The following is a 56,459-nucleotide window of genomic DNA, read 5'->3' as shown; positions in this document are numbered from 1 at the left end:
ACTCGGGCAGATGATCGTCTCCGGAGACCTCGGGGCCGACCGTCCCCTCGTGCCGGAGGAGATCGGTCAGCGCTTCGAGGTGTCGCGCACCGTCGTCCGCGAGTCGCTCCGGGTTCTCGAGGCCAAGGGCCTGGTCAGTGCCCGCCCCAATGTCGGAACGCGGGTCCGCCCGGTCAGCGACTGGAACCTCCTGGACCCCGACATCATCGAGTGGCGTGCTTTCGGCCCGCAGCGTGACGACCAGCGCCGCGAGCTGTGCGAGTTGCGCTGGGCCATCGAGCCGCTGGCAGCCCGCCTCGCCGCGGACCGCAGTCGGGACGAGGTGCAGCAGCGCCTCGCGGACATGGTCGAGATCATGGGCCACACGCTCGCCCAGGGCGACAGCCTGACCTTCTCCCGGGCCGACGCCGAGTTCCACGCCCTGCTTCTGCAGGCCGCCGGCAACCGGATGCTGGAGCACCTCTCGGGTATCGTCGGCGCGGCCCTCCAGGTCTCCGGGGCGCCCGCCGCCGGATGCGAGCGCCCCACCGAGGAGTCGCTGGCGCACCACCGCAGGATCGCCGAAGCCGTCGCCTCCGGTGAGGCGGCCGCTGCGGAGAACGCGGTCCGCCAGTTGCTCGCGGTCTCCTCCGAGGCGGCCGTCCCCGCGGTGCCCGGCGCGCCCGCTCCGGCCGCGGGCGTGCCCGCCGAGCAGTCCGAGGCCCAGACGGCTCCGGCGGGTGGAGCCGCCGATCATGTGGTGCCGGCGCCCCGCGAACACTGACGTCCGGCTACCGGCCGCACCCGCACGGTGTCGCCGGATCCCGCCGAGCGGGATCCGGCGACGTCTCCTTGAGGCCGGCTCGCCCGCACCCGCGGTGCCGACCGTCCCGGGCGCGGTCCGGGCGTAAGTCACCGTATGGGTGTTTCTGTCCCTCTATGTCGTGTGACCCGGGACACTCCGGCTGGGCGTAACGCTTCGCGTGGCAGCACGATGACTCAAGAGGTGGCAGCTACCGGGGGAATACGGACGCCGCATCCGGCGCTGTAGTTCCTCCGTCGCTCCGCCCGAGCCGCCGGTCATCCCCGCCGGGGCTTGCAGGTCCCGGATCCCTTCGTGGGCGGGGCCGAAGCCGTTTCCATCGTTCCGAGAGGTTGTTCGTGTCGGCCAGCACATCCCGTACGCTCCCTGCGGAGATCGCCGAGTCCGCGTCTGTGATGGCGCTCATTGAGCGGGGAAAGGCCGAGGGGCAGATCGCCGGCGACGATGTGCGTCGGGCCTTCGAGGCCGACCAGATTCCGCCGACCCAGTGGAAGAACGTCCTGCGCAGCCTCAACCAGATCCTCGACGAGGAGGGTGTGACGCTGATGGTGAGTGCCGCGGAGGCCCCCAAGCGCACCCGGAAGAGCGTCGCAGCGAAGGCCCCGGCCAAGCGCACCGCGACCAAGACGGTCGCCGCGAAGAAGACCACCGCCAGGAAGGCCGCCCCGGCCACCGCTCCCGAGGACCCCGCCGAGGACACGGAGGGGGCCGTCGAGGAGGCCGCGGCGAAGCCGGCCAGGAAGGCGCCGGCGAAGAAGGCCGCTGCCAAGAAGACCGCGGCCAAGAAGGCGCCCGCCAAGAAGACCGCGGCGAAGAAGACCGCGGCGAAGAAGTCGGACGTCGACGAGTTGCTCGAGGGTGACGAGGACGTCATCGACGAGCCCCCGGTCAAGGGCGGCAAGGCCGAGGACTCCGCGGCGGAGCCCAAGAACGAGAACGAGGGCTTCGTCCTGTCCGACGAGGACGAGGACGACGCCCCCGCGCAGCAGGTCGCCGCCGCGGGCGCCACCGCTGACCCGGTCAAGGACTACCTCAAGCAGATCGGCAAGGTCCCCCTGCTCAACGCCGAGCAGGAGGTCGAGCTGGCCAAACGCATCGAGGCCGGTCTCTTCGCCGAGGACAAGCTCGCCAACAGCGACAAGATCGCCCCCAAGCTCAAGCGCGAGCTGGAGATCATCGCCGAGGACGGCCGCCGGGCCAAGAACCACCTGCTGGAGGCCAACCTCCGCCTGGTGGTCTCGCTGGCCAAGCGCTACACCGGCCGGGGCATGCTCTTCCTGGACCTGATCCAGGAGGGCAACCTGGGCCTGATCCGCGCGGTGGAGAAGTTCGACTACACCAAGGGTTACAAGTTCTCGACCTACGCCACCTGGTGGATCCGCCAGGCCATCACCCGGGCCATGGCCGACCAGGCGCGCACCATCCGCATCCCGGTGCACATGGTCGAGGTGATCAACAAGCTCGCGCGCGTCCAGCGCCAGATGCTCCAGGACCTGGGCCGCGAGCCCACTCCGGAGGAGCTGGCCAAGGAGCTCGACATGACTCCGGAGAAGGTCGTCGAGGTCCAGAAGTACGGTCGCGAGCCGATCTCCCTGCACACTCCGCTGGGCGAGGACGGCGACAGCGAGTTCGGCGATCTGATCGAGGACTCCGAGGCGGTCGTCCCGGCCGACGCGGTCAGCTTCACGCTGCTGCAGGAGCAGCTCCACTCCGTGCTCGACACGCTCAGCGAGCGTGAGGCCGGCGTGGTCTCGATGCGCTTCGGCCTCACCGACGGCCAGCCCAAGACGCTGGACGAGATTGGCAAGGTCTACGGCGTGACCCGCGAGCGGATCCGCCAGATCGAGTCCAAGACGATGTCGAAGCTGCGCCACCCCTCCCGTTCGCAGGTCCTGCGGGACTACCTCGACTGACCCGTTCACCGGACTCGTCCGCGCATGCCGGAGGGCCGGGACCCCGCCTCGGGGTCCCGGCCCTCCGGCATGCGCTGCTCGCGGGTGCGGACGGTCCTCCGGATGCGGAAGTCGCCCGCATGGCTCACCCTGGGGTGAGGCGGGGCGATCGTACGTCCGAGGAGGCCCCCGTGCGTCCGTTTCACGGCGTGCGGGAGCCTCCGGGGTCCATGGGGCCCGGCGACCGTCGCCGTGCCCGCTCGTGCCCGGGTACGGCAAACGGGCGGCCACCCCGTGAGGGGAGACCGCCCGTACGTCCGGCCCTGGGCCGGTCCGAGCTCGTCGGATGGGGACGCGTTTGCCGCCGGTCGGCAGATCAGTGCTCGCCGTCACCCGCCGTCGCGGGGGTGGCGTTGAGCCGCTCGGTCTCGTCCTGTATCTCCGCAGCGATCTTCTTGAGTTCCGGCTCGAACTTGCGGCCGTGGTGGGCGCAGAACAGCAGCTCTCCACCGCTGACGAGCACAACACGCAGGTATGCCTGGGCGCCGCAGCGGTCGCAGCGGTCAGCGGCCGTCAGCGGGCTCGCGGGGGTCAGAACAGTAGTCACGTCGCCTCTTCTCTAGCTCGACGAGCTGTCGTACCAGGGTCAACATCCAACCAGGCCGAAAACGTTCCCGCTCGTGGCTTTTCCTCGAAAATCTCTGTGTGAGGTGGCTGACATGTTGCCGGTTGGCGGCGAATGAGCCGATTACAGAGATGTGTTGATCTTTGCCGTCTTCGTGTCGTGTGTTCGGTTGTCTCCTCCGGCGCCGGTCTCGCCGGTGTCGTTCCAGAGGACGTGCCCGGAGCCTAGATGGTTCATGCCCGGAAGGGAACGTGATGTACACGTCACCCGGACGAGTTATCGAACGCTTGGTCGACGCTGGTCTAGCATGGGCCTTCTCCTGGGTGGCTTCACCTCGGCTCTCCATGGCCTCGGTACCCTCTGACCCGCAAGACAGCCATCCCCAGCGAAATTCAGCGAGGAGCGAACCGCGTGACCGCCGAGACTCCCCTGGCCTCCGGCAGGGGAAACCCCATGCCGTCCACCGCCCTGCTCACGGGCGCGGACCGTGACGGTTCCAACTACACCGCGCGGCACCTGCTCGTCCTCGAGGGGCTGGAGGCGGTGCGCAAGCGGCCCGGCATGTACATCGGCTCCACCGACAGCCGCGGCCTGATGCACTGCCTCTGGGAGATCATCGACAACTCGGTCGACGAGGCCCTCGGAGGGCACTGCGACCACATCGAGGTGATCCTCCGGGAGGACGGCTCCGTCGAGGTGCAGGACAACGGCCGCGGCATCCCCGTCGACGTCGAGCCCAAGACGGGCCTGTCGGGTGTCGAGGTCGTGATGACCAAGCTGCACGCCGGCGGAAAGTTCGGAGGCGGCTCCTACGCGGCCTCCGGCGGTCTGCACGGCGTGGGCGCATCCGTCGTCAACGCCCTGTCCGCCCGCCTCGACGTCGAGGTCGACCGCGACGGCCGCACGCACTCCGTCAGCTTCCGGCGCGGTGTCCCGGGCATCTTCACCGAGTCCGGCCCGGACGCCCCCTTCGACCCGACGAGCGGACTGCGCAAGAGCAGGAAGATCCCCAAGACCCGCACCGGCACCCGGGTGCGGTACTGGGCCGACCGCCAGATCTTCCTCAGGGACGCCCGGCTCTCCCTGGAGAACCTGCACGCACGTGCCCGCCAGACCGCTTTCCTGGTGCCCGGCCTGACGATCGTCGTCCGCGACGAGCGCGGGATCGACGGCGCACCGCCCGCGCGGGAGGTCTTCCACTACGACGGCGGCATCAGCGAGTTCTGCGAGTACCTCGCTCCGGACCGGCCGCTGTGCGACGTGCTGCGGCTGACGGGCCAGGGCGCCTTCAAGGAGACCGTCCCCGTCCTGGACGAGCGCGGCCACATGATCCCCACCGAGGTCACCCGTGAGCTGGGCGTGGACGTCGCGCTGCGCTGGGGGACGGGGTACGACACCACCGTCAGGTCGTTCGTCAACATCATCGCCACCCCCAAGGGCGGCACCCACGTCGCCGGTTTCGAGCGTGCCGTCACCCGCACGGTGAACGAGGTGCTGCGCTCCGCCAAGCTGCTGCGCGTCGCCGAGGACGACGTCGTCAAGGACGACGCGCTGGAGGGCATGACGGCGGTCGTCACCGTACGGCTGGCCGAGCCGCAGTTCGAGGGGCAGACCAAGGAGGTGCTGGGCACCTCGGCCGCCTCCCGGATCGTCGCCCAGGTGGTCTCCAGGGAGCTCAAGGCGTTTCTGACCTCCACCAAGCGTGATGCCAGGCAGCAGGCCCGCTCGGTGCTGGAGAAGGCCGTGGCCGCGGCCCGCACCCGCATCGCCGCCCGCCAGCACAAGGAGGCCCAGCGCCGCAAGACCGCGCTGGAGTCCTCCGCCCTGCCGGCCAAGCTCGCCGACTGCCGCAGTGACGACGTCGAGCGCAGCGAGCTGTTCATCGTCGAGGGCGACTCGGCGCTCGGCACCGCCAAGCTCGCCCGGAACTCCGAGTTCCAGGCCCTGCTGCCGATCCGCGGCAAGATCCTCAACGTCCAGAAGTCGTCTGTCTCCGACATGCTGAAGAACGCCGAGTGCGGCGCGATCATCCAGGTCATAGGAGCGGGCTCCGGTCGGACGTTCGACATCGACCAGGCCCGCTACGGCAAGGTCATCTTCCTGGCCGACGCCGATGTCGACGGCGCGCACATCCGCTGTCTGCTGCTGACGCTCTTCCAGCGCTACATGAGGCCGATGGTCGAGCAGGGCCGGGTCTTCTCGGCGGTGCCGCCGCTGCACCGGATCGAGCTGATCAATCCCCGGCGGGGCCGTGCGAAGTACATCTACACCTACTCCGACAACGAGCTGCGCCAGACCCTGTTGGAGCTGCAGAGCAAGGGGATCCGCTTCAAGGACTCCATCCAGCGCTACAAGGGCCTGGGCGAGATGGACGCGGACCAGCTCGCGGAGACGACGATGGACCCGCGCCACCGCACCCTGCGGCGCATCAACATCAGCGACCTGGAGGCCGCCGAGAAGACCTTCGACCTGCTGATGGGCAACGAGGTCGCGCCGCGCAAGGAGTTCATCACCACCTCCGCGGCCACGCTGGACCGCTCCCGGATCGACGTCTGACCCCGCGCCGCTCCGGGCCCTCGGCCGCCCTCGCCCCGCCCCCGCCTCCGGCCCGTCCGGAGGCGGGGGCGGGGTTCTTCCGGGCCGGGTCCGGTTCCCGGCGGCCTGTGGCTCCGGCGGGCCGGTCCGCCGGGAACCGGTCCGGTGACTCCTCCCCTGAAAGGGTGAGGAGCCCGGATTCCTCCTCCGCCGGGCCCGCAGCCCTGCCCATCCTGGGACATGCGGATCGACGACCCCTGGCACGACACCCTCGCCTCAGGCTGGGGCGAGGAGCGCGGCGCCACCGCGGCGCCCTTTCCCCGGTGGCCGGCCTCCGGGAGGGCGGCCGCACCCGCCGCCCGCCCCACCCGCCCCCGCGCAGCGGCCCTCCGCGGAACGCGCCGCCGGCGCTGCCTCGTCCTGTCCGCGGCCGCCGCCCTCCTCGTCTGCCAGTCCGCATATCTGGTCACCGCCACCGTCTCGCCCGCCGTGACGGACCGGGCACCGGGCGGCGCGCCCGTCACGGCGGGCACGGTAGCCGGGTTCGCGCAGTTCGTCACCGTCTGCCTGCTGGCCTGTGCGTACGCCCGGCACACACGGCCGCACCGCGACGGACGCGGGAGGACCGCCGGGGAACGCCGGTGCGCCTGTGGAGAGGCCCGGGCGGCGGGCCCGGCGGCCCCGGGCAGGCACAGCCGGGCCCGCTGACCCGCACACCGCCGGGTCACGCACCGGGCCCACTCCAGGGCCCCGGTGCGGAGGTGTCAGAGCGGGGTCACGTCAACGGCCGTCACGCGGGGCTGTACGGACGGCGCGGCGCCGCAGCTCGCGGCCACGGGCGGGACGTCGGTGTCCTCGGTGACCGTGACGATCCAGGAGCGGCCGTCGGAGTGGGCCACCGTGACGCTCCACCGGGGGGCGTCGCCCGTGCTCCCGGTGACCGCCAGGGCGTCGGCGCCCGCCTCGCCCGTCAGCTCGCGCACCGCCAGATCGGCGGCCTGGCCAGGCCGCTCCCAGGCGGACCGGCCACGGCACCCTTCGGTGACGATCCGGCCGCGCCCCAGCTCGTCCAGCACGCCCTTGACGGCGTGGCCCCCCAGCCTGGCGTACGCGTAGCCGTACGGCAGGACCAGCAGGGTGGGGGCGAAGCGGTGGCCGCCGATGTGGGTGGTCTCCCACACCTCGCAGGCGTCGGCGCCCGCCAGCTCCGCGGCCAGTGGGCGGCCCAGGACGGCGCAGCAGCGGTCGCGCCTGCCGTTGGTGCACACCAGGGCCAGGGGATCGCCGCCGTACGGCTCCCACAGCCCGCCGTGGTCGCCCGCGCCGAGCGAGGCCATGGCGGCGGCGTCCAGGCCGTACAGCTCGTCCGTGCCGGCGAGCCGGGCGGTACGCACCCAGGACCGGCCGGGGACGGTGTGGGCGAGGTAGACGCGGCGGAGGGCGGGCCCGCGGAGGTCGGGGCGGCGGCCGGGGCGGCGGATCAGCGCGACCCGTACGCCGGTGCCGGCGGCGGCACGCTCCAGCGCACGGCCGAGCACCGGATCGAGACGGCTGTCGGTGAGGGCCTTCGCCCCCCACGGGCCGGGCTGCTCGACCAGCAGCCATGTCCGGGCGGTCGCGGCGGTGGCGGCCGGCGGTTCGGCCAGCGCCCGGGAGGCGGTCGAACAGGTACTCACACAGGGGAGCCTAACCGCTCCTGCCCGGGGATTCCCGTCGGCGGAAGCCGGCCGGCCCAGGCGGAGCCCGGCAGATCCCCGCAGGTCCGGGGCAGACCTCGGCACGCGGGCGGCGGCGGGGAGGAGGGAGGCCGTCGGCTACCATCGGCAGCCGTTCCGGTACGGCTGCCACCCGCACGATGGAGGCGTGAGCTTGGTCAGGAAGCGGATCCCGGTCGTCGTGCTCGCCGGCTTCCTCGGTTCGGGGAAGACCACCGTCCTCAACCACCTCCTCGCCCACAGCGGCGGCACCCGCATCGGCGTGGTCGTCAACGACTTCGGCAGCATCGAGATCGACGCCATGTCGGTGGCCGGGCAGGTCGACTCGATGATCTCCCTGGGCAACGGCTGCCTGTGCTGCGCCGTCGACACCAGCGACCTGGACACCATGCTGGAACGCCTCGCGCGTCCCTCGGCCCGTATCGACGTCATCGTGGTGGAGGCCAGTGGCCTGGCGGAGCCGGAGACTCTGATCCGCATGATCCTCTCCAGCGACGAGGAGAACATCGTCTACGGCGGGCTGGTGGAGGTCGTGGACGCCGCGGAGTTCGAGGCCACCCGGACCAGGCACCCGGAGCTCGAACGGCATGTGGCGATGGCCGATCTGGTGGTGCTCAACAAGGCGGACCGGGCCGGGGAGAAGGAGCTGTCCGCCCTGGCCGGCCGGCTGCGCGGGATCGGCCGGGGCGTGCCCGTCGTCCCCGTCTCCCACGGGCGCGTCGACCCGGAGCTGCTCTTCGACCCGCGCCCCCGCGACGACGGGGCACAGGGCGTGCGTCAGCTCTCCTTCGAGGATGTGTGGGCCGAGCTCCGCGAGGGCGGGCACGGATGCGGCGACGGACACGAAGGGCACGACGCGCACCTCCACGCCGCCTACCAGAGCGTGGAGTTCACCACCGGCGAGCCGGTGGACCCGCGCAGGCTGATGGAGTTCCTGGACGGCAGGCCCGACGGCCTGTACCGGATCAAGGGCTTCGTCAACTTCGGTGTGCCCGGCCACCGGGAGAAGTACGGGCTGCACGCGGTCGGCCGCTTTCTGCGCTTCAATCCCGGCCCGTGGGAGAACGGCGAGCCGCGTCTGACACAGCTTGTGCTGATCGGCTCCGGCATCGACGCCGGTGCGGTGCGCGAGGAGCTGGCCTCCTGCACGGCCACCGGCTCACCGCGGGAGGCGAGCCCCGACAGCATGTGGGGCGTCCTGCGCTACGTACGGCCCTGAGCGTGCCGCCTCACGAAACGCCCCGGCGGTGCGGCGGCCGGACCGGACCGCCGCACCGGCCGCCGCACCGGGGTGTCACACCGGCCCGGCGACCACCGAGACCGGCTTGGCCAGCGGGGTGCCCGAGCCGTCGCGGCGCGGGTCCGGCTCCGGCAGGTCCACCGGGGAGCCCTTGGCGTCCGCCGCGCGGGCGGGAGTGGCGCCGGCCCAGGCGAAGGTCAGGTGGTCCTCGCCCTTGAGGAAGCGCTGGCAGCGCACCCCGCCCGTGGCCCGGCCCTTGCGGGGGTACTGGTCAAACGGCGTCAGCTTGGCCGTGCTCACCTCGTCGGCCAGCGTGCCGCTCGATCCCGCGACGGTGAAGACCATCGCGTCGGCGGCCGGGTCGACGGCGGTGAAGGAGATCACCTTCGCTCCCTGGCCCAGTTTGACGCCCGCCACGCCGCCGGCGGGGCGTCCCTGCGGCCTGACCTGCCCGGCGGGGAAGCGCAGCAGCTGCGCCTCGTCGGTGACGAAGACCAGGTCCTCCTCGCCGGTGCGCAGCTCCACCGCGCCGACGATCCGGTCGCCCTCCTTGAGGGAGATGACCTCCAACTCGCCCTTGTTGGACGGATAGTCGGGCACCACCCGTTTGACCACGCCCTGCTCCGTGCCCAGCGCCAGCCCCGGCGAGGACTCGTCCAGGGTGGTGAGGCACACCAGATCCTCGCCGTCCTTCAGGGAGAGGAACTCCGTGAACCGGGCCCCGCCCGCCAGGTTCGGCGCGGAGTTCTCCGGAAGCTGAGGCAGGTCGATGACCGAGATCCGCAGCAGGCGCCCCGCGGAGGTCACCGCCCCCACCTCGCCCCGGGCCGTCGCGGGGACGGCCGAGACGACCACGTCGTGCTTGCGGCGCTTGGCGGAGGAGTCGAGGGCCGGCTCGCCGCCCGCGGTGCGGGCCAGCAGCCCTGTGGAGGACAGCAGCACCCGGCACGGGTCGTCCGCCACCTGGAGCGGAACGGCCGCCGCCGGAACGTCCGCCGAGGACAGCAGCTCGGTGCGGCGCGGGGTGCCGTACTTCCTGGCGACCGCGGACAGCTCCGAGGAGACCAGCCTGCGCAGCTCCGCGTCGGACTCCAGGATGCGGGTCAGCTCCTCGATCTCGGCGTTCAGCCGGTCGCGCTCGGACTCCAGCTCGATGCGGTCGAACTTCGTCAGCCTGCGCAGCGGGGTGTCGAGGATGTACTGCGTCTGCACCTCGGACAGGCCGAACCGCTCGATCAGCGACTCCTTGGCCTGCGCGGCGTTCTCGCTGGAGCGGATGATCCGGATGACCTCGTCGATGTCGACCAGCGCCACCAGCAGGCCCTCGACCAGGTGCAGCCGGTCGCGACGCTTGCCGCGCCGGAACTCGCTGCGCCGCCGCACCACGGTGAAGCGGTGGTCGACGTAGACCTCCAGCAGCTCCTTCAGGCCCAGGGTCAGCGGCTGGCCGTCGACCAGGGCGACGTTGTTGATGCCGAAGGACTCCTCCATCGGCGTCAGCTTGTAGAGCTGCTCCAGCACGGCTTCGGGGTTGAAGCCGTTCTTGATCTCGATGACCAGCCGCAGCCCGTGCTCGCGGTCGGTGAGGTCCTTGACGTCGGCGATACCCTGGATCTTCTTGCCGTTGACCAGGTCCTTGATCTTGGAGATGACCTTCTCGGGGCCGACGTTGAAGGGCAGTTCGGTGACGACCAGGCCCTTGCGGCGCGCGGTGACGTTCTCCACCGAGACCGTGGCGCGGATCTTGAAGGTGCCGCGCCCCTTGGCATAGGCGTCCTTGACCCCCTGCAGCCCGACGATCCGGCCGCCGGTGGGCAGGTCCGGGCCCGGCACGAAACGCATCAGCGTCTCCAGGTCCGCGCCGGGGTGCTTGATCAGGTGCCGGGCGGCGGCGATCACCTCGCCCAGGTTGTGCGGGGGCATGTTGGTGGCCATGCCGACCGCGATGCCGGAGGCGCCGTTGACCAGCAGGTTCGGGTAGGCCGAGGGCAGCACGGACGGCTCGGACTCGCTGCCGTCGTAGTTGGGCGCGAAGTCGACGGTGTCCTCGTCGATCGACTCGACCATCAGCCCGGCCGCCGGGGCGGAGCGGCACTCGGTGTAGCGCATGGCGGCGGGCGGGTCGTCGTTGCCCAGCGAGCCGAAGTTGCCGTGCCCGTCCACCAGCGGCAGCCGCATGGAGAAGGGCTGGGCCAGGCGCACCAGCGCGTCGTAGATGGCGCTGTCGCCGTGCGGGTGGAGCTTGCCCATCACCTCGCCGACGACGCGGGCGCACTTGACGTAGCCGCGCTCCGGCCGCAGCCCCATCTCGTGCATCTGATAGAGGATCCGCCGGTGGACCGGCTTGAGCCCGTCGCGTGCGTCGGGCAGGGCGCGCGAGTAGATGACCGAGTAGGCGTACTCCAGGAAGGAGCCCTGCATCTCGTCGACGACGTCGATGTCGAGGACGCGCTCCTCGAACTCTCCCCCGGACGGCGGGGTCTTCGTGCTGCGGCGGGCCATCGCGGCTGCGACTCCTTCTTGCTTACTGCGGACTGTGTGTCCCCGTGCCGGGGCATGGGGACGGACGGGCACCATTGTGGACCTCGGCACCGACACTCCGGTCCCCGCCCCGAACCGTACGGGAACTTCGCGCTTTGTCCGGCCGCTTGCATACAGTGACCACACACGCGTTGTGAGAACGCGGTCCGCGATCGCGATCGAAGGGACTCCCTGCCCATGGCTCACACGGCCTCCCCTCCGCCCACCGCCGGCGGCCTGACGGCGACCGAGCACCGGCTGGCCAACGGCCTGCGCGTGGTGCTTTCCGAGGACCATCAGACGCCGGTCGCCGCGGTCTGCCTCTGGTACGACGTCGGGTCGCGCCACGAGGTCGCCGGGCGCACGGGTCTGGCGCACCTCTTCGAGCACCTGATGTTCCAGGGATCGGCCCAGGTGAAGGGGAACGGTCACTTCGAGCTGGTGCAGGGGGCGGGCGGCTCGCTCAACGGCACCACCAGCTTCGAGCGCACCAACTACTTCGAGACGATGCCCGCCCACCAGCTGGAGCTGGCGCTGTGGCTGGAGGCCGACCGCATGGGGTCGCTGCTGGCCGCCCTGGACGAGGAGTCCATGGAGAACCAGCGCGACGTGGTGAAGAACGAGCGCCGTCAGCGGTACGACAACGTGCCCTACGGCACGGCGTTCGAGAGGCTGACGGCGATGGTCTACCCCGAGGGCCACCCGTACCACCACACCCCGATCGGCTCCATGGCCGACCTGGACGCCGCTTCCCTGGAGGACGCGCGGGACTTCTTCCGCACCTACTACGCGCCGAACAACGCCGTGCTGGCGGTCGTCGGCGACATCGACCCGGAGCGCACGCTCGCCTGGGCCGAGAAGTACTTCGGCTCCATCCCCTCCCACGAGGGCAAGCGGCCGCCGCGGGACGGCTCCCTGCCGGACGTCATCGGCGAGGAGGTCAAGCAGGTCCTCCACGAGGAGGTGCCCTCCCGGGCGATGATGGCCGCCTACCGGCTGCCGCACGACGGCACCCGTGAGGCGGACGCCGCCGACCTGGCGCTGACGGTGCTCGGCGGCGGCGAGTCCTCCCGCCTGCAGACCCGTCTGGTCCGCCGCGACCGCACCGCCGTCACCGCCGGTTTCGGCATGCTGCGGCTGGCGGGGGCGCCCTCGATGGGATGGCTGGACGTGAAGGCCTCCGGCGACGCCGAGATCGCCGACATCGAGCGGGCGGTCGACGAGGAGCTGGCCCGTTTCGCGCAGGAGGGGCCGACCCCGGCGGAGATGGAGCGCGCCCAGGCGCTGCTGGAGCGCGAGTGGCTGGACCGGCTGGCCACGGTCGGCGGCCGCGCCGACGAGCTGTGCCGCTACGCGGTGCTGTTCGGCGACCCCCAGCTCGCCCTGACCGCGGTGGAGCGCGTGCTCCAGGTCACCGCCGAAGAGGTGCGCGAGGTGGCCGCGGCCCGGCTGCGCCCCGACAACCGCGCGGTGCTGATCTACGAGCCCACCCAGGAGACCGCCCCCGACACCGCGGCCGACGTCTCCGAGGGCGCCACCGTCTCCGAGACCGGCACCGCCGCCGACACCCACGACCAGGAGGCCGCTCAGTGAGCGACACCACGGCCCAGAACGGAATGTCGATGGAGTTCCACCCCCAGCCCCGCGGCGGCGAGCCCAGGCCGTGGGCGTTCCCCGCCCCCGAGCGCGGTGAGCTGCCCAACGGGCTGACCGTGCTGCGCTGCCACCGCCCCGGCCAGAAGGTCGTGGCCGTCGAGGTCAACCTCGTCGCGCCGCTGGAGACCGAGCCCCGTGACCGGGAGGGCGTGGCCGGGATCATGGCCCGGGCGCTGAGCGAGGGCACCGACCGGCACAGCGCCGAGGAGTTCGCCGCCGAGCTGGAGCGGTGCGGCGCCACCCTGGACGCGCACGCCGACCACCCCGGCGTACGGGTCTCCCTCGAGGTCCCGGCCTCCCGGCTGACCAGGGCGCTGGGCCTGCTCGCCGACGCGCTGCGCGCTCCCGCCTTCCCCGAGGGCGAGGTCGAGCGGCTGGTGCGCAACCGCCTGGACGAGATCCCGCACGAGCTGGCCAATCCCGCCCGCCGGGCGGCCATCGCGCTGTCGAAGGAGCTGTTCCCGGCCGACTCCCGGCTCTCGCGTCCCCGCCAGGGAGCCGAGGAGACCATCGGGAACATCGACGCCGAGGCGGTGCGCGCCTTCTACGCGGAGCATGTGCGGCCCTCGACGGCCACGGCCGTGGTGGTCGGCGACTTCACCGGGGTGGACCTGGACAAGGCGCTGGCCGGGACCCTCGGCGACTGGAAGGGCGCGGCCGCCGGGCCCCGCCCGGTCCCGCCGATCACGGCGGACGACACCGGCCGGGTGATCGTCGTGGACCGGCCCGGAGCGGTGCAGACCCAGCTGCTCATCGGCAGGATCGGCCCCGACCGGCACGACCGGGTCTGGCCCGCACAGGTGCTGGGCACGTACTGCCTGGGCGGCACGCTCACCTCCCGCCTGGACCGGGTGCTGCGCGAGGAGAAGGGCTACACCTACGGCGTACGGGCCTTCGCCCAGGTTCTGCGTTCCTCGCCCGAGGGCACCGGCGCCTCGATGCTGGCGATCAACGGCTCGGTGGCCACCGATGTGACGGGTCCCGCTCTGGAGGACCTGTGGCGCGTGCTGCGCACCCTGGCGCAGGAGGGTCTCACCGACGCCGAGCGCGACACGGCCGTGCAGAACCTGGTGGGGGTGGCCCCGCTGCGCTACGAGACGGCGGCGGCCGTCGCCGGCACCCTCGCCGACCAGGTGGAACAGCACCTCCCCGACGACTACCAGGCGAAGCTGTACGCCCGTCTCGCCGGGACCGGCACGGTGGAGGCGACGGCGGCGGCCGTGGCGGCCTTCCCCGTGGACCGTCTGGTGACGGTGCTGGTGGGAGACGCGTCACAGATCGCCGACACGGTGCGCGACCTGGGCATCGGAGAGGTGACGGTCGTCACGGACCAGTGACCCCGGCCGCCTCGCGGCGGCCGCACAGCGTAAGGCCCTTGGTGGGATGCCACACCAAGGGCCTTGCGTATGTCCGGTTTTGGGCCGTTCCGGTGGGTGGCTCATGTGGCATGGCCTACAAAAGCCGCTTTTTGCTTGCTCGCTCAAATTTGTCCGTTTAGCGTCGATCCCGCTGGCCGTCAGAAGTGACCGCGACCGCGGCCGACGGCAGTGATCGCCGAGTCCCCCGAGCGGGGGAGCCGGGGACCCACCCTCCCGCCCTTCACACGCGGGAGCGGTCCTCTTCCGAGGCACCTGGGGTGAATCGGGCCGTGCGCCCGTAGGAGACCTTCCTGCTCCGAACCCGACAGCTAACCCGGTAGGCGAGAAGGAAGGAAAGGAGCACGCCACCCATGGCGTTCACCCGTGCCACCGCGCAGCTCGCCGAGAAGCTGACCGGAAAGCTCACCGGGCTCACCGAGAGCCTCACCGAGAAGCACCACCTCTCCAGCCGCTCCGTGCGCACCCGCGTGGGCCTGGCCGGAGCCGCCGCCCTGACCGTCACCGGCGTGGTCGGCGCAGCCGCCACCCCCGCGATCGCCGCTCCGGAGGGGGGCTCGGGGACCTACGCCCTGGGCTTCGTCCAGGCCATGGCCGTCGGTGACACGATCGCCGACGACGTCAGGGCCCAGGCCCAGGCCCAGCAGCGCGTCGCCGACGCCGCCGAGGAGAAGGCCGAGGAGGCCGAGAAGGCCGCCGCCGAGCGCGAGGCCGCCGAGAAGCGCGAGGCCGAGAAGGCCGCCGCCGAGAAGCGTGAGGCCGCCGAGGCCGAGCGCGCGAACGAGCGCGCCGACCGCTCCGCCGAGCGCCGTTCGGCCACCGGCTACGTCGACCCGGTCGCGGGTGTGGACACCACCACCACCTACAAGCAGGCCGGCGCCTCCTGGTCCTCCGGCAAGCACAGCGGCATCGACTTCCCCGCCAACACCGGCACCCCGGTGCGGTCCGTCGGCCCGGGCACCGTGGTGACGGTCGGCTGGGGCGGCGCGTACGGCAACCAGGTCGTCATCCGCCACGACGACGGCAAGTACACCCAGTACGCCCACCTGTCCGCCACCGAGGTCTCGGCGGGCCAGAAGGTCGACGGCGGCCAGCACATCGGCGCGGTCGGCTCCACCGGCAACAGCACCGGCCCGCACCTGCACTTCGAGGCCCGCAACGGCGCCCACTACGGTTCGGACTTCAACCCGATCACCTACCTGGCCGGCAAGGGCGTCGACGTCTGACGGACCAGCCCGCAGGGCACCGGGCGGCCGCGCCCGCCACACACCGGCATCCGCCACACACCGGCATCCGCCGCGCGACCCGCGAGGTCGCGCGGCGGATGTTTTCACGCCTGTTTTCCGGCGGGCATCGGAAAACGTGTTCCGGTGGAATACAGTTCGACTCTGCGGTACTTCGGGGAATATGGAGACGGCGGCGGAGGTCGGCCCATGCGTATTTCCGCGCACATGGTGTGCAGCGCGGTCCGTGACGACATCGTCCGTGGTGTTTTCCCACCCGGGGCCCGGCTCACCGAGGAGCTCCTCGCCAGACGGTACGGCGTCTCACGCGTCCCGGTGCGCGAGGCGCTGCGGACCCTGGAGTCGGAAGGGTTCGTCGTCTCCCGCCGCCACGCGGGCGCCTGCGTCGCCCGGCCCACCGAGCAGGAGGCCGCCGACCTGCTCGACATCCGCGCCCTGCTGGAGCCGCTGGGCACCGCGCGGGCCGCCCGGCGCCGCACCGAGGCGCAGCTGAGGGTCCTGCGCGGGCTGGTCCGCCTGGGGCTGCAGCGGGCGGAGAGCGGCCGGCTGTCCGAGCTGAGGGCCCTGGAGGACTGGTACCACGAGACGCTGGCCCGGGCGTCGGGCAGCCCCAGCCTGGCCTCGCTGCTCACCCAGCTGCGCCGCAAGATCACCTGGGTGTACGCCGCGGAGCCGCCGCTGCGCGCGGTCGCCGTGTGGCGTGAGCACGGAGCCATCGTGGACGCCGTCGCGCGCGGTGACGCGGAACGGGCGCGCATCCTGGCCGGCGAGCACGTGGAACGCTCCGTCGCGGTGCGCCGCGAGCAGCGCCCGGTGGCCGCGCGACGGCAGCCGGGAAAGCCCGGTGAGGAGAGCGAAACACGCCGTAAACACACCGTGTGACAATTCGTAACAGGAATTGTGTACACAGGACGGGAATACGCGGGGAATTCACGCCGGGAAAGCTCCGGGTGTGAAAAGGCTGCGGGGTCGCTCGCCCCGCAGCCTTTGCCGGTGATTTTCCGCTGGTGGCGTCCGTCGCGTTCCGTTCCGGGTCCGTGTCCAGTGCCGTACGCGGGCCCGGACCGCGGCCGGCTCGCCGACCGCGCGGCTCAGACGGCTCCGGGCAGCTCGTCCAGTCCCTCGGAGACCAGCTTCGCCAGCCGGTCCAGGGCGGTGTCGGCATCCTCGTCCGCGGAGGCCAGCACGATCTCCTGGCCGCCCTCCACGCCCAGCCCCAGCACCGAGAGCATCGAGGCTGCGTTGACCGGTTCGCCGTCCGGCCTGGCCACGGTGACGGGGACGCCGGAGGCGGTCGCGGCGCGGACGAAGACCGCGGCGGGGCGGGCGTGAAGGCCCTCGGGCCAGCCGACGGTGACACGGCGCTCTGCCATGGTGTTGCCCTTCGGATCGAAACGGATCGGAGCGGAACCGGCCGGACGAGGCCGGACCGGACAGGGGCGGACCGGTGCGGGGCCGGCCGGGAACGGGCCGCGCGCCCGGGGACCAGCCCAGCTTCGCACAGGCGGGTCCCCCGGAACGGGAGCCGACACCTCCGCGATCCGGGCCGCGGTGACTAGGCTGACCCCCATGCGGACGCCGAGCGAGCCTGCCTACCCCGCCCACTGGGAAGCCGACGTGGTACTGCGCGACGGAGGTACGGCCCGGGTCCGCCCCATCACGCCCGACGACGCCGAGCGCCTGGTCAGCTTCTACGAGCAGGTCTCCGACCAGTCCAAGTACTACCGCTTCTTCGCCCCCTACCCCCGGCTCTCCGACCGCGACGTACGCCGCTTCACCCACCACGACTACGTCGACCGGGTCGGCCTGGCCGCCATCGTCGGCGACGAGTTCATCGCCACCGTCCGCTACGACCGCATAGACGCCACCGGCCGTCCCGCCTCCCTGCCCGCCGACGAGGCCGAGGTCGCCTTCCTCGTCCGCGACGACCACCAGGGCCGCGGGGTCGGCTCCGCCCTGCTGGAGCACATCGCCGCCTGCGCCCGCGAGCGCGGGGTGCGCCGCTTCGTCGCCGAGGTCCTGCCCGCCAACACCAAGATGGTCAAGGTCTTCACGGACGCCGGCTACTCCCAGAAGCGCAGCTTCGAGGACGGTGCGGTCCACCTCACCTTCGGCATCACACCGACCGAGCAGTCCCTGGCGGTCATGCGGGCCCGAGAGCAGCGCGCCGAGGCCCGGTCCGTGCAGCGGTTGCTGTCCCCCGGCGCGGTCGCCGTCATCGGCGCCAGCCGCAACCCGGGCGGGGCCGGGCGCACCGTCCTGGAGAGCCTGCGCGCGGCCGGTTTCACCGGCCGCGTCCACGCCGTCAACCGCGCGCTGGAGGAGGGACGCACCGAGATCGACTCGGTTCCCGCCCACCGCTCGGTGCGCGACGTCCCCGAGCCCGTCGATCTCGCCGTCGTCGCCGTCCCCGCCCGGGAGGTGCCCGGGGTGGTCGACGAGTGCGGGGAGCGGGGCGTGCAGGGACTGGTCGTCCTCTCCGCCGACTTCGGCCGCGACGCACAGCGCGGGCTGGTGCGGCAGGCCCGCTCGTACGGGATGCGGATCATCGGGCCCAACGCCTTCGGGCTGATCAACACCGCCCCGGACGTCCGGCTCAACGCCACTCTGTCGCCCGAGACGCCCGAGCGCGGCCGCATCGGGCTGTTCACCCAGTCCGGGGCCATCGGCATCGCCGTGCTCGCAGGGCTCCACCGCCGCGGCCGGGGGGCCGGCGGCATCTCCACCTTCGTCTCGGCCGGCAACCGCGCCGACCTCTCCGGCAACGACGTGCTCCAGTACTGGGACGACGACCCCGACACCGACGTCGTCCTGATGTACCTGGAGTCCTTCGGCAACCCCAGGAAGTTCAACCGCCTGGCCCGGCGCACCGCCGCCCGCAAGCCGATCGTCGTGGTCAAGGGCGCCCGCCACAACGCCAGTGCCCCGCCCCCCGGCCACGCCGTCCCGGCCGGCCGCACCCCCGATGCCACGGTCTCCTCGCTACTGCGGCAGGCCGGGGTCATCCGCGTCGACACCGTCACCGAACTCGTCGACGCCGGCGTGCTGCTGGCCACCCAGCCGCTGCCCGACGGCCCGCGGGTGGGCATCCTGGGCAACGCCGAGTCGCTGTGCCTGCTCACCTACGACGCCTGCCTGGCCCGGGGCCTGCGCCCGCAGCCCGTCACCGACCTGACCACCGAGGCCGGCCCCGAGGACTTCCGGCGGGCCCTGGCCGCCACTCTCGCCGACCCGGCCACCGACGCCGTCGTGGTCACCGCCATCCCCTGGGTGGACGGCAGCCACGGCGCGGGGGACGCGGCCCTGCTGGCCGAGGCGCTGTCCCGGGCACTGCGCGAGTCGGCCGGCCGCGAGGGCGGCGGTGAGAGCGGCGGTGAGGGTGGTGACCGCAGCCGTGACCGCGGCGGCGCGGAGGCCGTGAGTGCCCCGGCCAAGCCGGTGGTCGTGGTCCATCTGGCCATCGAGGGCCTGGACGCCGCCCTGGCCGAGCACCGCCTGCCCGCCTACCCCGCCCCCGAGCGCGCCGTGGGTGCCCTGTCGGAGGCGGTCCGCTACGCGCAGTGGCGGCGGGAGGCGGCCCGACCCGGCCGGGCGCCCGATTACGACGACATCGACGAGGCGTCCGCCGCCGCCCTGCTGACCCGGGTGCGCGAACCGGACCGCGGAACGCTCCGCAGCACCCCCCTGAGCGGTGAGGAGACGGCCGAACTGCTGGGCCACTACGGCGTGTCGGTGCAGCCCGTCCTGCCCGCGCCCGACGCCCGCGCGGCCCGCGCCGCCGCGAAGAGGCTGGGCTACCCCGTGGCGCTGAAGACCACCGCCCCCCATCTGCGCCACCGCCCCGACCTGGGGGGCGTACGACTGGACATCGGCAGCGAGGCCGGACTGCGGCGCGCCTACGCCAGGATGACCGAACAGCTGGGTGAGCCCGCCGAGCTGCGGCCCGTCATCCAGGCCATGGCGCCCCGCGGCGTGGACACCGCGGTGAAGGCCACCGTCGACCCCGCCATCGGCGCGGTGCTCTCCTTCGGGCTGGCAGGCCCGCCCTCGGAGCTGCTGGGCGACGTCGCCCACCGGCTCGTCCCCGTCACCGACCGGGACGCGGCCGGACTGGTCCGCTCCATCCGCTCCGCACCCGTGCTGTTCGGCTGGCGCGGCGCCCAGCCGGTGGACACCGGTGCCCTGGAGGAGCTGCTGCTGCGTGTCTCCCGGCTGGTCGAGGAGCATCCCGAGGTCGTCTCCGTCGAACTGGAACCGGTGGTCGTCGCCGCCCGCGGGCTGACCGTGCTGGACGCGGCCGTCCGCGTCGCGGAGCCGCCCGCGCCCTTCGGCACGGCCCACCCCGCCTGGGCCGACCTCGGCCCCCGCCGCCTGCCCGCGTACTGACCCGCCCGGTCCCCGTAGGATGGGCGGCATGGCGAAGACCGGTACGACGACCCAGGGGCTGCGCGCGGCCATCGAGCGCAGCGGCTACTACCCGGCTCTCGTGGCCGAGGCGGTCGAGTCCGCCGTGGGCGGCGAGCCCGTCTCCTCGTACGTGGTCCACCAGGAGACGACCTTCGACTCCAACGAGGTCCGCCGCCACGTCACGGTGCTGGTGCTCACCGACACCCGGTTCATCGTCAGCCACACCGACGAGCAGCCCGCCGACGGCACCTCCCCCTCGCCGTACGCCACCACCTCCACCGAGTCGGTGAAGCTGGAGCGGATCTCCTCGGTCGTCCTCAGCCGCGTCGTCGCCAACCCCGAGTCGTACACCCCCGGCACCCTGCCGCGAGAGGTCGTCCTCACCATCGGCTGGGGCGCCGTCTCCCGCCTCGACATGGAGCCCGCCAACTGCGGCGACCCCAACTGCGAGGCCGACCACGGCTACACGGGATCCCTGACCGCCGACGACCTCTCGCTGCGCGTCAGCGAGGCGGGCGACGGACCGGACACCGTCCGCCAGGCGCTCACCTTCGCGCAGGCGCTGTCCGAGGCCACCGCGGCGACCGCCGGCGCCCGCTGATGGTCCAGCCCCTCCCGTACGGTCCGGCCGCCCACGACCCGGCTCCCCTGGATCCGCGTACCGCCCCCGTACCGCGCTACGGTGACGCCTCGCTGGCCGATCTGCTGCCCGCCGTCGCCGCCGGGCAGGGCGTGCCCGGACTCTCCTCGGGCCTGGAACTGGAGCCCGCCGACCGGGTGTGCGTCTTCCTGGTGGACGGCATGGGCTGGGAGCTGCTGGCCGCCCATCCCGGCGAGGCCCCCTTCCTGGCCTCCCTGCTGGCCACTTCCCGCGGTGGTACCGGGCAGCCCCTCACCACGGGCTTTCCCTCCACCACCGCCACCTCGCTCGCCTCCGTGGGCACCGGCCAGGTGCCCGGCGCCCACGGATTGCCCGGCTACACCGTGCTCGACCCGGCCACCGGCGAACTGATGAACCAGCTGCGCTGGCACCCGTGGACCGACCCGCACCAGTGGCAGCCGTACCCCACCGTCTTCCGGCTCGCCGACGCCGCGGGCGTCGCCACCTGCCAGGTCACCGCCCCGCACTTCGAGCACACTCCGCTCACGAAGATCGCCCTGTCGGGCGGCTCCTTCCTGGGGCGGCTGTCGGCCGAGGACCGCATGGACCTGGCCGCCGAGCGGCTGGGCTCGGCCGGCCGCACACTGGTCTACACGTACTACGCCGAACTCGACGGCAGCGGCCACCGCCACGGCGTGGACTCCGACGCCTGGCGCGGCCAGCTGATGTACGTCGACCGCCTCGCCCAGCGCCTGGCCGAGCAGCTTCCGCCGCGCTCCGCGCTCTACATCACCGCCGACCACGGCATGGTGGACATCCCGCAGGACCCGGACGCCCGCTACGACTTCGACCACGACTGGGAGCTGCGCGCGGGCGTCGCACGGCTGGGGGGCGAGGGCCGGGCCCGCCATCTGTACGCCGTGCCCGGCGCGGCAGGGGACGTCCACGCCGTCTGGCGCGAGGTCCTGGCGGACCGGGCGTGGGTGGCCACCCGGGACGAGGCGATCGAACTGGGCTGGTTCGGGCCGGAGATCGACGACCGGGTGCGCGGCCGGATCGGCGACGTGGTGGCCGCGATGAGCGACACGGCCGCCGTCGTCGCCACCGAGACCGAGCCCAACGAGTCCGAACTGATCGGTATGCACGGCTCGATGACGCCCGCCGAGCAACTGGTTCCCCTGCTGGAAGTCCGCAAATAGCCCGGCGCCGCCGTATCCCGCCGGATCCGTCCGCAGCCGCGCGCACTGCCCGCGCCCCCACGCCGACCGCCGACCGCCGAAAGGTTCCGCCTCCCCATGCCCGAACTGGTCTTCTTCGCCGGAACGATGGACTGCGGGAAGAGCACCCTCGCGCTCCAGATCCAGCACAACCGCTCGGCGCGGGGACTGTCGGGGATGATCTTCACCCGCAACGACCGGGCGGGGGAGGGACGGCTCTCCTCACGGCTCGGTCTGGTCACCGAGGCGGTGGAGGCGGGCGAGGGCTTCGACTTCCACGCCCATCTGGTGCGGCACCTGACCTCCGGCGGGCGCACCGACTACGTGATCGCGGACGAGGCGCAGTTCCTCGACCCCGGGCAGGTCGACCAACTCGCCTGCGTCGTCGATGATCTGGGCATCGATGTCTTCGCCTTCGGCATCACCACCGACTTCCGCACCAGGCTCTTCCCCGGTTCGCAGCGGCTGATCGAGCTGGCCGACCGGATCGAGTCCCTCCAGGTCGAGGCGCTGTGCTGGTGCGGTGCCCGCGCCACCCACAACGCCCGCACGGCCGGCGGCCGGATGGTCGTCGAGGGCGCCCAGGTCGTCGTCGGGGACGTCGCCGGCGCGCAGAGCGCCGCGGGGGAGGACGTCGGCTACGAGGTGCTGTGCCGCCGCCACCACCGGCGCCGGCTCACCGCGGCCGCGGCCCGGGCGGGGGCGCTGTCCCCGGACGTACTGCCCGTGGACGGTGCTGACGCCCCCGCCCTGCACCGCGGCTGAGCGCCCCTCACGGGGCGCTTCCCGCAAGGGCCCTCACGAGCCCCGGCGGCCCGTGTGGACCACCGCGAAGGGGGCGCCCTCGCGGTCGGCGACCCGCGCCGTCCGCCCGTACGGCGTGTCGTGCGGCGGCAGCAGGACGCGCCCGCCCAGCTCGGTCACCCGGCGCGCCGCCGCGTCGGTGTCGTCCACCTCGACGTACATCAGCCAGTGCGAGCCGCGGTCGTGCGGCAGTCCGTCACCGACGCCGTGGACGCCGCCGACGATCCGGCCGTGCGCCGTCAGGGTGAGACGCTCCGGCTCCGCGTCCGCGCCGCCGGAGCCGTCACCGCCGCCCGCCCCCGGGTACTCCCCGGCGGGCTCGGCCTCCAGGCCGAAAACCGTCCGGTAGAACTTCTCGACCGCCGACGCCCGGTGGGTGATCAGCTCGTTCCACACCACCGTGCCCGCCCCGCCGCCCATACGGGCCCCGGGACGGGTGTCCGTCTGCCGTATCCCGAAGGAGGCCCCGGCCGGGTCCGCCGCGATCGCCACGCGCATCGTCCCCTCCATGTCCAGCGGCCCCACCCCGACCGTACCGCCGCACAGCCTGACCAGCTCCGCGGCCTTGTCGGCGTCGTCGGCGGACAGATACGGCAGCCAGGCGGGCAGGCACTGCCGTCCCCGCGGCATCTGGCCGATGCACGCGACCTCGTTCCCGTCGAGAAGTGCGCGGAAGTGCGGGTCGGCCGACCCCGGCCCCGGGCCCCGGCGGTAGTCCCAGCCGAACAACTCGTGGTAGAACTCCTGGCTCGCCGCCGGGTCGTGGGCCAGCAGACTCAGCCAGGAGGGGGTGCCCGGAGCGTGTCGTGCCACTGCCTCGGTCATCTGTTCACTTCTCTCCTCGGGACCGTCGTCGATGCGGTCGTCCGGTGATCTTCCGTGCACTGTCGGTGGCCATGGTCTCATTCGGCGCCCACGCCGCGCACGGGGCCGGCCCGTCCGGGAACAGGACGAGACGGCCCTCGGGGAGGATGGCGGACATCCCGCCCCGAGTCCCCGCCGTGCGCACGCCGACACGAACGGGCCGCGCCGGGCGGTGGCGAGGACATACGGGAACGGCCGCGCGAAGATACGGCCATGGCAGTCATCGTCTCCCCTACCCAACTCGTGCGCGAACTCACCGGTTCGCCTTCCTCACCGCATACCCCGCCCACACTGCTCGATGTCCGCTGGGAGCTGACCGGCCCCTCCCGGCGGTCCGACTACGAGGCGGCGCACCTGCCCGGAGCCGTGTACGTCGACCTGGAGACCGAACTGGCCGGCCCGGTGGGGGAGGGGACGGGCCGTCACCCGCTCCCGGATCCGGAGGTGTTCGGGGCGGCCATGCGCCGGGCCGGGGTCCGCCAGGGGCACCCGGTGGTGGTCTACGACGGCGGCCGGGGATGGGCCGCGGCCCGTGCCTGGTGGCTGCTGCGCTGGGCCGGCCACGAGGACGTACGGGTGCTGGACGGCGGTCTCGCGGCCTGGGAGGGCCCGCTGACCGGGGAGGTGCCGCGGCCGCCCGAGGGCGACTTCAGGCCCCGGCCGGGCTCGCTTCCCGTGCTCGACGCCGACGGCGCGGCGGCCCTGGCCCGCGCCGGGGTGCTGCTCGACGCCCGCTCGGGCGAGCGCTACCGCGGCGAGGTCGAGCCGATCGACCGGGTCGCCGGGCACATCCCGGGCGCGGTGTCGGCGCCCACCACGGAGAACACCGCCGAAAGCGTTTCCCGGGGAGCTTCCGGAAGTACCCCCGGGACCTTCCGGCCCGCCGCCGAACTGGCCGACCGCTTCGCCGCGCTGGGCATCGACGCGGACACCGAGGTCGGCGTCTACTGCGGTTCGGGGGTCTCCGCGGCCCACGAGGTCCTGGCCCTGGCGGTCGCGGGCATCGACGCCGCGCTGTACCCGGGCTCCTGGTCGCAGTGGTCCGCCGACCCCTCCCGCCCGGTGGCCACGGGCCCCGAGCCGGGCTGAGGAGCGGACCGGCGCACACGCCGAGGGGCGGCGGGGCCCGGCCCCGCCGCCCCTCGGCCTACTCCTGCTTCTTGCGGCGCGTGCCGAAGACGATCTCGTCCCAGCTGGGGACCGCGGCGCGGCGGCCCGGACGGACGCCGTCCGCCTCGGCCTGGCGGTCGGTGTTGCCCGTGAGCCGGTCGCGGTGGCCCGCCACCGAGCGCGGCATGAGCACATCGGCGTAGGCCGCCCCCGCGCTCGCCGCGGGAGCGGGCGGCTCCACCGCCTCCGGCTCCTCGGCCTCGTCCTCCGGCGCGCCGTCGGGTGAGGAGGACTGCTCCGGCACCACCAGATCGCCCCGGAAGCTGGGCACCGCCTCCAGCAGACTGGTCAGCGAGTCCCGCTCGCCGACCCCGTCCTGGCCGAGGGCCTCCGGGGGCTCGGACTCGGAGGCGTCGGAACGCTCCGTCCGGTCGAAGCGGTCGCGCGGCAGCCGCGCGATGCGCGGCACGAACGGAAAACTCGGCTCGGGGGTGTCGTCGCTCTCGCCGATCAGCGCCCGTGCCTCGTCGTCCACGGCCTGCACCAGCCGCCGCGGCGGGTCGTACGTCCAGCTCGCCGAGTGCGGCTCACCGGCCACCCGGTAGACGAGCAGCACCTCCCAGGTGCCGTCGTCCCGGCGCCAGGAGTCCCACTGCACCGTGTCCTTGTCGGCGCCGCGCAGCATCAGCCGCTCGGCCACGGCCTCGCCGAGCTGCGGGCCGGTGCTCTCGCCGGGGCGGCGCACCGGTGTCTTGCGGGCCCGCTCGGCCATGAACGCGCGCTCGGCGAGCACCGGCCCCTCGAACCGCCGTACGCGGTCCACGGGGATACCGGCGAGCTGGGCGACCTCCTCGGCGGTGGCTCCGGCCCGTATGCGGGCCTGGATGTCGCGGGGGCGCAGATGGCTCTCGACCTCGATCTCGATCTGGCCGAGCCTGGCGCGGTCGTTGCGGACGGCGGCTCGCAGCCGCTCGTCGATCGGGAGTGTGTACTCCGTGTTGTCGGCAGCCTTGAGCACCAGCCGTGTGCCGTCGTTGCTGACGGCCACGACACGCAGTTCGGGCATGGGAACCTCCCGGGTGGTGCCTGCCGACGTCACGTGCGTCGCTGCTCCCGTTGGACGAGTGTGGCGTGCCCGGGCGCAGCCTGCCACAACCTTGCCGACCTGCCCGGCGTGTCGGGCCCGCGCCCTGATCCGCCACTGTGGCACGGTTGCCTGTTGACCACGGAAAGTGACCGGATCGGTGACTGTCCGTGGTACCGGCTGACCGGAGCCGGGGTCAGGGCTCGCCACACTACTCCATTGGGGCCACACCGTTGGATCGGCACGCCGCCCAAGTTCTCACAGTGCGGGGGAGTTGAACACCGCGCGGGTCGCAAAAAGACGGCATCGAAGGTGTGGATCTTCACGGAATCCGCCGAAACGGAGCCACCATCTTGGCCGGAAACCGCCTGGCGGGGTGCACAGAGGAAGATACGTGCGACCCGGCCCGGTAGGAGGACGGGCGGGGCGGCGGGCTGACGGCGGTGGCCCGGCGCCCGGCTCAGTCGCCCAGCACCCGCCGCAGATGGTCGTTGCCGAACACCCGGTCCGGATCGAGGCGGTCGCGCAGCGCGGTGAACTCCGCGAAGCGCGGGTAGACCCCGGCCAGGTAACCGGCGTCGCGGCTGTGCAGCTTCCCCCAGTGGGGACGCCCGCCGTGCGCGACCATGATCTGCTCGGCGGCCGTGAAGTACCGCTCGTGCGGGGTGCCCCGGTACACGTGCACCGCGATGTAGGCGGTGTCGCGGCCCGAGGCCGTGGACAGCGTGATGTCGTCGGCGGGCGCGACGCGCACCTCGACGGGAAAGTTCACCCGCAGTCCCGAACGGTCGACCACCGCACGCAGTTCGCGCAGCGCCTCCACCGCGGCCTCCCGCGGCAGGGCGTACTCCATCTCCACGAAACGGACCCGGCGCGGGGATGTGAACACCTTGTAGGGGATGTCGGTGTAGGTGCGGGCGGACAGGGCGCGGCCGGCGATCCGCGCGATACCGGGAACGGCGGCGGGGAAGGCCCGGCCCACCGAACAGGCGGCCTGGAAGACACCGTTGGACAGCAGCTCGTCCTCCAGCCAGCCGCCCAGGCGCGGCAGCGGGTCGGCCGGGCCGTCGCCGCGGTTGTTGCGCTTGGTGACGCAGCGGTCGGTGTGCGGGAACCAGTAGAACTCGAAGTGCTCGTTGGCGCGCACCAGATGGTCGAAGTCCTCCAGCACCGCATCCAGGCGCATGGGCTCCTCGCGCGCGGTCAGCAGGAACAGCGGCTCCACGGCGAAGGTGATCTCGGTGATCACCCCCAGCGCCCCCAGGCCGATGCGGGCAGCCGCGAAGACATCCCCGTTCTCACCTCCCTCACCCCCCGAGCACCGCAGGACCGATCCGTCGGCCAGGACCATCTCCAGGGCGCGGATCTGGGCGGCGAGCGAGCCGGAGTCGCGGCCGGTGCCGTGGGTGCCGGTGCCGACCGCGCCGGAGACGGTCTGCTCCATGATGTCGCCCATGTTGGCCAGGGACAGCCCCTCGGCCGCCAGCGCCTCGTTGAGCCGCTTCAGAGGCGTCCCGGCGGCCACCGTCACCGTCATGGCCTCACGGTCGATCCGGCGGACGCCGGTGAGGCGGTCGGGGCGTATCAGCACCCCCTCGGTGGCGGCCACGGGTGTGAACGAGTGCCCGGTGCCGGCGGCCTTGACCGTCAGCCCGTCCTCGGCGGCGCGGCGCACCACCTCGGCGAGCGCCTCGGTGGTGGAGGGAGCCGAGGTCCGCAGCGGGCGGGCGGTGACGTTGCCCGCCCAGTTGCGCCACGTCGGCGGCGCGGGCCGCCCCGTGCGCCGTGCTGTGTGCGTGGTCATCGCTGACGGCCCTCCCCATGGCTGGCGTACCGCGCGGACGGTGGCCCCCGCCGGTCGGAGGGGGATCATACTCACGCGGGGCCTCTCCCGGACCCCCGCGGGTCCGCGCGGTGGGCTCCGGAGCCGGATGGCAGGATCGAGACATGTCCGACGCAACTGACGCCCGCCCCTACGACGCCCTGCTGCTGCTGTCCTTCGGAGGACCGGAGGGGCCCGACGACGTGGTGCCGTTCCTGGAGAACGTCACCCGCGGAAGAGGCATTCCGAAGGAGCGGCTGGAGGAGGTCGGGCAGCACTACTACCTGTTCGGCGGGGTCAGCCCGATCAACGCCCAGAACCGCGAACTGCTCGCCGCCCTGCGCGAGGACTTCGCCGCGAACGGGCTGGACCTGCCCGTCTACTGGGGCAACCGGAACTGGGCGCCGTACCTGACCGACACCCTGCGCGAGATGGTGGCCGACGGCCGCCGCCGGATCCTGGTGCTGGCCACCAGCGCGTACGCCTCGTACTCCGGCTGCCGCCAGTACCGGGAGAACCTCGCCGAGGCCCTGGCCACCCTGGAGGCCGAGGGACTGCGGGTGCCGCGGGTGGACAAGCTGCGGCACTACTTCAACCACCCCGGCTTCGTCCGCCCCATGACGGACGGGGTGCTGGCCGCCCTCGCCGAGCTGCCCGGGGACGTCCGGGCGGGGGCGCACCTGGTCTTCACCACCCACTCCATCCCCCTGTCCCAGTCCGAGACCTCCGGGCCCGACGGCGGCGCGTACGTCGCCCAGCACCTGGACGCGGCGCGGGTGATCGCCGCCGCCGTGCGCGAGGAGACCGGGGTGGACAGGCCCTGGGAACTGGTCTACCAGTCCCGCAGCGGCGCCCCCCACATCCCCTGGCTGGAGCCGGACGTCTGCGACCACCTGGAGACGCTGCACGGGCAGGGCGCGCCGGCCGCGGTGATGGTCCCCATCGGTTTCGTCTCGGACCACATGGAGGTCCTGTACGACCTCGACACCGAGGCGATGGCCAAGGCCGAGGAGCTGGGCCTGCCGGCGGTGCGGTCGGCCACCGTCGGCGCCGACCCGCGCTTCGCCGCGGCCGTGCGCGACCTGGTGACCGAGCGCGCCGCCGCCGAGCGCGGCGAGCACCCCGAGCGCTGCGCGCTGGGCGCGCTGGGGCCCAGCCACGACGTGTGCCCGGTGGGCTGCTGCCCGGCGCGTACGCCCAAGCCCGCCGCCGCGGGCGCCGACAGCCCGTACGCCTGACGCCGTCCCGGCGCTCGTACGACCCCCGTCCGATGCCCGCACCACACCGCTTAGGAGAGCCGTGACCGACGCCGCAAGCTCCGCCGGGCCCGCCGCCGGCAGCCCTGCCGGAACCGGAGCGGAGACCGACCGTGCGACCGCCGCCGTGGCGGACCCGCTCCACAGGGAGCTTCTGGGCCTCGCGCTGGAGGCCGCCCGCCGGGCGGGCGCGCTGCTGAGTGAGGGGCGCCCCGACGACCTGGGGGTGGCCGCGACCAAGAGCAGCCCCGTCGACGTCGTCACCGAGATGGACCTGGCCTCCGAGAAGCTGATCACCGGCTTCCTGGCCGACCACCGTCCCGAGGACGGCTTCCTGGGGGAGGAGGGGGCCTCCAGCGAGGGAGGCAGCGGAGTGCGCTGGGTGATCGACCCGATCGACGGCACAGTGAACTACCTCTACGGACAGCCTGCCTGGGCCGTCTCGATCGCCGCCGAGCACCGGGGCGAGACGGTCGTCGGCGTGGTCCACGTACCGCCGCGCGGTGAGACGTACCACGCGGTGCTGGGCGGGGGCGCCTGGCTGAACGGGAGGCGTGTGCGCTGCCGCCCCTCGCCACCGCTGGAGCAGGCGCTGATCGGCACCGGCTTCAACTACGTCGCCGAGCGCCGCGGGGCCCAGGCCGAGGTGGTCCGCCGCCTGCTGCCGAAGGTCCGCGACATCCGCCGCTCCGGCTCGGCCGCCATCGACCTGTGCGATGTGGGCGGCGGGCGGCTGGACGGCTTCTACGAGCGCGGGCTGCACCCCTGGGACTTCGCCGCGGGCGATCTGGTCGCCCGCGAGGCGGGCGCCCTCACCGGCGGGCGGCCCGGCTCCCCGGCGACGGGCGAACTGACGGTGGCCGCCTCGCCCGGGGTCTTCGGCGCCCTCCAGCCGCTGCTGGAGGAACTGGGCGCCTGGCACGACTGAACGGCGCCGGTCCGGGAGCGAGGGACACCGGCCCCTCCCGCACCCCCGCACGGCGGCGCCCCGGGAGGAGGAACCTCCCGGGGCGCCGCCGTGCACTGCCGGTCAGGCGCTGGTGGTGGCGCCGACCTCCACTCCGTACTCGGCGGCCAGACGGCGCAGATCCTCGAGCTCGGCCTGCTCGACGTCCACCAGGAAGTCGTCGCCCGACTCACGAGCGCGGATCAGGTCGGACTCCGTGGTCCGTATGCGCTGCAGAATGCCTGCGGTGAACGCGTCCATGGTGCGCCCCCTCGTCGTGGGTCGTCGGCACGGGGTGTGCCGGGGGTGGGGCGATCACGGTGTGTACCCCGAGCGGTCGGCCGACGGCTCTCCCGGGGCTGGGAAGAGGGGTCGTGACATGCCGTCTACAGGGCGTGATCGCGGGTGTAATGCCGTCCTCCCCATCTCAAACCTCAGAGAAACCTCAAGAAGGACGAAAATTAGGTGAACGGCTGCGACGGAGGTCCCTTACGGCCCGTTTACTGAGGTCGCGGGCACGATGGACATGACGGAGCAGGACGGGACGCACCCCCGCCCCGCTCCGTGCCGCCCCGCGCCGTCCCGGAACGGCCGGGACGGTTCCCGCCCGGCGAAGCCCCGAGGACCGAAGGAAGGACACCGCCCGTGCGCGTACTCGTCGTCGAGGACGAGCGGCTGCTCGCCGATGCCGTGGCCACCGGACTGCGCCGGGAGGCCATGGCCGTCGACGTAATCTACGACGGTGCCGCGGCCCTCGAGCGCGTCGGGGTCAACGACTACGACGTGGTGGTGCTCGACCGCGACCTGCCGCTGGTCCACGGCGACGACGTGTGCCGCGAGATCATCCGGCTGGGCCTGCCGACCCGGGTGCTGATGCTCACCGCCTCCGGTGACGTCAGCGACCGGGTGGAGGGCCTGGAGCTGGGCGCGGACGACTACCTGCCCAAACCCTTCGCCTTCAGCGAGCTGACCGCCCGGGTGCGGGCGCTCGGCCGCCGCAGCACCGCGCCCCTGCCGCCGGTGCTGGAGCGCGCCGGGATCCGGCTGGACCCCAACCGCCGCGAGGTCTTCCGCGACGGCCGGCAGGTGCAGCTGGCCCCCAAGGAGTTCGCGGTGCTGGAGGTGCTCATGCGGGGCGAGGGATCGGTGGTCTCCGCCGAGCAGCTCCTGGAGAAGGCCTGGGACGAGAACACCGACCCGTTCACCAACGTCGTACGGGTCACCGTGATGACCCTGCGCCGCAAGCTCGGCGAGCCGCCGGTGATCGTCACCGTGCCCGGCTCCGGATACCGCATATGAGCCCCTCATGACACCCAGCACGCCCGGTACCCCCGGCCCCCCTCCCCAGCCCCCGGCGGCCCCGCCCAAGCCCACCTGGGACCCCTTCCAGCCGGGCCGCTCCCATCCCTGGCTGCGGCCCACCATCCGCATACGCCTGACCCTGCTGTACGGCGGGATGTTCCTGATCGCCGGGATGGTGCTGCTGGCGATCATCTACCTGCTGGCGGCCCAGGCCCTGAAGGACGGCAGCCATCTGCCCTTCCAGATCATCGGTGTGCGGGATCAGACCACCGACGCCGTCTGCAGTCTGCCCAGCCGGGCGGACGGCGGGGAGCTGACCCCCCAGGAGCTGACCGCCGCCGTCCAGCAGTGCATGGAGAACCAGCGGCAGGTGGCCCTGGAGGCCCTGCTCAACCGGTCCCTGATGGCCCTGCTGGGGCTGGCCGTGGCCGCCTTCGCCTTCGGCTACGTCATGGCCGGCCGGGTGCTCTCGCCGCTGGAGCGCATCACGCGCACCGCCCAGCGGGTCGCCGGTTCCGACCTGCACCGCCGCATCGAGCTGGACGGACCGGACGACGAGCTCAAGGAGCTGGCCGACACCTTCGACCAGATGCTGGACCGGCTGGACCGGGCCTTCACCGCCCAGCAGCGGTTCGTCGCCAACGCCTCGCACGAGCTGCGCACCCCGCTGGCCATCAACCGCACCCTGCTGGAGGTCCAGCTCTCCGATCCCGGCGCCTCCCCGGAGCTGGTCCAGCTCGGCAAGACGCTGCTGGCCACGAACGAGCGCAGCGAGCAGCTGGTGGAGGGCCTGCTGCTGCTCGCCCGCAGCGAGAACGAGATCGTTGACCGCAAGTCCGTGGACCTGGCCGAGGTCGCCTCCCAGGCCGTGGAGCAGGTGCGCGGGGAGGCCCAGGAGGGGAGCGTGGAGCTGCGGGGTGTGCGCCGGCCCGCGTATGTGCAGGGCAGCGGGGTGCTGCTGGAGCGGGTGGCGCTCAATCTGGTGCAGAACGCCGTGCGCTACAACGTGCCCGGCGAGGGCTGGGTGTCGGTGGACACCCGGGCCCAGCCGGGGCAGGCGGTGCTGGTGGTGGAGAACACCGGCCCGGTGGTCCCGGCGTACGAGGTGGACAACCTCTTCGAGCCCTTCCGCAGGCTGCGTACCGAGCGCACCGGCAGCGACAAGGGGGTCGGCCTGGGGCTGTCGATCGTGCGGTCGGTGGTGCGGGCCCACGGCGGGGCGGTCACGGCCAGGCCGCGCGAGGAGGGCGGACTGGTGGTGCGGGTCACGCTCCCCGTCTGACGTCCCGCGGACGCGGTGCGGAACGGGGCCGGGGACGGGGCCGGACGGGACGAAAGGCGATCATGGAATAACCTCGCCGCGCCCGGCGTTATGAGGCGAAATCCGGGAATTCCTCCATGGTTCGAACCGGCTGTGATCGATCACACACGCGATTTTTCGGTCACACGCGTGCAGCCCCTCAGGGCCTTCCGAAAAATGCCGGAAAATCCATGTTTTCGCAGGTCGTGATCGTGGAAAAGAGGGGAGGCGGTGCGCGCAAAGTGGACACGAGGGCCGTCCCGGGCCCTCGGTCGACGGCCGACTCGGTCACCCCATCAGGGGCGCGGTTGGGTGTCGATTGAGTAACAGGGCTTGAAGTGAGGCAAAATCTCCGCCTCAGGTCGGGCACAAGTCCGGCCTCTCGCGCGTTACGTGCGCTGGAGACACCACAGACACCCAGAGGGGGAGAGCGACATGGCGACCGATTACGACACTCCACGCAAGACCGATGACGACGTCAACGAGGACAGCATCGAGGAACTGAAGGCCCGGCGGAACGACAAGTCCGCCTCGACCGTCGACGTCGACGAGTTCGAGCAGGCCGAGGGCCTGGAGCTGCCCGGAGCGGACCTCTCCAACGAGGAGCTGTCCGTGCGGGTGCTGCCCCGCCAGGCCGACGAGTTCACCTGCATGAGCTGCTTCCTGGTCCACCACCGCTCGCAGTTGGCGGCGGAGAAGAACGGCCACCCCATCTGCCGCGACTGCGCGGCCTGAGCCGGGGCCGGCTGATGACGGCCGAGGAAGCACGTGACGTCGAGCGGGGCCAGGACGGGGAGGCCTCGCTCGCGCCCGTACCCGCGCCCGCAGCCGCCCCCGGCCGCGGGCTGCGGCGCCTTCGTCCGCGCCGCCGGGCCGGCGCGGACGGCGCGGGCAGACCGGACGGGGGCGGCGCACGGGAGCCGCGCGAGCGCGGCACCGTCAGGGCGTTCCTGGGCGTGGTGGCCGACCGCATCGTCGATCTCGCCCCCAGGATCCCGGTGAGGGACCTGGACACGCTCCGCCGGCAGTTCCCGGGCCTGGGGCCCGAGGAGATGGCCGACCGGCTGATATCGGGCGCCGTGAAGGGCAGCGCGACAGTCGGCGCCGGAGTGGGCGCCTCGGCGATGCTGCCCGTACCGCCGGCGATGCCCGCCGAGCTGGCCGCCGAGGTCGTCGGGGTGGCCGCGGTGGAGCTCAAACTCATCGCCGAACTCCACGAGGTCTACGGGCTGCGCCCGCCCGGCAACGCCCGGGAGCGAGCCGCCGCCTACCTCGCCGAGTGGACCCAGGAGCGCGGGATAGAACTGGCCGCGCCCGCGACGTTCGGCGCGGCCTTCGGCAGTCACATGAGAAGCCGGCTGCGCCAGACTCTCCTCAAGCGCACCATGCGCAACCTCCCCAACCTCACGCCGTTCATGATCGGCGCGGCGGTGGGCGCCCTGATGAACCGGCGCGACACCAGGAAGCTGGCGGAGAGGATCCGCGGCGACCTGAGGCAACGGCGGATCCCCTGGGACGCGATCCCCCTGGAGGACCGCCCGGGGAAGGTCATCCCCTCGCAGCTCCGGCGCGCCCCGGAAGAGGACGGCTGAGGCCCGGGGACTCCCCTCGGCCCGCTGCGTCCGCCCGGCGGGCCCGCCGCCGGCCGCACTACCGGCGCGCGGCCTCCAGCGCGCCGGCCAGCGCCCGAGGGCGCCGCGTGGACAGGTACAGGTACGGTGTCGGATCCGCGGGGTCGGTGACCTCCACGCGCAGCGCCGTGGGCACATAGCCGCGCAGCAGCATGTAGGCGCGCGGGTCGGCACGGTGGGTGCGCCAGGCGCGGGCCTCCTCCTCGTCCAGGACGTGCGCCTCGCCCAGCGCGGAGACCGGCACCCGGGCGTCCCCCGCGACCAGCGAGTCCGCGACCACGCGGATACGGGCCGAGCCGTAGGCGCTCACCGCGACCGCGCCCAGCGCCGTACCCACCACCAGACCGCCCAGCAGGGGCATCGGGCCCAGGGGGAACAGGATCAGGCCCAGGGAGATCCCGGACAGGGCGGCGATCAGCCACCATGGGCGGGGTGCGGTCAGCCGCTCGTCGTACAGCACGCCGGGAGGAAGCATGTCCCCAGCTTGGCACGCCCGCGACCGGCTCACTGACCCGGCGGTAAGGTCAGCATCCGTGAGTGCCACCAAGACATCCCTGACCCCGCCGGACGACGCCGTCCCCCCCGTGCGTCACCCCGACGCCCCCGCCCCCGGACAGCCGCTGGGAGCCCACTACGCGCAGTGCTTCGGCTGCGGCACCGAGCAGCCCCACGGGCTGCACATCGACGCCCGGGCGGGCGAGGGGGTCAGCGTCACCGCCGAGTTCACCGTCCGCCCCGAGCACCAGGGCGCCCCCGGCCTCGCCCACGGCGGACTGCTGTCCACCGCCATGGACGAGATCCTGGGCTCCCTGAACTGGCTGATGCACACCATCTCGGTCACCGGGCGCCTGGAGACCGACTTCCTCCAGCCCGTCCCCGTGGACTCCGTGCTGCACCTGACGGCACGGGTGACCGCCCGGCACGGACGCAAGATCTACTGCACCGCCACCGGACGCATCGGCGGCCCGGCCGGCCCGCTCGCGGTGCGCGCCGACGCCCTCTTCATCGAGGTCAAGGTCGAGCACTTCGTCGACCACGGCCGCAAGGACGAGATCGACGCCGCGATGGCCGACCCCGACACCGTCCGCCGGGCCCGCGCCTTCGAGGTGAACCCGTGAGCGGCGCCGGCCTGCCCGGTCGCGAGCCCGTCGAGGTGCTGATCCGCCGTCTCGACCCCGAGGTGCCGCTGCCCGCCTATGCCCACCCCGGCGACGCGGGCTGTGACCTGGTCACCACCGAGGCGGCCGAACTGGCCCCGGGCGAGAGGGCCGTTCTGCCCACGGGGGTTTCCATCGCACTGCCCGACGGGTACGCCGCCTTCGTGCATCCGCGCTCCGGTCTGGCGGCCCGCTGCGGGGTCTGCCTCGTGAATGCCCCCGGAACCGTGGACGCCGGGTACCGTGGGGAGATCAGGGTGATCGTGGCCAACCTGGATCCGCGCGAGAGCGTGCGGTTCGAGCGCTTCGACCGCATCGCCCAGCTCGTCGTCCAGCAAGTCGAGAAGGTGCGCTTCCACGAGGTGGAGGAACTGCCGGGATCGGCGCGAGCGGCGGGGGGCTTCGGCTCCACGGGCGGCCACGCCGCACAGGACGGCACCGCACAGGACCACGCTGCACAGCACAACCATTACGCTGCGGTCGCGGCCGACGAGGCTGCCGACCTGAAGGGACAGTGACGTGTTCGGACGTCGTCGCAAGAAGCAGGTAGGGCCCGAGGGCGCCTCGGACGAGTTCGAGACGGAACGATCCGACGAGGGCGCCGACGCGTCGGACGGGTCCGCCGACGGCACCGATGGCGAGCAGACCCGGGTCAAGCTTCCCCCGGCCCCCCGGCCGGACGGCCCCTGGGACGTGAGCGAGCTGCACGCCCCGGCCGAGGGCCGGGTCGACCTGGGCGGCATGTTCGTGCCCGGGGTGCCGGGCATGGAGCTGCGGGTGGAGGTCGCCGGTGACGCCATCGTCGCCGCCACGATCGTCCTGAAGGACAGCGCCGTTCAGCTCCAGGCGTTCGCCGCCCCCAAACGCGAGGGCATCTGGGACGAGGTGCGCGAGGAGATCGCCTCGGGCATCACCCAGAAGGGCGGGATCATCGACGAGGCCGAGGGCCCCCTGGGCTGGGAGCTGCGCGCGCAGGTGCCGGTCAGGCTGCCCGACGGCAACAGCGGCATGCAGGTCGTGCGCTTCATCGGCGTGGACGGCCCCCGCTGGTTCCTGCGCGGTGTCATCTCCGGTCAGGGCGCGGTGCAGCCGCAGGCCGCCGGGCTGCTGGAGCAGATCTTCCGCGACACGGTCGTGGTGCGCGGGGACTCCCCGATGGCGCCCCGCGACCCGATCGTCCTCAAGCTCCCCGACGACGCGCAGATGGTGCCCGACGGCGTCCAGCAGGAGCAGGCCCAGGAGGGCTCCCGCTTCGCGGGCGGCATCGACAAGCTCCAGCGCGGCCCGGAGATCACCGAGGTCCGCTGACCCGGTCCGGCCGGAACCCTGCCGCCGCGCACGGCGGCAGGGCCGTGCCGGACCGTACGGCGATCCCCTGCCGGCGGCCGGGGAGTGTGCCACCATGAGCCCACGTCGAAAGTTCACGGGGAACTGGGGGCGCCATGCCCATGGACGGGGCTGACCGCCGGAAGTTATGGATGTACGTCGTCGGGGTCGTCGGAACGGTGGCTCTGACGATCGTGGGGATCTTCACCGTCCAGCAGACCGTCGGCGGCAGCAGCAACAACTGCAGCGGCGGAGCGGTCTGCGGCGACGGCAACGACGGCAACCGGGTCGGCGTACCCGGCCAGGGCGGGTGAGACCCCGGACCGTGCCGCGAACCGGACTCGCGGCCGCTTCCTGCCTGCTGTCGCTCGGCCTGCTCCTGGCCGGCTGCACCAGTTGCAGCGACTCGGCCATCTGCGGCAACGACAACGGACGCAACGTCCTCGGCGGGGGAAGCGCCGGGGAGGCGCAGGCGGACGCGCCGGGCGGCCTGACCGGGTCCCTCGGCGGGAAGAAGGACGGGAGCGGCTCCGGAGCGACGCCCGGGGCCGTCCGCTTCTCGGGGGAGGCGCTGATCGGGGAGTACTTCGACCTGGATCCCGCCCCCCCGGGCGGTACGCCACCGGGGACTATCTGACGTCCCCCAACGTCGACCCGGAGTTCTCCACCATATTGATGAGCGGTGTGGACCCGAGGGTGACGACCGCGGAGTGGAAGGGGGAGCGCAGCCCCCCCGGGCACAGTGCGACGAGTACCTCATCAGGTTCGCCGTCCAGACCGGCTCCCGGGAGTGGAGCGGGGAGGGGACGTCCTTCTGCGCGCGGACGGACGAGGGCAGAACCGCCTTCGTCCGTCTGAAGCAGCGCACGGCGAGCGGATACCTGGCCGACATCGTCACGTGGGAGAAGTAGCGGGTTAGCGGGTTTCCGCCCGGCTTCAGCGGCCCGCGGGGGCGCTAGGCTCGGCACCGTCCGGAGCCGTCCGGAAGGGGGAGGCCGTATGGGCGCCGTGGTCGTCGTCGAGGACCTGCACCACTCCCACGGCCACGGGCCCGCCGCGCTCCCCGTGCTGCGCGGCCTGTCGCTCACCGTCCGGCGCGGCGAAATCGTCGCCGTCACCGGGGCCCCCGGAGCGGGCCGGACGACCCTCCTGGGCCTGGTCGGCGGACTCGGCACACCCGTCTCCGGCCGGATCACCGTCGACGGGGTGCGGCTGGACGGCTTGGGGGAGCAGGAGCGGCTGAGGCTGCGCCGCGACCGCATCGGTATCGTCTTCCCCTCGCCGGGGCTGCTGCCGGTCCTCACCGTCGCCGAGAACATCGGCGTTCCGCTGCGGCTGCGCAACACCCCCGCGCGCGAGCGCGACGAGCGCGTCTCCCGGCTGCTGGCCGAGGCAGGCCTCGCCGAGCTGGCCGGGCGGCGGCCCGACGAGATCGACGGAGCCCAGCGCCGGCGCGTCGCCGTCGCCCGCGCGCTGGCCGTCCGGCCGGCGCTGCTGGTCGCCGACGAGCCCACCGCGCTGCTCGGGCCCGGTGAGGCCGCCGGGGTGCTGGAGCTGCTGTACACCGCCGTCCGTGCCCGTGGTGCCACCGCGCTGGTCGCCACCCGCGACCCCTGGCCGCTGTCCCGCTGCGACCGCGTCCTGGAGCTGCGCGACGGGCGGCTGCGCGAGGCCGGCCCGGAATTCCGCCCGCTGCCGGCCCGGTCCTGAGCCCTGAGCTCCGAGCCGCGGGCTGTGGTCCGTGAGCCCGTCGCGCGCCGCGGGACGCCGGGGCGCCGGGAGGCTCGGCGGACGCGGGGAAGGAGCCTTCGGTCACATCCGCTTCCGGGGCCCTCAGGGGCATTACGGGGGGTGACGGGCGCGGGTAGGCTGGCCGTATGAGTGGCGTTACCCGACTCGAGAGGGGCGGCCGGCTGCGGCGCCTCCTCGGGCGTCTGGCCTCCTCCCAGGAGGATCTGCTCTCCGCCGAGCTCCGGCAGGACACCGAGGAGAGCGGCTGCACACGCATCCGCGACTGCGGCGACCGGCAGATCGTCAAGGTGACCGGTACGCTGCGCACGGTGACGCAGCGCCCCAGGGCGGGCGTGCCCGCCCTGGAGGCGGAGCTGTTCGACGGGTCCGCCCCGCTGGACGTCGTGTGGCTCGGCCGCCGGTCCATCGCGGGCATAGAGCCGGGCCGCAGGCTGATCGCCCACGGGCGGATCGCGATGAACCGCGGCCGTCCGGTGCTGTTCAACCCCAAGTACGAGCTGCGACCCATCGGACAGGACAGCGGACAGGAGTAACGGGTGACCTCTCTCGACAAGCCGGCCGCCGGCGTGGACGGGACCGGGCCCGCGGCCGAGGCCGGCGCGCCCGGTCCGACGGTCACGGACAAGGCGCTGATGGAGGCGTTCGGCGGAGTGCGGGGCATGGTGGACACCACCGTGCCCGGGTTGGTCTTCGTGCTGGTCTACACGATCAGGCGGGACATCCACCTCGCGGCCGTCGCCGCCCTGGGCCTGAGCGTCCTGCTCGCGCTGGCCCGCCTGGTGCAGCGCGAGACCCTCAAGCACGCCTTCAGCGGCGTCTTCGGGGTCGGGATCGGCGCGGTCTTCGCGATGATGTCGGGCGACGCCAAGAACTTCTACCTGCCGGGCATGCTCTACACCCTGGGGCTGGCGGTCGCGTACTGCCTCTCGGCGGTGCTGCGCTTCCCGCTGATCGGGGTGCTGCTCGGGCCGCTGATGCGCGAGAACCTCTCCTGGCGCACCCGCAACCCCGGACGCCTGGAGGCCTACACCAAGGCGACCTGGGCCTGGGGCATCGTCCTGCTGGCCAAGTCGGCCATCCTCTTCCCGATCTACTTCTGGGGCGACGCCACCCAGCTCGGCTGGGTGAAGGTGGCGCTCGGTATCCCGCCGCTGCTGCTGTGCGTCTACCTGACCTACGTCTTCCTGGCCAAGGCCCCGCCGCCGATCGACGTGATCGCCGAGATGGAGGCGGAGGAGGCCGCGGAGGAGGAGAGGAAGAAGGAGCGGGAACGCGAGCGTGCGGCGGGCGAGGCGCGGACGGACTCCTGAGCGCTTGGCGCCGTGTCGGCCCAGGTTCACTCCGCTCACGGTCTCTGCCCCGCCTCCGGCCGGGTGGCGCCCCTCCGGCACGCGCCCTCGCCACGCCGGCCGAAAGCCCGGGTGGGACAACCGCATACGGCTTCCGGCCGCCTTGCGATCGCGTCCCCCGGCCCCGCGGGCCCGGGGAGGCCCCGGCACCAGCGGCCCCGCGGCGGCCGTACGCGCACGGAGAGGGCGGCGGCCCGGTCCACCGACCGGGCCGCCGCCCTCCCCTCTCGTCCGGAGCCCGCCGCTACCGGGAGTCCTCCTCCGGCTCGCGGCGCACCGACAGCAACTCCTCCAGCTGCTCCTCGCGGGACTGGGCGGCGACGAACAGCAGCTCGTCACCCGGCTCCAGGGTGTCTTCCGGGCCCGGGGTGAGGACCCTGCTGCCGCGGATTATCGTCACCAGCGCGGTGTCCTCGGGCCACCGCACCTCGCCCACCCGCGTGCCGGCCAGCGCCGACTCCGGGGGCAGGGTCAGCTCGACCAGGTTGGCGTCGCCCTGGCTGAAGCGCAGCAGCCGCACCAGATCGCCGACGCTGACGGCCTCCTCGACCAGCGCGGACATCAGCCGCGGGGTCGAGACGGCCACGTCGATGCCCCAGGACTCGTTGAACAGCCACTCGTTCTTGGGGTGGTTCACCCGCGCCACGACCCTCGGTACGGCGTACTCCGTCTTGGCCAGCAGGGAGACCACGAGGTTGACCTTGTCGTCGCCGGTCGCGGCGATCACGACGTTGCAGCGCTGGAGCGCGGCCTCGTCCAGCGAGGTGATCTCGCAGGCGTCGGCCAGCAGCCACTCGGCCTGCGGCACCTGCTCCACCGTGATGGCGCCGGGCGCCTTGTCGATCAGCAGCACCTCGTGGCCGTTCTCCAGCAGTTCCCCGGCGATGGAACGCCCCACCGCGCCGGCCCCGGCGATCGCGACCCTCATCGTGCCTCTCCCTCGGGGCCGCGCGAGAACGCGGCCTCCACGTCGCCGACCCGGTCGCAGCGCATCATCACGTGCACCAGGTCGCCCTCCTGGATCACTGTGTCGGAGGTGGGCAGCATCGCCTCGCCCAGCCTGGTGATGAAGGCGACCCGGGTGCCCGTCTCCTGCTGAAGGCGGCTCACCCGGTGCCCGACCCAGGCGGTGGAGGCGTGCACCTCGGCGAGCTGGACGCCTCCGGTCGGGTCCAGCCACAGCGGCTCCGCCCCGGAGGGCAGGAGCCGCCGCAGCATCTGGTCGGCCGTCCAGCGGACCGTGGCGACGGTCGGGATCCCCAGCCGCTGGTAGACCTCGGCGCGGCGGGGGTCGTAGATGCGGGCGGCCACGTTCTCCACGCCGAACATCTCGCGCGCCACGCGGGCGGCGATGATGTTGGAGTTGTCGCCGCTGCTGACGGCGGCGAACGCCCCGGCCTCCTCTATCCCCGCCTCGCGCAGGGTGTCGCGGTCGAAGCCGATCCCCTCCACCCGGCGTCCGCCGAAGGAGGAGCCGAGGCGGCGGAAGGCCGCCTCGTCCCGGTCGATGATCGCAACCGTGTGACCCCGCTGTTCCAGGGTCCGGGCGAGCGCGGCGCCCACGCGCCCGCATCCCATGATGACGATGTGCATGAGGCCGCTACCCCGTGCCTTCCTGTGCCGTGACGACCCGGGCCCGCATCGCGCGTCGTCCTTCCCGCCCCGACCGGGGCGCCTGCCGATCTCTTCTGCGCCGTAACGCTACCCGGCATCCGGCGCCGGGCGCCCCTCACGGTCCCCTCCGGGCCGTGTCCCCGTCTCCTCACCGCGGCGGCTCAGCGCGCTGGGCCACCACACGGCCGGCCCGATGTCCCTGGCGAGGGCCGGGACGAGCAGGGAGCGCACGAGGACGGTGTCCATGAGCACACCGAAGGCGACGATGAAGGCGATCTGGACCAGGAAGGACAGCGGGATCACCACCAGCGCCGCGAAGGTGGCGGCCAGCACCACCCCGGCCGAGGTGATCACTCCGCCGGTGGCGGTCAGGCCCTTGAGCACGCCCATCCGGTTGCCGTGCAGCAGGGTCTCCTCGCGGACCCTGGTCATCAGGAAGATGTTGTAGTCCACCCCGAGGGCGACCAGGAACACGAACCCGTACAGCGGGATGGACGGGTCGGTGCCGCTGTACCCGAGGAGGCCCTCGAAGACCAGGGCGGCGATGCCCAGGGTGGCCAGGAAGTTCAGGGCCACGGTCGCCACCAGCAGCACGGGCATCACCACCGACCGCAGCAGCCCGATCAGGATGACCAGGATGATCACCAGGACGACGGGGATGATCAGCGCGCGGTCCTCGCGGGCGGTGTCGCGGCTGTCGAGCTGCTGGGCGGTGTAGCCGCCGACCAGGGCGTTCGAGCCGTCCACCGCGTGCACCGACTCCCGCAGCCGCTCGACGGTCTCCAGGGCCTCGTCGGAGTCGGCCCCGGCCGACAGGGTGGCCTGTACGCTCACCCGGCCGTCGACGACCAGCGGCTCGCCCCCGCCGGGGCGGCCCGAGGAGGTGACCGGAGCGGCCGAGGCGACGCCCTCGGTGTCCTGCGCGGCGGCGGTGACCTCCTGCACCCGGCCGGCGTCCGCGATGATCACGGCGGGGTTGCCGGAGCCGCCGGGGAAGTGCTCGTTGAGCCTCTCCTGGGCGGTGACGGACTGGGCCCCGCCGACGAAGATCTCCTTGGTCGGCACGCCGGTGGACGACAGGGCCGGGAAGAACGCGGCGGCGACGGCCAGGCCCGCCAGCGACACCGCCCACACCCGGCGCGGGGAGCGGTCCACCAGGGCGGCCACCCGGCCCCACACGCCCCGGGCGGACGACGGATCGGAGGGGTCCGCGGGCGGCTTGGGGCGGGCGGGCCAGTACGCGGCCCGGCCGAGCACCGCCAGTACCGCGGGCAGGAAGGTCAGGGCGCTGAGCATCGCGCAGGCGATGCCGATGGCGCCGACCGGACCCAGGGCGCGGTTGTTGCGCAGATCGCTCAGCAGCAGGGCCAGCAGGCCCAGGGCGACGGTGGAGCCGCTGGCGACGATGGCGCCCAGGGAGCGGCGCAGCGCGGTCCGCGCCGCGCCCACGCGGTCGCCGCTGTGGGCGAGCTCCTCGCGGAAGCGGGCCGACAGCAGCAGCCCGTAGTCGGTGGCGGCGCCGATGACCAGGATGAACAGGATGCCCTGCACCTGACCGTCCACCCGTACGACGTCCCGCTCGGCCAGGAAGTAGACAATCGCGGTGGCCAGCGCGAGGGCGAAGACCGAGCCGAGGATGATCGCCAGTGGCAGCAGCACGCTGCGGTAGACCAGCAGCAGGATCAGCAGCACCACGCTGAGCGCCACGCCCAGCAGCAGCCCGTCGATCCCGGCGAACGCCTCGGACAGGTCGGCCTGGGTGGCGGCCGGGCCCGCGACGTACGCCTCGGTGCCCTCCACCCGACCGGCGGTCTCCAGGACGGCGTCGACGACGTCGCCCATCTCCTCCTCGAGTTCGGAGGAGAGCGGGAGAACGGCCTGCAGGGCCTCGCCGTCCTGGGAGGGCTGCACGGGCGAGGGGCGGCCGGCGACGCCGGGGGCCTGGGCCAGTTCGGCCAGTGTCTGCTCGGCCTGCTGCCGCTGATCGGCGCCGATGCCGCCCTCGTCGGCCTCCCAGACGATGATGGCGGGCACGGTCTCGGAGGTCTGGAAGCCTTCCTGGGCCTCGATCACCTTGGTCGACTCGGCGCTCTCGGGCAGAAAGGAGGCCTGGTCGTTGGTGGAGACCTCGCTGATCTTCCCGGCGTACGGGCCGAAGGCGCCGCCGACCGCCAGCCAGACGACGATCAGCGCGGCGGGTACCAGCCACCTGAGGAAACGCGGTGTGGGTTTCATCGACTCCCCTGAACCGAAGGATGTGAGCACCGCCTGCGCGGGCTTAAATCTTTTTCATTGAGAAACTTGACGATCAAGACTGTATATCGTGGGGGAGTGCACGACTCAGACGACCCCACCGGTAAACCGGCCGGCGAACCCGCCGACGCCCTCCCAGAGCCCCTCGCCGGCCCCGACGGCGGTCCGACCGGCCTCCAGGCGTTCGCCGTGCTGCTGCGCCGCATGAACGGCGAGTTCAGCCGCATGGCGCACGACTTCGCCCACTCCCACGGCCTGCACCCCACCGACGTCCAGGCCCTGGTGGAGATCCTGGACGGCGAGCGGGACGGGCCCGTCACCCCCGGGCTGCTGCGCGAACGCCTCCAGCTCACCTCCGGCGCGGTCACCGCCTGCCTGGACCGCCTGGAGCGCGCGGGCCACATCCGGCGCACCCGGGACTCGGCCGACCGCAGAATCGTCCACCTCCACTACGCCCCCCGGGGCCGGGAGGTGGCCCGCGAGTACTTCCGTCCCCTCGCGCGTGCCACCGACACCGTGCGGCAGCGCTTCAGCGACGCGGAACTCCGCGCCGTCGTGCGCTTCCTGGCAGCCATGAACGAGGAGCTGGCCGCGCTGCGCCACCACCCGGACCGGAGCCCGCCCCGGAGGTGACCGACCGCCGCCGCCCGACGCCCGCGGCCCCCGCCTCGGCCGCCGAGGCGATGTTGCGCGCCATTCCGCCGAACACCACCGCGTGGAACGGCGAAACACCCCACCAGTACGCCTGCCCCAGCAGACCGTGCGGGTGGAACAGCGCCCGCTGCCGGTAGACGGTTCCCCCGTCCGGGCCCCGGTCCACCCTCAGCTCCAGCCAGGCCAGCCCCGGCAGGCGCATCTCCGCCCGCAGCCGCAGCAGCCGCCCCGGCTCTATCTCCTCCACCCGCCAGAAGTCCAGCGAGTCGCCTGCCCGCAGCCGCTCGGCGTCCCGCCGTCCCCGCTGCAGTCCGATCCCGCCCACCAGCCGGTCCAGCCAGCCGCGCACCGCCCAGGCCAGCGGCGCGGAGTACCAGCCGTTCTCACCGCCGATGCCCTCGATCACCCGCCACAGCGCCTGCGGCGAGGCGGCCACGGTGCGCTCGCGCTCGTCGGTGTAGAGGCTGCCGCCCGCCCAGTTCGGGTCGGTGGGCAGCGGATCGCTGGGCGCGCCGGGAACGGACGCCGAGGACCAGCGTGTGGCCACCTCCGCGTTCTTGATCCGCTTCAGCGCCAGCCGCAGCGCCTGGTCCAGACCCTTTAGACCGCCGGGCGGGTCGGGGATGTGGCGGGCGATGTCGTGCTCGGCGCAGACCACCTCGTGCCGCAGCGACTCCGCCAGCGGCCGGGCCAGTGCGCGCGGGACGGGGGTGATCAGGCCGATCCAGTGGCTGGACAGGGTGGGGGAGAGCACCGGCACCGGGACGATGACCCGCCTGGGCAGCCTGGCCACCGCGGCGTAGCGCTGCATCATGTCGTGGTAGGTGAGGATCTCCGGGCCCCCGATGTCGAAGGTCCGGTTCACCTCGGGCGGCAGCGACGCGCAGCCGACCAGGTAGCGCAGCGCGTCGCGCACCGCGATCGGCTGGAGCCGGGTGCGCACCCAGCTCGGGGCGACCATCAGCGGCAGCCGCTCGGTCAGATAGCGCAGCATCTCGAACGACGCCGAACCCGAACCGATGATCACCGCCGCCCGCAGCACGGCCGTCGGCACGCCCGAGTCCAGCAGCAGCCGCCCCACCTCGGCGCGGGAGCGCAGATGCGGGGAGAGCTCCTCCTCGGGCACACCGGCCGGGGTCAGCCCGCCCAGGTAGACGATCCGGCCCACCCCGGCCGCCCGCGCCTGCTCGCCGAAGATCCGCGCGGCCTCGCGGTCGGTGCTCTCGAAACGGGAGCCGCCGCCCATGGAGTGCACCAGGTAGTAGGCGACGTCCATGCCCTCCATCGCCGCGCGCACCGACGCGGCGTCGGTGACGTCGCCGCGCACCACCTCCGCCCGCCCCGCCCAGGGATGGTCGCGCAGCTTGGCCGGGGTGCGGGCCAGGCAGCGCACGGTGTGGCCCGCCGCCAGCAGCTCGGGCACCAGCCGGCCGCCGATGTAGCCGGTGGCCCCGGTGACCAGGCAGCGCGGCGGCCGGCCCGCAGGTCCTCCCCCCTGCCCGCCCGTGCTCCCGTCCCCGCCGGTACCGCCGGTGCGGTCCCTGCCGCCGTCGCCGCCGTCCATGTGTCGGCCCGTCCTCTCCGCCATACGGCCATGCTTGGCCCCGCCTCCACCTCCCGCAACTCGCGGGGAGGAGCGCCCGGGACCCGCCTTCCCGCCGTGACCTGCCGCACTCCGGCCCGGCGGCGGTTGGGTGGGCCGGCCAGGTGAGGCTTACGATCCTCTGCGTGTCCAAGCTGACCGACGTGTCCAAACGGATCCTGATCGGCAGTGCGCTGCGCAGCGACCGGCTCACCCAGACGCTCCTGCCCAAGCGCATCGCCCTCCCGGTCTTCGCCTCCGACCCCCTGTCGTCGGTCGCGTACGCCCCGGGCGAGGTCCTGATGGTGCTCTCCATCGCGGGGTTCTCCGCCTACCGCTTCGGGCCGTGGATCACCCTCGCCGTCGTCGTGCTCCTGTTCGTGGTGGTCGCGTCGTACCGGCAGAACGTCCGCGCCTACCCCTCCGGAGGCGGCGACTACGAGGTCGCCACCGCCAACCTCGGCCCCCGTGCCGGGCTCACCGTCGCCGGCGCCCTGCTGGTGGACTACGTCCTGACGGTGGCCGTGTCGGTCGCGGCCGGGGTGGAGAACCTCGCCTCGGCCATCCCGTTCGTCTCCGAGAACAAGACCGGCACGGCCGTGGCGGTCATCGCGCTGCTGGCCGTGCTGAACCTGCGCGGCGTACGCGAGTCCGGCACGATATTCGCCGCCCCCACCTACCTCTTCGTCGCCTGTGTGCTCGGCACCATCGCCTGGGGGGCCTTCCGGGGCCTGGTCCTGGGCGACGAGATGTCGGCGCCCAGCGCCGGGTACGAGGTCAGCGCCGAGACCGCGGAGCTGACCGGCTTCGCACTGCTCTTCCTGCTCCTGCGGGCCTTCTCGTCCGGCTGCGCCGCCCTCACCGGCGTCGGCGCCATCAGCAACGGCGTCCCCGCCTTCCGCCGCCCCAAGAGCCGCAACGCCGCGACCACCCTGGCGCTGATGGGCGGACTGGCCGCCACCATGTTCGGCGGCATCATCGCCCTGGCCCTGGCCACCGGCGTGAAGATGTCCGAGACGCCCGCCACCGACATCCTCATCGACGGTCGCCCCGCAGGCCCCGACTACCACCAGGACCCGGTCATCGCCCAGGTCTCCGCGGCCGTCTTCGGCAACGGCTCGCTCCCCTTCCTCCTGGTCGCGGCGGCCACCGCGCTCATCCTCTTCCTGGCCGCCAACACCGCCTACAACGGCTTCCCCGTCCTCGGCTCGATCCTCGCCCAGGACCGCTACCTGCCCCGCCAGCTGCACACCCGCGGCGACCGGCTGGCCTTCTCCAACGGCATCGTGCTGCTGGCCGTCTTCGCGGGCGTGCTCGTCTACGCCTACGACGCCGACTCCACCCGGCTGATCCAGCTCTACATCGTCGGCGTCTTCGTCTCCTTCACCTTCAGCCAGACCGGCATGGTCCGGCACTGGAACCGCCACCTCGCCCAGGAGACCGGCTCCGCCGCCCGCCGCCGGATGAAGCGCTCCCGCGCCATCAACGCCTTCGGCGCCTTCTTCACCGGCCTGGTCCTGGTGGTGGTGCTGGTCACCAAGTTCAGCCACGGAGCCTGGGTCGCGCTCATCGGCATGGCGCTCTTCTACGCGATGATGACCGCCATCCGCCGCCACTACGACCGGGTCGCCGAGGAACTGGCGCTGCCGGCCGAGGCCGGGCGGGAGGAGATGGCCAGGCCCTCGCGGGTGCACTCCATCGTCCTGGTCTCCAAGGTCCACCGGCCCACCCTGCGGGCGCTGGCGTACGCCAAGATGATGCGCTCCGACACCCTGGAGGCCCTCAGCGTCAACGTCGACCCCGAGGAGACCCGCGCCCTGTTCGAGGAGTGGAGCCGGCGCGGCATCGACATCCCGCTGAAAACCCTGGACTCCCCCTACCGCGAGGTCACCCGGCCGGTCGTGGAGTACGTCAAGGGCCTGCGCCGCAGCAGCCCGCGCGCCGTGGTCAGCGTCTACATCCCCGAGTACGTCGTCGGCCACTGGTACGAGCAGCTGCTGCACAACCAGAGCGCCCTGCGGCTCAAGGGCCGCCTGCTGTTCACCCCCGGAGTGATGGTCACCTCCGTGCCCTACCAGCTGGAGTCCTCCGAGCGTGCCCGGCTGAGGGCGCGCAGGCGCTCGGAGTGGAGCGCGCCCGGCGCGGTGCGCCGCGGCCCCGCCGGACCCGTCGGTCCCGACCGGCCCGCGGGCCGGAGGGAGGGGGACGGGCGGCAGGAGTGACCCGGACGGACCGGTAGGCTGGAGGACTGCCGTCCATGCGCCCGCCGTCCGTTGGAGCCGCTCCCCATGCCCCCCGCAACACCCCCCGCCGCGTCCCCCGGAACCGCACCGTCGCTTGTGGGCCGGGAGTACGAGGTCGAGATCGGTCCGGTCGCGCACGGCGGCCACTGCATCGCCCGCACCGAGGAGGGGCGGGTGCTGTTCGTGCGCCACGCCCTGCCCGGCGAGCGGGTCGTCGCGAAGGTGACCGAGGGCCGGGAGGACTCCCGCTTCCTGCGCGCCGACGCCGTCGGGATCCTGGAGCCCTCCAAGGACCGCGTCGAGGCCCCCTGCCCCTTCGCCGGCCCCGGCCTGTGCGGTGGCTGCGACTGGCAGCACGCCGCCCCCGGAGCCCAGCGGCGGCTGAAGGCCTCCGTCGTCGCCGAGCAGCTGGCGAGGCTGGCGGGGCTGACGGCCGAGGACGCCGGCTGGGACGGCACCGTCGAGCCCGCCCCCGGTGACAAGGTGCCCAAGGGCGAGGTCCCGGCCTGGCGCACCCGCGTCCACTACAGCGTGGACGACGAGGGCCGCGCCGGGCTGCTGCGCCACCGCTCCCACGAGGTGCAGCCGGTCGACCGCTGCCTGATCGCCGCGCCGGGGGTGAGCGAACTGGGCGTCGAGAAGCACCGGTGGCCGCAGATCGCCACCGTCGACGCGACCGCCGCCACCGGCTCCGGCGACCGCCAGGTCGTACTCACCCCCCGCCCCGGTGGGCGCCTGCCCCTGGTGGAGCTGGACCGGCCGGTGTCGGTGCTGCGGGGCGAGGAGCCCCGCGGGCGCGGCGCGGAGCGCGGCGGCGAGCGGGCCGTGCACCGGGTGCACGGCCGCCCCTTCGTCCGCGAGCGCGCCGTCGGCCGCACCTGGAGGATCAGCGCGGGCGGCTTCTGGCAGGTCCACCCCAAGGCCGCCGAACTGCTGGTCGAGGCCGTGATGACCGGTCTGACGCCGCGCAAGGGCGAGATGGCCCTCGACCTGTACTGCGGCGCCGGGCTGTTCGCGGGCGCCCTGGCCGAGCGTGTCGGGGACAAGGGCGCGGTGCTCGGCATCGAGTCCTCCAAGCGGGCGGTGGAGGACGCCCGCCACAACCTCGCCGACCTCGACCGCGTCCGCGTCGAGCGCGGCAGCGTCGAGCAGGTCCTGCCGCGCACCGGCATCACCGAGGCCGACATCGTCGTCCTCGACCCGCCCCGCTCCGGCGCCGGGCGCAGGACGGTGCGGCAGGTGGCCTCCCTCGGCCCGCGCCGGATCGCCTACGTCGCCTGCGACCCGGCCGCCCTCGCCCGCGACCTGGCGTACTTCCGGGAGGAGGGCTACGTCCCGCACTTCCTGCGGGCCTTCGACCTGTTCCCGATGACCCACCACGTGGAGTGCGTCGCCATCCTCAAGCCCGCGCCGAAGCGCTCCTGACCTGCGAGTTCATTCGCCCCGGGAACTCCATTCGACCTGTTCCCGGCCACCCACCGGGCGGGACGGCCGCTCCACTCACGAGAGTGATCCGACCTGCGGTTCCGTAGCGAAGCGCCCCTCGTGCCCACTGCGGTGCGAGGGCCTCGCCCGGAGTCCCGGCGCCCGTGTGGCGCCCGGCTCCCCGCGGCGGGGCCGGTGGAAGCTGCGTGCCGTGATGTGCGCGACGCGGCCCTGCCGCGGAGTCGCCGGGACGGCTCCGCGACCGCCGTTCCGGCGGTGCTCCCAGCCGGTCTCGACCGAGCAGGGTCGTGCGGAATGCGTCTAAGTAGACTTAGACGCATTCCGTCGTAGTGGGGCAGGAGGGTGGAGGTTCCGGTGAGCGGCAGCGTGCTGACCAAACCTGCGGACGTGGTCGACCGCGATCGTGAATGGGACCTGCTCACCGAGTTCGTCACGGACCCGGACCCGGCGATGCGTCTGGGGATCGTGTCGGGACGCAGGCGGCATGGGAAGTCGTACCTCCTGCAGGCTCTGTCGGAGCGGATCGGTGGCCTGTACGTCACGGCGGTGCGTGAGGAGGGGCGACTGCCGGCGATACAGCGGTTCAGCGACGCGATCGCGGTCCACGCCGGGCTGCGCCCGGGCACGCTGCGGCTGACCGACTGGCGCGAAGTCCTGGCCAACGCCCTGGACGTCACCGTGCGCTCGAGAACGCCGCTGCTGGTGATCGACGAGTTGCCGTACCTCCTCCAGCACTCCTCCGAGATCCCCGGCCTGCTCCAGCAGCTCTACGACGAGCGCCAGCGCGGCACCGGAGCCGGTCCCGGACCACGGGTGATCCTCTGCGGGTCGGCGATGAGCGTGATGCACGAACTGCTGTCGGGGACGAAGCCGTTGCGCGGCCGCGCGGTGGTCGACCTGCGGCTGGGCGCCTTCGACTACCGGGCGGCAAGGAAGCTCTGGCAGATCGACGACCCGCTGACCGCCCTACAGGTGCACGCCGTCCTCGGCGGGGCGCCCGGCTACCGGCCGGTGGCCGCCCGTCCGCACCCGAACGACGGCTTCACCGCCTGGCTCTCCCGGACGCTTCTGGACCCCGGGCGAGCCGTGTACTCACGCACGGAGACGGAGTACCTGCTGCGCGAGGACCCGCGCATCACCCATCACACCCTGTACTACGACATCCTCACCGCCATCGCACAGGGCGCCACCACACCCACCAGAATCGGCGCGGCCCTGGAACGGCAGCGCAACGCCGTCACCCACCCGCTCGATGTCCTCGAGTCCACCGGTTACGTCCAGCGCGAGCAGGACATCCTCCGCCCCCGCCACCCGGTGATCACCCTGGCCGACCCGGTGATCCGCTTCAACCAGCTGATCACACTGCCGCAGGCGGCCACCGTCGAGCAGGGCTTCGCCGAACAGGCGTGGCAGGCAGCCGCTCCCACCTTCAACTCCAAGATCCTCGGCCCGCACTTCGAGGACCTCGCCCGCACCTTCACCCGCCGCTACGCCCACACCCTGCTCCCCGGCGGTCTGCCCGGTCCGGTCGGTACCACCGAGGTCGCCGATCCGGCGGCCCGCACCAAGCACGAGGTCGACGTCATCGCCCTCGCCCTGGGCGAGCGTCCGCAGGCTCCCCGCGCCCGGATCGCCCTGATCGGCGAGGCCAAAGCCACCGCCGCCCGCCGCGGCACCGGCGATCTGCAACGCCTGGAGCACATCCGCAGCCTGCTCACCGACCAGGGCTACGACACGACGGACGCCACGCTGGCCCTGTTCTCCCTCCACGGTTTCCATCCCGATCTGGTCGACGCAGCGGCTCGCCGCGATGATCTCCTGCTGGTCGACCTGCCGGGTCTTTACGGGATCGGGTAGCCCAGCGACTTCATGGAGACTCGCTCCAGCCCCTCCGACCGGCACGTTCGGAGATCGCGAACGCTCACCGCTGCTGCGAGGCGGCCGGGGAGTAGGAGTTCACCTTCGGCCTGTTCACGGGGCGTTTCGTCGCTCGTTTCGAATACCGGCATGACGCTGTATCCCTCGCGGGCACGCTGCAACCCGAAGTCCCTCAACCGGACCGGAGACGGAACGCCATTTCAGCAAGCGACGATTCGTCGCACTTATGACCTTCGGCACAGCGCTTACGCCGCTGCCGGTGATCGACGAGTTGCCGTACCTCCTCCAGCACTCCTCCGAGATCCCCGGCCTGCTCCAGCAGCTCTACGACGAGCGCCGGCGCGGCGGGGCTGTGCGCTGGAGATCGGCCTTTTCTCCGCGGCGATGGGCGGCTCACCTCAGCTCGTACGGAGAGTGCGTCTGCCGGCCTGCCCGGTGTCGGTGCGGAAGATGGTGGGCTGGGCCTACGGCGGGTCATGTCCGCACAGCTCGCAGCGCACCGATGCGCGGTGTACGTCCATGGTGGCGGCTGCCGCATGGCGGGCAAGCGGTGCCGCGGCGTGACTCGGGACGTCGCGCTGCGGGCCCTGGCGATGTGAGACCTGAGAGTTTCGGACGGCGGCCTCGACATCGGTGTCGAGGCCGGTGCCGTGCTTGACGACGGCGTCCTCGGAACCGGTGTCACCCCAGCTCTCGGAGATGGTCGATCGTATTTCCTCCGCCTGGTCGGGGAGACGTATTCCCAAGGCGTTCTCCCACGGGCCGACGGCGGTGACGGTAATGGTGAGGACGAGGCCGATCGTGTCGGTGAGGACGCCGTGCTCGCGGTCGGCGGTCCTCTTGGCGGCATCGGTTCCCCGGCTGGTCAGGGATGGGATGGTGGAGGTTTTCGCACTCTGGGTGTCGATCACAGAGGCGGTCGGTTCGGGCTTGCGCCCCTCCTTCACGCGGGCCGGCCAGGTCGTAGTCGAGCCGGGCGAAGACTCCTCCTCGCACCACGCGGCGTAGCGGCGTGGACGGCGGTGTGGTTCGGGGCGACACGGGTGTGACCGCTTTCCTGACCCGACGTGTCGGGGGCGTGCCCCACCTGCTGGTGCATGCCAAGCTCGAAGGCGGATTCCTCGACCGGATCGAGCTGGCACCCACCGTCCAGTACACCGCCGCCAACCATGCGGAGCGCATCGGCGACGACCGGCCCCCCTTCCTCGACTTCGTGCTGTCGGCCGACCCGGAACGTGTGCGGTACGACAAACTCCACTCGGAGGAGGGCGGCCGTTTCCTCAACGCCGAGAGCCGCTACCTCTTCGTGGACGCCGGCGAGAGTGAGGCCCCCCTGGAGGCTCCGCCCGGGTACGCCTGGGTGACCCCGGGACAGCTGCGGTGGCTGGTGGGGCACAGTCACTACGTGAACGTCCAGGCACGCACCCTGCTCTCGCTCCTCAACACCGGCGCGGTGCGCCTGTGATGCCGCCCTTGCGGCTGGCGGTCCTCGGCTGCGCGGAATTCGCCCGCCGGCGCATGCTGCCGGCGTTCGCGGCCTGCGACGGCATCGCCCTCTCGGCGGTGGCCAGCCGTGACCACGCCCGAGCCCGGTCGCTGGCCGATGCCTACGGCTGCCGCGCCCTCCACGGCTACACGGCCGCGCTGGAGGACGATGACGTCGACGCGGTGTACATCCCGTTGCCCGCGGGACTTCACGCCCACTGGGTTCGCGAGGCCCTGCTTGCGGGCAAGCACGTCCTCGCGGAGAAACCCCTGGCCACCACTTGTGCCGAGACCGCCGAACTCCTCGACCTCGCCCGTAGGAGAGGGCTGGCCCTGGTCGAGAACGTCCTGTTCCCGCACCACTCCCAGCACGCCAGGGCACGCGAGCTCGTCGAAGCGGGCACGATCGGGGAACTACGCTTCTTCCAGGTGGCCTTCACGGTCCCCCGGCGCCCGGACACCGACATCCGCTACCGCGCGGACCTCGGGGGCGGAGCGCTGTGGGACGTTGGTGTCTACCCGGTCCGGGCCGCCCTGTTCGCGCTCGGCGACGATCTGAGGGTCGCCGGTGCCGTCGCCGTACGGGACAAAGGGCGGGACGTCGACACCGGGGGCGCGGCCTTGCTCCACACCCCCTCGGGAGTGAGCGCCCAGCTCGCCTTCGGCCTCGACGACACCTACCGCAGCGTGTACACGTACGCGGGCAGCCGGGGGCGCCTGACCATCGAGCCTGCCTTCACGCCACCCGCGGACCACGTCCCGTCGCTCCGCCTGGAGCGGGGCGGCGATATCACGGAGGTACGGCTGGCCGCCGAGGACCAGGTCGCCCAGGCCGTCGCGGCGTTCGTGGCCGCCGTGCGCGGCGGGGTGGCACCTGATGTGGCCGTGCTCCGGCAGGCGGCTCTGCTGGAGGCGATCGGCACACGGGCTGCTGCCGAGGCAAGGCCATGACCGGTTCCACCGCGGGCTGAAAGGTTCACGGAATATCAACCGGTGCCCCGTCAGGGGAAGTTGACCTGACCACAGGGGGAGCAGGGGTATTGGCGCGGCGACGGCGCAGACCTGTGCCCAGGAGGATGCGGCGGCCGTCCGCGCAGCCATGCCCGGAGCACGTCGGCGGCGCGGTCCGGGGAGCACACCGGTCCGCTCACCCCCGTCGGCCACATCCTCGTCTGCGCGCAGGGTCGTTGACCGCGACTGACCGGGAGCGTCTGTGCCAGGCCCGGTCCGTGGTGCCGATCTCCACCTCCGACTAAATAGAGCGATCGTCCTAGAACTATGCTACTTTTGCCGGACGCTCAGTAGATCGCTCGTTCCTTCAGTGACACAGCAGACCAACGGAGGCCTTTCCGCAATGAGCAGCAACCAGTCCGTCACCGTCATCGGGCTCGGCCCCATGGGGCAGGCGATGGTCAACACCTACCTCGACAACGGATACGAGGTCACCCTCTGGAACCGCACCGCCTCCCGGGCCGATGACCTGGTGGCCCGGGGCGCCGTCCTCGCCAAGAGCGTGGAGGACGCCGTCAAGGCCAACGAGCTGGTGGTCCTGAGCCTGACCGACTACGAGGCCATGTACGCGGTCCTGGAGCCGGCGGCCGACGTGGTGTCGGGCCACGTCTTCGTCAACCTCAGCTCCGACACCCCGGAGAAGACGCGCGCCGGTTCCCGCTGGATCACCGAGCGCGGCGGCACACACCTCACCGGGGGTGTGACGGTCCCGCCCGCCGGTATCGGCAAGCCCGAGTCGAAGACCTTCTACAGCGGTCCCCGCGCCGCCTTCGACAAGCACCGCACCAGTCTGGAGATCCTCACCGGCGCCGACTTCCGCGGCGAGGAGCCGGGGCTCGCGGCCCTGATGTACCAGATCGGCATGGCGATGTTCTGGCCGTCGATGCTCAGCTACTGGCAGGCGATCGCCCTCGCCGAAGCCAACGGCCTGAAGGCGGCGGACATCCTGTCCCACGCCAACGACACCATGCTCGCCATGCCGCACTTCCTCGGCTTCTACGCCGAGCGTATCGACGCCGGCAACCACGAGGGCGACGTCGACCGCCTGGCGATGGGCCTGGCGAGTGTGGAGCACGTCATGCACACCATCGGCGACGCGGGCGTGGACACCTCGTTCCAGGCCGCGGCGGTGGACCTGTTCCGCCGCGCGATGGACGCCGGCCACGCGGCCGACAGCTTCTCCAGCATCGTCGAGCTGCTGCGCAAGCCCGCATGACGCCCTGAGCGTTCGCCGTGCGTCCGGCGGACACCCCCTTGGGCCCTCCGGTCACGGACGACGGCGCCGGAGGGCCTCGGTACGAGCAGGTCGGAGGAAGAGGCGCGAGGAAGAGGCGCCGCACCCAGCCGCGTGCGGGACACGCGGCGCGTGCGGCGCCTCCTCGTCGAGCGGGGCAGACGAGGCCGCTGCGGTGTCAGGCCCGCGCGGCCGGATCCGCAGGGGTCAGGCGGACCGCCTCCGTCGGGCAGACGTCCAGGACGTCGGTCGCGGCCTCGATGTCCGCGGGGTCGGTCAGCTCGGTGCGGCTCACCACCGCGTGGCCCGCAGGCTCCACCCGGAACAGCTCCGGGTGCATCGCCTCGCACGTCCCGGCGCCCGTGCACGCCGCCGCGTCGATCGACAGCAGCATCCGCCCGCCGGGTGCCGCCCGGCCGGTGTCGGCCTTGTCGGCCATGGGGTCTCCCTCCTCGCTCACAGCCCGACCGGCAGGGACGGCAAGCTGCGCAGCAGCCAGTTCTCCTCGAAGTGGATCTCTTCACGGGGCACTGCCAGACGAAGGTTCGGGAACCTCTCCAGCAGGGCGGGGACGGCGACCCCCGTCTCCAGGCGGGCCAGGGCCGCCCCCATGCAGTTGTGCAGCCCGTGGCCCAGCGCCAGGTGCCGCTGCCCGTTGCGGGTGATGTCCAGCCGCCGCGGATCCGCGTACTTCTCCGGGTCGTTGTTGGCGGATTGCAGGCCGGCCACGACGGGGGTGCCGGCGGGTATGCGCACGCCACCTATCTCCAGGTCCTCCTTCGCCAGCCGGAACAGGCCGACGCAGAAGGCGCCGTCGTAGCGCAGGAACTCCTCGACCGCGGTCGGCGTGTGCTCGGGGTGCTCGCGCAGCAGCCGCATCTGGCCGGGGTGGTCCGGCAGCGACAGCACCGCCGAGCCGATCAGGTTCCGGGTGGTGTCGATTCCTGCCACGATCATGGCAGTCACCAGCGAGACCAGCTCGTCCTCCGGCAGCCGGTCCTCCCCGTCTCGGCCCGGACGAGGTGCGAGGTGAGGTCGTCCCCCGGACCGCGGCGTTTATCGACGATGAGTTCGCGGCCGTAGTCCACGAGTTCCTCGAACGCGGCGGCCACCTCGGCCTCCTGGTCGGGGTTCCCGGGGTCGGCGTGGAACGCCCGCTCGATCGCGTCGAGCATCTCACCGAAACGCTTCAGCGGGAACCCGAGGATCTCTCCCGTCACATCGGCCGGGATGCGGCCCGCGTAGTCCATCACGTCGGGCCGGTCCGACTTCTCCAGACGGGCCAGGCACTCGGCGACGATCCGGTCCACCGGCTCCTTCCACGCCGCCACCTGACGCGGCGTGAACGGGGACTGTAAAACGTTCGGTGTAACTCTTGATCAAGGAAGATGCATCGATGACCAGTGAGAACGTGACCGAGGCCGAGACCGTCGAGTCGGGTGAGCCGCCGGCCAAGGCCGTGGACGACCGGCTGATCGACGAGCTGGTGGGCCGCGCTCAGGCCGAGGGCCTGCAGCTGACCGGAG

General features: G+C 72.7%; 53 protein-coding genes, 2 pseudogenes and 1 riboswitch (1 of these 56 running past the window's edge). Of the genes and pseudogenes, 38 read left to right on the top strand and 17 right to left on the bottom strand.

What is annotated here, in order from left to right; all coding sequences use genetic code 11:
- Both IQ279_RS20325 and IQ279_RS20320 read left to right on the top strand, forming a co-directional pair.
- Positions 1–763, top strand: the 3' portion of a protein-coding gene (locus IQ279_RS20325; RefSeq protein ID WP_307792449.1) for a FadR/GntR family transcriptional regulator. Its footprint begins 275 nt before the window's first position; the window shows 763 of its 1,038 coding nt (coding positions 276–1,038); the start codon falls outside the window, past its left edge; it ends in the stop codon at positions 761–763.
- A 377-nt stretch (positions 764–1,140) separates the two neighbouring features.
- Positions 1,141–2,715 (top strand): RNA polymerase sigma factor, encoded by a 1,575-nt coding sequence (locus IQ279_RS20320; protein WP_206350256.1) that lies wholly within the window; start codon positions 1,141–1,143, stop codon positions 2,713–2,715.
- Between the two features lie 355 nt (positions 2,716–3,070).
- Here the strand turns inward: IQ279_RS20320 and IQ279_RS20315 are convergent, their stop codons facing one another.
- A complete protein-coding gene (locus IQ279_RS20315) occupies positions 3,071–3,301 on the bottom strand; it encodes a DUF7455 domain-containing protein (RefSeq protein WP_093662696.1) in 231 nt (76 codons plus the stop codon).
- 471 nt (positions 3,302–3,772) lie between these two features.
- On the opposite strand from IQ279_RS20315, the gene IQ279_RS20310 reads away from it, so the two are divergent.
- Together IQ279_RS20310 and IQ279_RS20305 are read left to right on the top strand one after the other, a co-directional pair.
- Entirely contained in the window at positions 3,773–5,875 is a 2,103-nt protein-coding gene (locus IQ279_RS20310) for a DNA gyrase/topoisomerase IV subunit B (RefSeq protein ID WP_206350321.1), read from the top strand.
- 219 nt (positions 5,876–6,094) lie between these two features.
- Entirely contained in the window at positions 6,095–6,562 is a 468-nt protein-coding gene (locus IQ279_RS20305) for a DUF485 domain-containing protein (protein WP_206350255.1), read from the top strand.
- A 56-nt stretch (positions 6,563–6,618) separates the two neighbouring features.
- On the opposite strand, the gene IQ279_RS20300 is transcribed toward IQ279_RS20305, so the two are convergent.
- Positions 6,619–7,530, bottom strand: a complete 912-nt coding sequence (locus IQ279_RS20300) for a ferredoxin family protein (protein ID WP_206350254.1) — start codon at positions 7,528–7,530, stop codon at positions 6,619–6,621.
- Positions 7,531–7,723: 193 nt separating this feature from the next.
- On the opposite strand from IQ279_RS20300, the gene IQ279_RS20295 reads away from it, so the two are divergent.
- Entirely contained in the window at positions 7,724–8,788 is a 1,065-nt protein-coding gene (locus IQ279_RS20295; RefSeq protein ID WP_206350319.1) for a CobW family GTP-binding protein, read from the top strand.
- A 75-nt stretch (positions 8,789–8,863) separates the two neighbouring features.
- On the opposite strand, the gene IQ279_RS20290 is transcribed toward IQ279_RS20295, so the two are convergent.
- On the bottom strand, positions 8,864–11,311 hold the full coding sequence (locus tag IQ279_RS20290) for a DNA gyrase/topoisomerase IV subunit A (protein WP_206350253.1): 2,448 nt from the start codon (positions 11,309–11,311) through the stop codon (positions 8,864–8,866).
- A 216-nt stretch (positions 11,312–11,527) separates the two neighbouring features.
- Here IQ279_RS20290 and IQ279_RS20285 point away from each other — a divergent pair, with 216 nt between their 5' ends.
- The 4 genes from IQ279_RS20285 (at position 11,528) to IQ279_RS20270 (ending at position 16,487) form a co-directional block, all read left to right on the top strand.
- Positions 11,528–12,922: a M16 family metallopeptidase gene (locus IQ279_RS20285; RefSeq protein ID WP_241028436.1), complete on the top strand. Its 1,395-nt coding sequence runs from the start codon at positions 11,528–11,530 to the stop codon at positions 12,920–12,922.
- A 29-nt stretch (positions 12,923–12,951) separates the two neighbouring features.
- Positions 12,952–14,322: a M16 family metallopeptidase gene (locus IQ279_RS20280; protein ID WP_206350315.1), complete on the top strand. Its 1,371-nt coding sequence runs from the start codon at positions 12,952–12,954 to the stop codon at positions 14,320–14,322.
- 205 nt (positions 14,323–14,527) lie between these two features.
- A riboswitch (cyclic di-AMP (ydaO/yuaA leader) is annotated at positions 14,528–14,701 on the top strand.
- A gap of 13 nt (positions 14,702–14,714) precedes the next feature.
- A complete protein-coding gene (locus IQ279_RS20275) occupies positions 14,715–15,587 on the top strand; it encodes a M23 family metallopeptidase (RefSeq protein ID WP_206350251.1) in 873 nt (290 codons plus the stop codon).
- A 207-nt stretch (positions 15,588–15,794) separates the two neighbouring features.
- Positions 15,795–16,487, top strand: coding sequence for a GntR family transcriptional regulator (locus tag IQ279_RS20270; RefSeq protein ID WP_206350249.1), 693 nt, complete (start codon positions 15,795–15,797; stop codon positions 16,485–16,487).
- 209 nt (positions 16,488–16,696) lie between these two features.
- Here the strand turns inward: IQ279_RS20270 and IQ279_RS20265 are convergent, their stop codons facing one another.
- The gene (locus IQ279_RS20265) at positions 16,697–16,978 is read right to left on the bottom strand and encodes an HPr family phosphocarrier protein (protein WP_206350248.1); all 282 of its coding nucleotides are present in this window, start codon (positions 16,976–16,978) and stop codon (positions 16,697–16,699) included.
- A 196-nt stretch (positions 16,979–17,174) separates the two neighbouring features.
- Here IQ279_RS20265 and IQ279_RS20260 point away from each other — a divergent pair, with 196 nt between their 5' ends.
- From IQ279_RS20260 to IQ279_RS20245, 4 genes are all read left to right on the top strand, one after another.
- Positions 17,175–19,991, top strand: coding sequence for a bifunctional acetate--CoA ligase family protein/GNAT family N-acetyltransferase (locus IQ279_RS20260; protein WP_206350247.1), 2,817 nt, complete (start codon positions 17,175–17,177; stop codon positions 19,989–19,991).
- Positions 19,992–20,019: 28 nt separating this feature from the next.
- Positions 20,020–20,613, top strand: a complete 594-nt coding sequence (locus tag IQ279_RS20255) for a DUF5998 family protein (protein WP_093851244.1) — start codon at positions 20,020–20,022, stop codon at positions 20,611–20,613.
- Positions 20,613–21,812, top strand: coding sequence for an alkaline phosphatase family protein (locus tag IQ279_RS20250; RefSeq protein ID WP_206350246.1), 1,200 nt, complete (start codon positions 20,613–20,615; stop codon positions 21,810–21,812). Before IQ279_RS20255 ends, IQ279_RS20250 begins: the two co-directional genes overlap by 1 nt.
- A gap of 96 nt (positions 21,813–21,908) precedes the next feature.
- The gene (locus IQ279_RS20245; protein WP_206350245.1) at positions 21,909–22,595 is read left to right on the top strand and encodes a thymidine kinase; all 687 of its coding nucleotides are present in this window, start codon (positions 21,909–21,911) and stop codon (positions 22,593–22,595) included.
- Between the two features lie 33 nt (positions 22,596–22,628).
- Here the strand turns inward: IQ279_RS20245 and IQ279_RS20240 are convergent, their stop codons facing one another.
- Positions 22,629–23,459, bottom strand: coding sequence for a VOC family protein (locus tag IQ279_RS20240; RefSeq protein WP_206350244.1), 831 nt, complete (start codon positions 23,457–23,459; stop codon positions 22,629–22,631).
- A gap of 252 nt (positions 23,460–23,711) precedes the next feature.
- On the opposite strand from IQ279_RS20240, the gene IQ279_RS20235 reads away from it, so the two are divergent.
- A complete protein-coding gene (locus IQ279_RS20235) occupies positions 23,712–24,587 on the top strand; it encodes a sulfurtransferase (RefSeq protein ID WP_206350243.1) in 876 nt (291 codons plus the stop codon).
- A gap of 58 nt (positions 24,588–24,645) precedes the next feature.
- Here the strand turns inward: IQ279_RS20235 and sepH are convergent, their stop codons facing one another.
- Both sepH and IQ279_RS20225 read right to left on the bottom strand, forming a co-directional pair.
- Entirely contained in the window at positions 24,646–25,707 is a 1,062-nt protein-coding gene (gene sepH, locus IQ279_RS20230) for a septation protein SepH (protein ID WP_206350241.1), read from the bottom strand.
- 445 nt (positions 25,708–26,152) lie between these two features.
- Positions 26,153–27,496 (bottom strand): D-arabinono-1,4-lactone oxidase, encoded by a 1,344-nt coding sequence (locus IQ279_RS20225; RefSeq protein ID WP_206350240.1) that lies wholly within the window; start codon positions 27,494–27,496, stop codon positions 26,153–26,155.
- Positions 27,497–27,639: 143 nt separating this feature from the next.
- Between IQ279_RS20225 and IQ279_RS20220 the strand changes: the two genes are divergently transcribed.
- Positions 27,640–28,752, top strand: a complete 1,113-nt coding sequence (locus tag IQ279_RS20220; protein ID WP_206350239.1) for a ferrochelatase — start codon at positions 27,640–27,642, stop codon at positions 28,750–28,752.
- Positions 28,753–28,897: 145 nt separating this feature from the next.
- Positions 28,898–29,698, top strand: a complete 801-nt coding sequence (locus IQ279_RS20215; protein ID WP_206350313.1) for an inositol monophosphatase family protein — start codon at positions 28,898–28,900, stop codon at positions 29,696–29,698.
- A 102-nt stretch (positions 29,699–29,800) separates the two neighbouring features.
- Here the strand turns inward: IQ279_RS20215 and IQ279_RS20210 are convergent, their stop codons facing one another.
- Positions 29,801–29,977, bottom strand: a complete 177-nt coding sequence (locus IQ279_RS20210) for a hypothetical protein (RefSeq protein WP_206350238.1) — start codon at positions 29,975–29,977, stop codon at positions 29,801–29,803.
- 384 nt (positions 29,978–30,361) lie between these two features.
- On the opposite strand from IQ279_RS20210, the gene IQ279_RS20205 reads away from it, so the two are divergent.
- From IQ279_RS20205 to IQ279_RS20190, 4 genes are all read left to right on the top strand, one after another.
- The gene (locus IQ279_RS20205; RefSeq protein ID WP_206350237.1) at positions 30,362–31,015 is read left to right on the top strand and encodes a response regulator transcription factor; all 654 of its coding nucleotides are present in this window, start codon (positions 30,362–30,364) and stop codon (positions 31,013–31,015) included.
- A gap of 7 nt (positions 31,016–31,022) precedes the next feature.
- Positions 31,023–32,300: a sensor histidine kinase gene (locus IQ279_RS20200; RefSeq protein ID WP_206350236.1), complete on the top strand. Its 1,278-nt coding sequence runs from the start codon at positions 31,023–31,025 to the stop codon at positions 32,298–32,300.
- A 453-nt stretch (positions 32,301–32,753) separates the two neighbouring features.
- Complete coding sequence (locus tag IQ279_RS20195) at positions 32,754–33,053, top strand: DUF4193 domain-containing protein (RefSeq protein ID WP_093662716.1); 300 nt, start codon at positions 32,754–32,756, stop codon at positions 33,051–33,053.
- 14 nt (positions 33,054–33,067) lie between these two features.
- Positions 33,068–33,910, top strand: a complete 843-nt coding sequence (locus IQ279_RS20190) for an EcsC family protein (protein WP_241028434.1) — start codon at positions 33,068–33,070, stop codon at positions 33,908–33,910.
- A 58-nt stretch (positions 33,911–33,968) separates the two neighbouring features.
- Here IQ279_RS20190 and IQ279_RS20185 read toward each other — a convergent pair whose 3' ends face one another.
- Complete coding sequence (locus IQ279_RS20185; RefSeq protein ID WP_206350235.1) at positions 33,969–34,424, bottom strand: DUF3093 domain-containing protein; 456 nt, start codon at positions 34,422–34,424, stop codon at positions 33,969–33,971.
- Between the two features lie 58 nt (positions 34,425–34,482).
- Between IQ279_RS20185 and IQ279_RS20180 the strand changes: the two genes are divergently transcribed.
- The 9 genes from IQ279_RS20180 (at position 34,483) to IQ279_RS20140 (ending at position 39,494) form a co-directional block, all read left to right on the top strand.
- On the top strand, positions 34,483–35,067 hold the full coding sequence (locus tag IQ279_RS20180; RefSeq protein WP_206350234.1) for a PaaI family thioesterase: 585 nt from the start codon (positions 34,483–34,485) through the stop codon (positions 35,065–35,067).
- Entirely contained in the window at positions 35,064–35,624 is a 561-nt protein-coding gene (gene dut, locus IQ279_RS20175) for a dUTP diphosphatase (protein WP_237883939.1), read from the top strand. Before IQ279_RS20180 ends, dut begins: the two co-directional genes overlap by 4 nt.
- 1 nt (position 35,625) lies before the next feature.
- Entirely contained in the window at positions 35,626–36,414 is a 789-nt protein-coding gene (locus IQ279_RS20170; RefSeq protein WP_206350232.1) for a DUF3710 domain-containing protein, read from the top strand.
- Between the two features lie 170 nt (positions 36,415–36,584).
- Positions 36,585–36,746, top strand: coding sequence for a hypothetical protein (locus tag IQ279_RS20165; RefSeq protein ID WP_206350231.1), 162 nt, complete (start codon positions 36,585–36,587; stop codon positions 36,744–36,746).
- Between the two features lie 11 nt (positions 36,747–36,757).
- On the top strand, positions 36,758–37,069 hold the full coding sequence (locus tag IQ279_RS20160; protein WP_206350230.1) for a hypothetical protein: 312 nt from the start codon (positions 36,758–36,760) through the stop codon (positions 37,067–37,069).
- A 73-nt stretch (positions 37,070–37,142) separates the two neighbouring features.
- On the top strand, positions 37,143–37,343 hold the full coding sequence (locus IQ279_RS20155; RefSeq protein ID WP_206350229.1) for a hypothetical protein: 201 nt from the start codon (positions 37,143–37,145) through the stop codon (positions 37,341–37,343).
- Positions 37,344–37,431: 88 nt separating this feature from the next.
- A complete protein-coding gene (locus IQ279_RS20150) occupies positions 37,432–38,142 on the top strand; it encodes an ABC transporter ATP-binding protein (protein ID WP_206350228.1) in 711 nt (236 codons plus the stop codon).
- A 167-nt stretch (positions 38,143–38,309) separates the two neighbouring features.
- Positions 38,310–38,717, top strand: coding sequence for an OB-fold nucleic acid binding domain-containing protein (locus tag IQ279_RS20145; RefSeq protein WP_206350222.1), 408 nt, complete (start codon positions 38,310–38,312; stop codon positions 38,715–38,717).
- Between the two features lie 3 nt (positions 38,718–38,720).
- On the top strand, positions 38,721–39,494 hold the full coding sequence (locus IQ279_RS20140) for a DUF3159 domain-containing protein (RefSeq protein ID WP_372445191.1): 774 nt from the start codon (positions 38,721–38,723) through the stop codon (positions 39,492–39,494).
- A 283-nt stretch (positions 39,495–39,777) separates the two neighbouring features.
- Here IQ279_RS20140 and IQ279_RS20135 read toward each other — a convergent pair whose 3' ends face one another.
- The 3 genes from IQ279_RS20135 to IQ279_RS20125 form a co-directional block, all read right to left on the bottom strand.
- A complete protein-coding gene (locus tag IQ279_RS20135) occupies positions 39,778–40,461 on the bottom strand; it encodes a potassium channel family protein (protein WP_206350220.1) in 684 nt (227 codons plus the stop codon).
- Positions 40,458–41,126 carry a potassium channel family protein gene (locus tag IQ279_RS20130; protein WP_206350219.1) on the bottom strand — a complete coding sequence of 223 codons (669 nt, stop codon included), beginning with the start codon at positions 41,124–41,126 and terminating at the stop codon, positions 40,458–40,460. The genes IQ279_RS20135 and IQ279_RS20130 overlap by 4 nt, the downstream gene beginning before the upstream one ends.
- A gap of 108 nt (positions 41,127–41,234) precedes the next feature.
- Positions 41,235–43,382 carry an MMPL family transporter gene (locus IQ279_RS20125; RefSeq protein ID WP_206350217.1) on the bottom strand — a complete coding sequence of 716 codons (2,148 nt, stop codon included), beginning with the start codon at positions 43,380–43,382 and terminating at the stop codon, positions 41,235–41,237.
- Between the two features lie 96 nt (positions 43,383–43,478).
- Here IQ279_RS20125 and IQ279_RS20120 point away from each other — a divergent pair, with 96 nt between their 5' ends.
- Positions 43,479–44,033, top strand: a complete 555-nt coding sequence (locus tag IQ279_RS20120; RefSeq protein WP_372445190.1) for a MarR family winged helix-turn-helix transcriptional regulator — start codon at positions 43,479–43,481, stop codon at positions 44,031–44,033.
- Here IQ279_RS20120 and IQ279_RS20115 read toward each other — a convergent pair.
- Complete coding sequence (locus tag IQ279_RS20115) at positions 43,930–45,642, bottom strand: SDR family oxidoreductase (RefSeq protein WP_241028433.1); 1,713 nt, start codon at positions 45,640–45,642, stop codon at positions 43,930–43,932. The genes IQ279_RS20120 and IQ279_RS20115 overlap by 104 nt on opposite strands.
- A 140-nt stretch (positions 45,643–45,782) precedes the next feature.
- Between IQ279_RS20115 and IQ279_RS20110 the strand changes: the two genes are divergently transcribed.
- From IQ279_RS20110 to IQ279_RS28660, 4 genes are all read left to right on the top strand, one after another.
- Positions 45,783–47,858, top strand: a complete 2,076-nt coding sequence (locus tag IQ279_RS20110; RefSeq protein WP_206350215.1) for an APC family permease — start codon at positions 45,783–45,785, stop codon at positions 47,856–47,858.
- A 66-nt stretch (positions 47,859–47,924) separates the two neighbouring features.
- On the top strand, positions 47,925–49,304 hold the full coding sequence (locus tag IQ279_RS20105) for a class I SAM-dependent RNA methyltransferase (RefSeq protein WP_206350213.1): 1,380 nt from the start codon (positions 47,925–47,927) through the stop codon (positions 49,302–49,304).
- 471 nt (positions 49,305–49,775) lie between these two features.
- The gene (locus IQ279_RS20100; RefSeq protein ID WP_241028443.1) at positions 49,776–51,182 is read left to right on the top strand and encodes an ATP-binding protein; all 1,407 of its coding nucleotides are present in this window, start codon (positions 49,776–49,778) and stop codon (positions 51,180–51,182) included.
- Positions 51,183–51,679: 497 nt separating this feature from the next.
- Positions 51,680–51,802: a DUF6233 domain-containing protein gene (locus tag IQ279_RS28660; RefSeq protein WP_307792448.1), complete on the top strand. Its 123-nt coding sequence runs from the start codon at positions 51,680–51,682 to the stop codon at positions 51,800–51,802.
- Positions 51,803–51,805: 3 nt separating this feature from the next.
- Here IQ279_RS28660 and IQ279_RS28175 read toward each other — a convergent pair.
- Positions 51,806–52,210, bottom strand: a pseudogene (locus IQ279_RS28175) (IS5/IS1182 family transposase); the annotation flags it as partial.
- A gap of 38 nt (positions 52,211–52,248) precedes the next feature.
- On the opposite strand from IQ279_RS28175, the gene IQ279_RS20090 reads away from it, so the two are divergent.
- From IQ279_RS20090 to IQ279_RS20080, 3 genes are all read left to right on the top strand, one after another.
- A complete protein-coding gene (locus tag IQ279_RS20090; RefSeq protein WP_372445189.1) occupies positions 52,249–52,668 on the top strand; it encodes an NDP-hexose 2,3-dehydratase family protein in 420 nt (139 codons plus the stop codon).
- Positions 52,668–53,639, top strand: coding sequence for a Gfo/Idh/MocA family protein (locus IQ279_RS20085; protein ID WP_206350205.1), 972 nt, complete (start codon positions 52,668–52,670; stop codon positions 53,637–53,639). The genes IQ279_RS20090 and IQ279_RS20085 overlap by 1 nt, the downstream gene beginning before the upstream one ends.
- Positions 53,640–54,042: 403 nt before the next feature.
- A complete protein-coding gene (locus IQ279_RS20080) occupies positions 54,043–54,915 on the top strand; it encodes an NAD(P)-dependent oxidoreductase (RefSeq protein ID WP_206350203.1) in 873 nt (290 codons plus the stop codon).
- Between the two features lie 196 nt (positions 54,916–55,111).
- Here the strand turns inward: IQ279_RS20080 and IQ279_RS20075 are convergent, their stop codons facing one another.
- From IQ279_RS20075 to IQ279_RS20065, 3 genes are read right to left on the bottom strand one after another with little or no spacing between them, the layout of a single operon-like run.
- Positions 55,112–55,372: a ferredoxin gene (locus tag IQ279_RS20075; protein ID WP_206350201.1), complete on the bottom strand. Its 261-nt coding sequence runs from the start codon at positions 55,370–55,372 to the stop codon at positions 55,112–55,114.
- A gap of 17 nt (positions 55,373–55,389) precedes the next feature.
- The gene (locus IQ279_RS20070) at positions 55,390–55,890 is read right to left on the bottom strand and encodes a cytochrome P450 (RefSeq protein WP_241028432.1); all 501 of its coding nucleotides are present in this window, start codon (positions 55,888–55,890) and stop codon (positions 55,390–55,392) included.
- A 5-nt stretch (positions 55,891–55,895) separates the two neighbouring features.
- Positions 55,896–56,264, bottom strand: a complete 369-nt coding sequence (locus IQ279_RS20065) for a cytochrome P450 family protein (protein WP_206350198.1) — start codon at positions 56,262–56,264, stop codon at positions 55,896–55,898.
- A gap of 65 nt (positions 56,265–56,329) precedes the next feature.
- Between IQ279_RS20065 and IQ279_RS28945 the strand changes: the two are divergent.
- Positions 56,330–56,459 (top strand): annotated as a pseudogene (locus IQ279_RS28945) (transposase); the annotation flags it as partial.

The sequence above is a fragment of the Streptomyces verrucosisporus genome, from assembly GCF_017114865.1.
In the GTDB taxonomy this organism is placed as follows: domain Bacteria; phylum Actinomycetota; class Actinomycetes; order Streptomycetales; family Streptomycetaceae; genus Streptomyces; species Streptomyces fenghuangensis.
This window is presented reverse-complemented; position numbering and strand designations above follow the sequence as displayed.

Coding starts and splice junctions, on each gene's coding strand:
- IQ279_RS20145 (WP_206350222.1), top strand. CDS start 38,310: ATGAGTGGCGTTACCCGACTCGAGAGGGGCGGCCGGCTGCGGCGCCTC.
- IQ279_RS20100 (WP_241028443.1), top strand. CDS start 49,776: ATGCGTCTGGGGATCGTGTCGGGACGCAGGCGGCATGGGAAGTCGTAC.
- IQ279_RS20070 (WP_241028432.1), bottom strand. CDS start 55,890: ATGATCGTGGCAGGAATCGACACCACCCGGAACCTGATCGGCTCGGCG.
- IQ279_RS20255 (WP_093851244.1), top strand. CDS start 20,020: ATGGCGAAGACCGGTACGACGACCCAGGGGCTGCGCGCGGCCATCGAG.
- IQ279_RS20240 (WP_206350244.1), bottom strand. CDS start 23,459: ATGACCGAGGCAGTGGCACGACACGCTCCGGGCACCCCCTCCTGGCTG.
- IQ279_RS20105 (WP_206350213.1), top strand. CDS start 47,925: ATGCCCCCCGCAACACCCCCCGCCGCGTCCCCCGGAACCGCACCGTCG.
- IQ279_RS28660 (WP_307792448.1), top strand. CDS start 51,680: ATGTCCGCACAGCTCGCAGCGCACCGATGCGCGGTGTACGTCCATGGT.
- IQ279_RS20260 (WP_206350247.1), top strand. CDS start 17,175: ATGCGGACGCCGAGCGAGCCTGCCTACCCCGCCCACTGGGAAGCCGAC.
- IQ279_RS20270 (WP_206350249.1), top strand. CDS start 15,795: ATGCGTATTTCCGCGCACATGGTGTGCAGCGCGGTCCGTGACGACATC.
- IQ279_RS20305 (WP_206350255.1), top strand. CDS start 6,095: ATGCGGATCGACGACCCCTGGCACGACACCCTCGCCTCAGGCTGGGGC.
- IQ279_RS20085 (WP_206350205.1), top strand. CDS start 52,668: ATGCCGCCCTTGCGGCTGGCGGTCCTCGGCTGCGCGGAATTCGCCCGC.
- IQ279_RS20165 (WP_206350231.1), top strand. CDS start 36,585: ATGTACGTCGTCGGGGTCGTCGGAACGGTGGCTCTGACGATCGTGGGG.
- IQ279_RS20290 (WP_206350253.1), bottom strand. CDS start 11,311: ATGGCCCGCCGCAGCACGAAGACCCCGCCGTCCGGGGGAGAGTTCGAG.
- IQ279_RS20225 (WP_206350240.1), bottom strand. CDS start 27,496: ATGACCACGCACACAGCACGGCGCACGGGGCGGCCCGCGCCGCCGACG.
- IQ279_RS20250 (WP_206350246.1), top strand. CDS start 20,613: ATGGTCCAGCCCCTCCCGTACGGTCCGGCCGCCCACGACCCGGCTCCC.
- IQ279_RS20080 (WP_206350203.1), top strand. CDS start 54,043: ATGAGCAGCAACCAGTCCGTCACCGTCATCGGGCTCGGCCCCATGGGG.
- IQ279_RS20235 (WP_206350243.1), top strand. CDS start 23,712: ATGGCAGTCATCGTCTCCCCTACCCAACTCGTGCGCGAACTCACCGGT.
- IQ279_RS20280 (WP_206350315.1), top strand. CDS start 12,952: ATGGAGTTCCACCCCCAGCCCCGCGGCGGCGAGCCCAGGCCGTGGGCG.
- IQ279_RS20135 (WP_206350220.1), bottom strand. CDS start 40,461: ATGAGGGTCGCGATCGCCGGGGCCGGCGCGGTGGGGCGTTCCATCGCC.
- IQ279_RS20190 (WP_241028434.1), top strand. CDS start 33,068: ATGACGGCCGAGGAAGCACGTGACGTCGAGCGGGGCCAGGACGGGGAG.
- IQ279_RS20195 (WP_093662716.1), top strand. CDS start 32,754: ATGGCGACCGATTACGACACTCCACGCAAGACCGATGACGACGTCAAC.
- IQ279_RS20245 (WP_206350245.1), top strand. CDS start 21,909: ATGCCCGAACTGGTCTTCTTCGCCGGAACGATGGACTGCGGGAAGAGC.
- IQ279_RS20075 (WP_206350201.1), bottom strand. CDS start 55,372: ATGGCCGACAAGGCCGACACCGGCCGGGCGGCACCCGGCGGGCGGATG.
- IQ279_RS20265 (WP_206350248.1), bottom strand. CDS start 16,978: ATGGCAGAGCGCCGTGTCACCGTCGGCTGGCCCGAGGGCCTTCACGCC.
- IQ279_RS20200 (WP_206350236.1), top strand. CDS start 31,023: ATGACACCCAGCACGCCCGGTACCCCCGGCCCCCCTCCCCAGCCCCCG.
- IQ279_RS20310 (WP_206350321.1), top strand. CDS start 3,773: ATGCCGTCCACCGCCCTGCTCACGGGCGCGGACCGTGACGGTTCCAAC.
- IQ279_RS20220 (WP_206350239.1), top strand. CDS start 27,640: ATGTCCGACGCAACTGACGCCCGCCCCTACGACGCCCTGCTGCTGCTG.
- IQ279_RS20150 (WP_206350228.1), top strand. CDS start 37,432: ATGGGCGCCGTGGTCGTCGTCGAGGACCTGCACCACTCCCACGGCCAC.
- IQ279_RS20210 (WP_206350238.1), bottom strand. CDS start 29,977: ATGGACGCGTTCACCGCAGGCATTCTGCAGCGCATACGGACCACGGAG.
- IQ279_RS20115 (WP_241028433.1), bottom strand. CDS start 45,642: ATGGCGGAGAGGACGGGCCGACACATGGACGGCGGCGACGGCGGCAGG.
- IQ279_RS20125 (WP_206350217.1), bottom strand. CDS start 43,382: ATGAAACCCACACCGCGTTTCCTCAGGTGGCTGGTACCCGCCGCGCTG.
- IQ279_RS20275 (WP_206350251.1), top strand. CDS start 14,715: ATGGCGTTCACCCGTGCCACCGCGCAGCTCGCCGAGAAGCTGACCGGA.
- IQ279_RS20285 (WP_241028436.1), top strand. CDS start 11,528: ATGGCTCACACGGCCTCCCCTCCGCCCACCGCCGGCGGCCTGACGGCG.
- IQ279_RS20130 (WP_206350219.1), bottom strand. CDS start 41,126: ATGCACATCGTCATCATGGGATGCGGGCGCGTGGGCGCCGCGCTCGCC.
- IQ279_RS20185 (WP_206350235.1), bottom strand. CDS start 34,424: ATGCTTCCTCCCGGCGTGCTGTACGACGAGCGGCTGACCGCACCCCGC.